Consider the following 57,671-nt stretch of genomic DNA (forward strand, 5'->3'; position numbering starts at 1 on the left):
TAGGCGGTGCAGAAATCGCTCGTAGCGAATGGTATCGTGAAGGTCGTGTGCCATTACATACACTTCGTGCTGACATTGACTATGGACTTTCAGAAGCACTAACTACCTATGGTATTATTGGTGTTAAAGTGTGGATCTTCAAAGGTGAGATCCTTGGTGGTATGGCTGCCGTTGAACAAGTAGAAAAACCTGCTGCTCAACCGAAAAAGCAGCGTAAAGGCCGAAAACAATAAGGAGCGTCGCTGATGTTACAACCAAAGCGTACAAAATTCCGTAAAATGCATAAGGGTCGCAATCGCGGTCTAGCTGCAGGTGCCGATATTAGTTTCGGTACTTTCGGTCTTAAGGCTGTTGGTCGTGGTCGTTTGACTGCGCGCCAGATCGAAGCAGCACGTCGTGCTATGACTCGTGCAGTTAAACGTCAAGGTAAAATCTGGATTCGAGTTTTCCCTGATAAACCAATTACTGAAAAACCACTTGAAGTGCGTATGGGTAAAGGTAAGGGTAACGTTGAGTACTGGGTTGCACTAATTCAACCAGGTAAAGTCCTTTATGAAATGGATGGTGTACCGGAAGAAGTTGCTCGTGAAGCATTTGCGTTGGCAGCAGCAAAACTGCCGATTAAAACCACCTTTGTAATTAAGACGGTGATGTAAATGAAAGCAAAAGAGCTACGTGAAAAAAGCGTTGAAGAGTTAAATACTGAACTTCTAAATTTATTACGTGAACAATTTAATTTACGTATGCAATTAGCAAGCGGTCAGTTACAACAAACTCATTTAGTTAAACAAGTGCGTCGTAATATCGCATTAGTTAAAACACTAATAACTGAAAAGGCGGGTGCGTAATGACTACTAATGTTCGTACTCAGCAAGGTCGTGTTATTAGCGACAAAATGGATAAATCTATTGTTGTTGCTATTGAACGTAAAGTGAAACATCCATTATATGGTAAGTTCATTAAACGTACGACTAAATTGCATGTACATGATGAGAATAATGAGTGTGGTATCGGTGATACTGTAGAAATCAAGGAATGCCGTCCACTTTCTAAGACTAAGTCTTGGACTCTAGTTCGAGTTGTAGAGAAGGCAGTTATTTAATCTAATTGATTAAAAATTGTACATAATTTAATAGACGGCTAGCATTAGCCGTCTATTTTATACTACCCATTTTATTTGAGTGGTGTTATACTAAGCGCCCTCACATAGGTGGGATTTCTTGGTTGTCTATTCTTATCCATGGTAGTTGAGGTGGATGAAGGTAGATTAGACAATAATTTATTATACGGAGCATTAAAATGATCCAAGAACAGACTAGGCTCGATGTTGCTGATAACTCTGGCGCACGTAGCGTAATGTGTATCAAGGTTCTCGGTGGATCACACCGTCGTTATGCTGCAGTGGGTGATATCATCAAAGTTACTATTAAAGAAGCAATTCCACGTGGTAAAGTAAAAAAAGGTGATGTCCTTAAAGCTGTAGTAGTACGTACTAAGAAAGGTGTTCGTCGTCCTGATGGATCTGTCATTCGTTTCGATCGCAACGCTTGCGTTATTTTAAATAATAACAGTGAGCAACCGATTGGTACGCGTATTTTTGGACCGGTCACTCGTGAACTTCGTTCTGAGAAGTTTATGAAGATCATTTCATTAGCACCAGAAGTACTGTAAGGAGCGGGTAATGGCAGCGAAAATCCGTCGAGAAGATGAAGTTATCGTGTTAACCGGTAAAGATAAAGGTAAGCGCGGTAAAGTTAAAAGTGTTTTGTCTACAGGCAAAGTGATTGTTGAAGGTATTAACTTGGTAAAAAAACACCAAAAACCAGTACCTGCATTAAATCAAGATGGTGGAATTGTTGAGAAAGAAGCAGCTATTAATGTTTCTAACGTAGCAATTTACAATAGCGCTACAGGCAAAGCAGATCGCGTAGGCTTTCGTTTTGAAAACGGTAAAAAAGTCCGTTTTTATAAGTCTACTAATGAAATAATTAAGTAATTTGGAGTGTACGATGGCGAAACTGCATGATTACTACAATGCACAGGTAGTAAATAAACTGCAAGAACAGTTTGGCTACAAATCTGTCATGCAAGTCCCTCGGATCGAAAAGATCACCTTGAATATGGGTGTGGGTGAAGCAATTACTGATAAGAAATTATTAGATAATGCGGTTGCAGATTTAGCTGCAATCAGTGGTCAAAAACCACTAGTCACAAAAGCACGCAAATCAGTTGCTGGTTTTAAAATCCGTCAAGGGTATCCTATTGGCTGTAAAGTCACACTACGTGGTGAACGTATGTGGGAATTTTTCGAACGTTTAGTTTATATTGCTTTACCGCGTACTCGCGATTTTCGTGGCTTAAGCGCAAAATCTTTTGATGGTCGTGGTAATTACAGTATGGGTATACGTGAGCAAATCGTTTTCCCTGAAATCGATTACGATAAAGTTGATCGTGTTCGTGGTTTAGATATTACTATTACTACTACCGCACAATCAGATGAAGAAGGCCGTGCATTATTGTCAGCCTTTAACTTTCCATTTCGTAAGTAAAGGTAGGGTAAACTAATGGCTAAACAATCAATGATTGAACGCGATAAAAAACGCGTAAAGCTAGCAAATAGATACTTTGCAAAGCGTCAAGAATTAAAAGCGATCATCTCTGATGTTAATGCAACAGATGAAGATCGTTGGAATGCGGTGCTTAAATTGCAAACGCTTCCTCGAGATTCAAGTCCATCACGTCAACGAAATCGTTGTCGTCAAACTGGTCGTCCTCATGGCGTCCTTCGTAAGTTTGGTTTAAGCCGAATTAAGGTTCGTGAAGCCGCTATGCGTGGCGAAATCCCGGGTCTTAAAAAGGCAAGTTGGTAATCAGAGGAGTGTTATAGATGAGCATGCAAGATCCTATCGCAGATATGTTGACCCGAATTCGTAATGGTCAAGCTGCGAACAAAGTTGCGGTCACCATGCCTTCCTCTAAGTTAAAAGTGGCAATTGCCAACGTGCTAAAAGAAGAAGGTTATGTAGAAGGCTACAAAATTATAGGTGACACTAAACCTGAATTGGAAATTACTTTAAAATATTTCCAAGGTAAGGCGGTTGTAGAAAATATTCAACGTGTTAGTCGTCCTGGCTTACGTATTTATAAACGTAAGGATGAACTGCCAAAAGTAATGGCAGGATTAGGAATCGCAGTTGTTTCTACATCTAAAGGTGTTATGACTGATCGAGCAGCACGCCAAGCAGGTCTTGGTGGTGAAATTATCTGCTACGTAGCGTAAGGGAGAAAAGAATGTCTCGTGTTGCAAAAGCACCTGTCGTTGTTCCTGCTGGCGTAGAGGTAAAACTCAATGGTCAGGAAATTACGATCAAAGGTAAAAATGGCGAGTTAACTCGTTCTATTAATAATGCTGTTGTTATCAATCAAGAAGAAGGTCAAATTAAATTTGCACCTCGTGATGGTTTTGCTAATGCTTGGGCGCAAGCTGGAACAGCAAGAGCGTTGATTAATGCAATGGTAATTGGTGTTACTGAAGGTTTTACCAAAAAACTTCAGCTAGTTGGTGTTGGTTATCGTGCTCAACTAAAAGGTAATGTAATCGGTTTATCACTTGGATATTCACATCCAATTGAACATGCATTACCTGCAGGTGTAACCGCTGAATGTCCATCTCAAACTGAAATCATCCTAAAAAGTGCTGATAAACAGTTAATTGGTCAAGTAGCAGCAGATATCCGTGCTTATCGTCGTCCTGAACCTTATAAAGGTAAAGGTGTTCGTTACGCAGACGAAGTCGTGCGTACTAAAGAAGCTAAGAAGAAGTAAGGTAACACTATGGATAAGAAATCATCTCGTATCCGTCGTGCGACAAAAGCTCGTAGTAAGATGCGTGAGTTATTGGCAACACGTCTTGTTGTTCACCGTACTCCGCGTCATATTTATGCGCAAATCATTGCACCAAACGGTTCAGAAGTACTGGCAGCAGCTTCTACTCTAGAAAAAGCTATCAGTGAAAATTTAAAATATACCGGAAACAAAGAAGCTGCAGCAGCTGTAGGTAAAGCTATTGCTGAGCGTGCGTTGGCAAAAGACATTAAAGATGTTGCTTTTGACCGTTCTGGTTTCCAATATCATGGTCGAGTTCAGGCGCTAGCAGAAGCTGCTCGCGAAGCTGGCCTACAGTTCTAAGGTAGGAGTTAAAGATGTCAAACATCGAAAAACAAGCTGGTGAACTGCAGGAAAAACTAATCGCAGTTAACCGCGTGTCAAAAACCGTAAAAGGTGGCCGTATTTTTAGTTTTTCTGCACTAACAGTGGTTGGTGACGGTAATGGTCGTGTCGGTTTTGGATATGGTAAAGCGCGTGAAGTTCCAGCGGCTATTCAAAAAGCGATGGAAAAAGCACGACGTAATATGATTAATGTAGCATTAAATAATGAAACCCTACAGCATCCAGTTAAAGGTGCTCACACAGGTTCTCGTGTTTATATGCAACCTGCATCTGAAGGTACAGGTATTATCGCTGGCGGTGCAATGCGTGCCGTTCTGGAAGTTGCCGGAGTTCGTAACGTTTTAGCTAAAGCATATGGTTCAACTAACCCTATTAATGTGGTTCGTGCAACAATTGATGGTTTAGCAAATATGAAATCACCAGAAATGGTGGCAGCGAAACGTGGTAAAACCGTCGAAGAAATTTTGGGGTAATTAACCATGGCAAAAACGATTAAAATCACACAAACTCGTAGTTCTATTGGACGTTTACCGAAGCATAAAGCTACGTTACGCGGACTTGGATTGCGTGGTATCGGTCATACTGTAGAGCGAGAGGATACTCCAGCTATGCGCGGTATGGTTAACCAAGTTTATTACATGGTTAAAGTAGAGGAGTAATAAGTAATGCGTTTAAATACTTTATCTCCTGCTGAAGGTTCAAAGCACACATCTAAACGTTTGGGGCGAGGAATCGGTTCAGGTTTAGGTAAAACAGGTGGTCGTGGTATTAAAGGACAAAACTCTCGTTCTGGTGGTGGTGTTCGCCGTGGATTTGAGGGTGGTCAAATGCCATTATATCGTCGTTTACCAAAATTTGGCTTTACTTCTCGTAAGTCTTTAGTAACAACTGAAGTTCGTCTTTCTGATCTAATGAAAGTAGAAGGTGATGTTGTTGATCTAAATTCTCTTAAAGCCGCAAATGTTATTGGTAGCCAAATTGAATTTGCGAAAATTATGTTATCAGGTGAAATTAGCAAACCTGTTACAGTTCGTGGAATTAATGTTACTAAAGGTGCAAAAGCTGCAATTGAAGCTGCTGGCGGAAAAATCGAGGAATAATTAGAAAGATGGCAAAGCAACCAGGATTAGATTTTCAAAGCACAAGAGGCGGTAGTGGTGAGCTTAGAAGGCGATTAATATTTGTCCTTTTAGCGCTTATTGTTTTTCGTATCGGTTCTTATATTCCCATTCCTGGTATTAATACTGAGGTATTAGCAAAATCACTTTCGAAACTTGTAGGTGAAAATGGCCTCGTTGGAATGTTTAATATGTTCTCGGGGGGAGCCTTAAGCCGAGCTTCAATTTTTACTTTAGGTATTATGCCGTATATTTCTGCATCAATTATAGTGCAGTTATTAACGGCAATTAGCCCAAAGCTCGCTGAGTTAAAGAAAGAAGGTGAATCTGGTCGTAAGAAGATTAGTCAGTATACGCGTTATGGTACGTTAGTACTTGCAATTATTCAGGCTATCGGTGTTGCTACAGCTTTACCAAGAATGTCAGAATTTCAAGGTGCTGTAATTAATCCTGGTTTTTCCTTCTATTTTATAGCCTCAGTGGGTTTAGTAACAGGTACTATGTTTCTTATGTGGTTAGGGGAGCAGATCACAGAACGCGGAGTTGGTAATGGTATTTCTATTATTATCTTTGCTGGTATTGTGGCAGCTCTTCCGCCTGCAATAAGTGAGGTAGTTGAGCAAGCTCGTTCTGGTGAATTACTACACCCGTTAGTATTATTGATTGTTGCTGCGCTAGTGATAGGTATAACTTATTTTGTTGTGTTTGTAGAGCGTGGTCAACGACGAATTGTTGTTAACTATGCACAACGTCAACAAGGGCGTCGAGTTTATGCCGCACAAAGTACTCATTTACCATTAAAAATTAACATGTCAGGTGTAATACCGGCTATATTTGCTTCAACAATAATCATGTTACCTGCTATGGGAGCTTCATGGTTACAAGGTGATGGGCAAGGTTGGCGTTATATTTTTATGTTAATGGGGCAGTATCTATCTCATGGTCAGCCACTTTATATGATTTTATATGCAGTAGCGATCATATTCTTTTGTTTCTTTTATACGGCCTTGGTATTTAATCCACGAGAGACGGCAGATCAACTAAAGAAATCGGGTGCTTTTATTCCGGGGGTTCGTCCTGGCGAACAAACATCAAAATATATTGATAAAATCATGACTCGTTTAACACTTGTCGGATCTCTATATATTACTTTAGTTTGTTTAGTTCCAATGTTTATTACTTCATCATTAAAAGTTCCAGTTCAATTTGGTGGAACATCTCTTTTAATTGTTGTAGTTGTAATCATGGATTTTATGGCACAAGTACAGACTTTAATGATGCCAAATCGTTATGAGTCAGTTTTAAAGAAAGCTAATCTTAAAGGCTATGGTCGATAAGTTAGCTAGAAGTTACGGAGAAGAAAATGAAAGTTCGTGCTTCAGTCAAGAAATTATGCAGAAATTGTAAAATCATTAAACGTAATGGCATTGTTCGTGTTATTTGCGTTGAAGGTAAACATAAACAACGTCAAGGTTAATTATTTTCCTTTAAGTTGTATATCTTTTGCATATTTTGCTTGCCAAAGTATAGTAAAGCTGGCTAGAATAGCCAGCCTATAATTTATTTGAGTTTCCTTTATTTGAGTATCCTGAAAACGGGCTTTTCAGCATAAAGGAAATCAGTTATTTTTTATTAACAAATAGGAGTGCATAGTGGCCCGTATCGCAGGCATTAACATTCCTGATCAACAACATGCTGTAATTGCTTTACAAGCAATTTATGGTATTGGTAATACTCGTGCGAAGACAATTTGTGCTGAAGCGGGTATTCCTGAAAGTGTTAAGATCAGAGAACTATCTGAAGATCAGATCGAAAAGTTACGTGAACAAGTTGCAAAATTCACTGTTGAAGGTGATTTGCGTCGTGAAGTGACTATGAGTATCAAGCGTTTATTAGACCTTGGTTGTTATCGTGGAATACGTCATCGCCGTGGACTTCCAGTTCGTGGTCAACGTACTAAGACTAACGCTCGTACCCGTAAAGGGCCGCGTAAGCCTATCAAGAAATAATCGGGGTAATTAAGAATGGCAAAGACACCTGTGCGCGCTCGTAAGCGTGTAAAAAAACAAGTTTCTGATGGTATAGCTCATATTCATGCATCTTTTAACAATACAATCGTTACAATTACCGATCGTCAAGGTAATGCATTAGGTTGGGCGACTGCTGGTGGTTCTGGATTCCGTGGATCTCGTAAATCAACTCCGTTTGCAGCTCAGGTAGCAGCAGAACGTTGTGCTGAAGCCGTTAAAGAATACGGAATTAAGAATCTGGAAGTTATGGTTAAGGGACCTGGTCCTGGTCGTGAGTCTACAATTCGTGCATTAAATGCCGCGGGTTATCGCATCACTAATATTACTGATGTTACTCCGATTCCTCATAACGGTTGTCGTCCACCAAAGAAACGTCGTGTTTAATATTTGAATTAAACCGTTAGACGTTTTAGGTTTATTGGAGAAAGAAAATGGCAAGATATTTGGGACCAAAGCTCAAATTAAGTCGTCGTGAAGGTACTGATTTATTCCTAAAATCAGGCGTTCGCGCAATTGATAGTAAATGTAAATTAGAACAAGCTCCTGGTCAGCATGGTGCGCGTAAGCCACGTTTATCTGATTATGGCGTTCAGTTACGTGAAAAACAAAAAGTTCGTCGTATTTATGGAATCTTAGAAAGACAATTCCGTAATTATTATAAAGAAGCTGCTAGAATTAAAGGCAATACTGGTGAAAACCTATTAAACCTTTTAGAACGTCGTTTAGATAACGTCGTTTATCGTATGGGATTTGGTGCGACTCGCGCTGAAGCTCGTCAGTTAGTTAGCCATAAAGCAGTATTAGTTAATGGTCGTGTTGTGAACATTGCTTCTTATCAGGTTTCACCTGAAGATGTAATCAGTGTTCGTGAAAAGGCAAAGAAACAAGCACGTGTTAAAGCAGCTTTAGAGCTTGCGGAACAACGTGAAAAACCAACTTGGTTAGAAGTTGATGCCGGCAAAATGGAAGGTGTGTTTAAACGCATTCCTGAACGTTCTGATTTATCAGCTGACATCAATGAACATTTGATCGTCGAACTTTATTCTAAGTAAAGTTTAGTACTTAAGAGAGGACACAATGCAGGGTTCTGTAACAGAGTTTTTAAAACCTCACCTAGTTGAAGTTGTTCAATACAATCAAACGCATGCTAAAGTGATTTTAGAACCACTTGAGCGTGGATTTGGTCATACACTAGGTAATGCACTGCGCCGTATTTTATTATCATCAATGCCGGGATGTGCTGTAACGGAAGTTGAGATCGATGGTGTATTGCATGAATACAGTACTAAAGAAGGCGTCCAGGAAGATGTGCTTGATATTCTGCTTAATTTGAAAAAATTAGCAGTTAAAGTTCACAGCAAAGATGATGTAATGCTTACATTAAACAAATCTGGAGCTGGTGTTGTTACAGCTAACGACATTATTCATGATGGTGATGTTGAAATTGTTAATCCAGATCTTGTGATTTGTCATCTTACAGACGCAAATGCTTCAATTAGTATGCGTATTCGTGTTCAAAGAGGACGCGGATACGTTCCTGCTTCTGCTCGTGTTCGATCAGAAGATGAAGAACGTCCAATTGGACATTTATTAGTTGATGCATGCTTCAGTCCAATTGATAGAATTGCGTATTCAGTAGAAGCAGCTCGAGTTGAACAACGTACGGATTTAGATAAATTAGTTATCGATATGGAAACTAATGGAACTATTGATCCAGAAGAATCAATTAGACGAGCATCTACAATTTTGGCTGAGCAACTTGAAGCTTTTGTTGATTTACGTGATGTACGTCAACCAGAAGTGAAAGAAGACAAACCTGAATTTGATCCAATTCTTCTACGTCCAGTAGATGATTTGGAATTAACTGTTCGATCTGCTAACTGTCTAAAAGCAGAAGCAGTTCATTACATTGGTGATTTAGTCCAACGTACTGAAGTTGAGTTATTGAAAACACCTAATTTAGGTAAGAAATCTCTTACTGAAATTAAGGATGTACTCGCTTCACGTGGTTTATCTCTTGGTATGCGCTTAGAGAACTGGCCACCAGCAAGTATTGTTGAAGACTAATTTAAAGTTTACATAAGAAGGATAAAGTTATGCGCCATCGTAAAAGTGGTCGTCAGCTTAATCGTAATAGCAGCCATCGTCAAGCGATGTTTCGTAATATGACAAGTTCACTTGTTGAACACGAAATTATCAAGACAACTTTACCTAAGGCTAAAGAGCTGCGTCGTGTAGTTGAACCTTTAATTACATTAGCTAAGACTGATAGTGTAGCTAATCGTCGTTTGGCTTTTGCTCGTATCCGTAATGCGGATGCAGTGAAAAAATTATTCTCAGATCTTGGTCCACGTTTTGCAAATCGCCCTGGTGGTTATATTCGCATTATGAAATGTGGTTTCCGTGCTGGTGATAATGCGCCTATGGCCTATATTGAATTAGTAGATCGCCCAGCTACAAGCGAAGTTGTTGCAACTGCCGCTGAGTAATTGATAGATTCGAAAAGAAAAGCCGATAAGTTTTTTATCGGCTTTTTTTATTACAGTTTATAAAATAATATTCTAAATACCACTTTATAGCTATACAGTTTAATTCATAGTAAAATTGGACTCGTTAAGATCAATAGCTATATTCTTAGGTCATATTTTATTTATTATTACTCAATAATCAGTCCATCATTGAATTAATAATGTGGTGGTGGAGTTTCTTCTGACATCGTTGCAATATTAGATGTTTGAACAGATTGTAACTTTTTAGATAATAATATTAACTGTTCTTTCAACTTAGTTATTTCATTTTGAAGTATGATAACTGTTTGGTTCAATTCTTCGATTGTTATATCTTGAAAGCAAATCTTTGTTTCTAACTGTTCTATTCGCTTATTCATAATCTATTAAACTAAATAAAATGATTTAAGCATTATAAAGAATATTAAGATACCTTTCTATTGATTTTCCGAAAAGATATCATTAACTTAATTAATATCTTTTTAATTTAAATTTAATAACTTCATTACTTATTTAAATTAAATATCCATTTTAGAAATCCTGAATTTCATAATTTATCAAATTAATATATGGTTAGTGTAAAATTTATTAACTATCAAATATTGAATTATAACCACCCTCTCTCAGCAAAAGATACATATTCACCTTTACCTATTACAAAATGATCAAGAATTCTAATATCAACCAGATTGCAGGCTGCTTCAATTTGTTCAGTTACGTCACGATCTGCCTGACTAGGTTCTGAGAATCCCGATGGGTGGTTATGGGCAAGAATTATAGCAGATGCATTACAACTTAATGCTTTGCGTACAATTTCACGAGGGTGAACTTCAACACAATTATAAGTTCCTAAGAACATTTCTTCATTGCATATCACTTGGTTTTGATTATTAAGAAAGATAACTAAAAAGACTTCTCGATCTTTATTAACAAATTGACTAGCAAGATAATGGTGGGTGAGATTAGGCGATGTTAATATACTACTTTCGGTCATTTTAAATTTTAAATAGCGTTTTGATAGTTCTAATACGGCTTGTAGTTGAGTGTATTTGGTAGTGCCTAACCCTTTTTTCTTACAGAATGTCATATGTGAAGCATTCATCATTTGATAAAGGGAGCCAAATTCACACAATAGCTCTTGTGATAAATTTAATACAGGTGTTCCCTTAATTCCTGTGCGTAAAAAGATGGCTAGTAACTCATAATCTGATAAGGATTGTGCTCCAAATTTCAATAACTTTTCTCTTGGCATCATTATCATATTCCCATAAAAATTTATATTGACTTAAAGTAAACTATAAATGAAAAATGGGTTAATAATTGTAATCTAATAAGTTATTTCTAGTTAGGTCACAGTTTTTGAATTGTATTTTCAGATAATTAAAAGCAATTCAATTTAATAAAAAGTGCCAAGGAGGCACTTTCAATTAATGAATTAATTATAGTGTTAATGGCTACAGCCACAACCACCATGTCCACCACAACAACCATCGTCTTCATCTTCATGACTATGGCCACCACAGCCACATCCACCATGTTCATGATGATGTCCATGTGCTCCATGTACATGCCCATGAGAAAGCTCTTCTTGAGTAGCTTCTCTCACATCAACAACTTCTACATTAAATTTTAAATCCTGACCTGCTAACATATGGTTACCATCAATGGTTACATTATCTCCATCAATAGCAGTAATTTCTACGGGTACTGGTCCATGATCAGTATCTGCTAGAAAACGCATACCTACTTCAAGTTCATCAACACCGACAAAAACATCACGGGGTACAGTTTGGACAAGATTATCATTATAGTCACCGTAGGCATTTTCTGAGTTTATTTCAACATCAAATTTATCACCTTTTTCACGACCTTCTAAAGCATCCTCTAATCCTTTAATTAAATTGCCCGCGCCATGTAAATACTCTAACGGAGCAACAACTGTTGTCTCATCAACTAATACACCATCTTTGGTTCGAACTTGGTACGCTAAACTTACCACTGTATCTTTTGCTATTTTCATTTGATCTCCAATTCTTAGCGAGAAAAGATGCCAAGATTTTATATGAAAAACTTATTAATGTATCCTTTTTTGTTTAATAAAAAAGTTAATAGAATTAACCTTTTTTAATATTTATGCAATCCTTGATTATCCCAACTTAATATGACTCATTTAACAATACTATTTTATTCATTTATAATCGTATTAATTTAATAATAATGTGATTTGAATTTATGTTTTCAAAATTTCAATCTTATTGCCATTTAATACGATTAGATAAACCTATTGGCTCAATGTTATTATTATGGCCAACACTATGGGCTTTATATTTGACCGCTATTCCGACATTTCATCTTGTCATTGTTTTTGCTTTAGGTGTTTTTGTAATGCGCTCTGCTGGATGTGTAATTAATGATATTGCGGATCGAAATTTTGATGGACATGTTGAACGAACTAAAAATAGACCTCTAGCTAATGGAAAGTTAAACGTCAAAGAAGCAATTGTCATTTTTATTGTTTTGATCGTAATATCACTATGTTTATTATTGACCTTACCACCTTTGACTTGGTTAATTGCTGTAATGGCATTTTTAACAACCTTAATCTACCCTTTTATGAAGCGATTTACACATCTTCCGCAAGTGATATTAGGTATTGCTTTTAGTTGGTCTATTCCCATGGTTTATGCTGCGACTATTGGTTCTTTCCCATTAAGTTGTTGGTTGTTAAGTTTAACAAATATTTGTTGGACAATTGCTTATGATACTGAATATGCAATGGTTGATCGTGATGATGATCTAAAAATTGGTATTAAATCTACCGCTGTTTTATTTGGACGATACGACAGACTGATTATAGCTTTTTTACAATTAATTACCACATTGCTCTTAATTATAATTGGTCTATTAAATCATTTAACAATCGTTTATTTTCTAAGTGTAGCTATTGTCTTATTATTATTTATTTATCAACAAAAAATCATCGTAGAAAGAAAAAAAGAATGCTGTTTTAAAGCATTCTTAAATAATCAATATGTTGGTGTAATTATATTTATAGGAATTTTATTTCGTTTTGTTTAATGGAACTCTTCAATTGTTTGCATTATTCTATTTGTGATTAATGGCTTAAGGGTATTACTCATTTGTGTAATTTTTTCTGAATTACCCGTTTCTTGAGCATCAAGATAACCTAAATCTTTTAATGTGGATACTAATGTTGAAAAAACACCTTTATCGAAAAATTCCGGAGCATTAATTCCATGTAAAACTGACAATCTTTCAGCTATCAGTCGACTCTCTTTTTCTAGGTTCGCACGGCTAATTGTTGGATCTTTTTGTAATAAAGAAAATGTGATCACATAACGTTGTAAGGTATCTTTTGATATAGATGCTAATAGTTGTAAAGATGTTAATTTTAAGTAATTTACCGTTATCCGTTCAGGCGTGAAGTTAATAAGATTAATATCATCCAAGCATTGTAATAATTTTGAGATATAATCTAATAGTTGTTCTTCTTCATAATAGATAAAAAGTTCTGCTTTTATAAGAGGGAATATAAGTTTAACTTGTTCTATTAACTCATCTTTTGAAATACGATTTTGTTTAAGAATAATCCGTGCAATGATTGCAGGTATTATTAAAAGATGCTGAATATTATTTCGGTAATAGGTCATTAAAATGGCTTGTTCTTGCGTTAAACTTACAATCTCACCGGCTTGATCAGTTGTAATAACAAATTTACCCATTTGTTTAGCATGTTCAAATAATTGTTCCGCACTCTGTTCCGGAACAGTTACTAAATTTGAGTAAGGAACACTTTTTAATAGAATAAGAGCATAATTAATATGTTCAATTAATTGTTGTTTTGTGAGTGCATTTTGTTGAGAAGCGAGTAAAAATGTACTACATAAATTCATGGCATTGACAGCTGCCGACGAATTGATACTTTCCATAATACCCTTAGCTAGTAAATTAGTGGTTGGAGTTAACCAATTCGGTCTTAATGTACCAGACGGTTCAATAGCTTCCCGCCAATTCGGTACATTTTGAGTAAGAAATTGATTTAAAGGGATAGGATCGCCAAAATTGACATAACCTAACCCTAATTTCTTTAATTTAAAAAATGCTTTTAATGTTTGCCATAAATTTTCTTTTTGTTTCGCGGCACCTCTTAATTCCTTAGCATAGGTTGCAACTTCTAAAACATGTTCGTATCCAATGTATACTGGAACAATGGATATTGGTCTTGGGTCACCACGTAATAATGTCTGAATGGTCATCATTAACATTCCTGTTTTGGGATCCAGTAAACGACCTGTACGCGATCTTCCTCCTTCAATAAAATATTCAACAGAGTATCCACGGATAAATAATTCAGCTAGATATTTCCGGAAAACGGAAGTATAAAGTTTGTTACCTCTGAATGAACGACGAATAAAGAAAGCGCCTAAACGACGGAAAATAGGACCGGCGGGCCAAAAGTTTAGATTAATTCCTGCAGCAATATGTGGTGGTACTAAGCCTTGTCGATAAAGTACATATGATAAAAGTAAATAATCCATGTGACTACGATGACAAGGCGCATAAACGATTTCATGACCATTTTGTGCTAACTCTCTTATTGGATCTGCATGAGTGACTTTTAACCCTTGGTATAAACGGTTCCATGCCCAAGTTAGTATATAATCAGTTATTTTTAATGCACGATAAGTAAAATTTGCTGCAATTTCATTCAACATCGATAATGCATTTTTTCTAGCTTTTTCAATTGAGATATTTTTACTTTTAGCCTCTTCTTGAATTGCATCACTTATTTCTTGGCTATTTAATAGCATTTTTAACATCTGTTGCCTGATAGGTAAAGTTGGACCGACAGATGCCATTCTTTGTTTAGAAAAATGAATACGTGCAACTCTAGACAATTTATGAGCTAACTCAGGTATTTTCTCGTTTTCAATCGATAAAGCGAAATTTTTCAATGAAACAGTATGAGAAAAGCGAGTATAGCAGTCACGTCCAGAGAAACACATTTTCAAAAATTTACGTGTTCCACCTAAGACTTGTAAAGAGAGTTTCTTTCGTCCTTCTTTATCTGGTGCGCGACTAAACATAACCGAAACAGGCAACATTTGGACGTCAAGTTGTGGGTTTTGTTGATGAGCCATTATATATTGACGTAAGATCTCAATGGACTTTTTCTTTTGCTGTTTGGAAGCAAAGATTCCAGGTCCTTTATCAATATAGATGTAAGCAGGTAATATACCATTATTTGTTTTAATACCATCCAAGGGATCGGGAAGTTGGTATTTCCGGCTTAAAGATTGAACAACCATTAAGTCAATTTTTGAGTTATAAGGTAATACATATAAAACAGGTGCTAATCTGTTAATGTTTAAATCCTTTATAGGATCAGTTGGTATTGACTGACTTTTCACAAAAAATTTAACAGGAAGGCGAATAAATGCAAAAGACAGCTTATTCCACCAAGTTGTTATCCACTGTAACATGATTTATTTTACTCAAAAAAATAACAATAATAATATGTTATATGATAACAAAAAACAGTATAAAAAGCATCTAATCATCTTCCAAATCCTCTTAGAGGACAGTTACTTTAATGAGGTAAGAGAAGATGTAAAATATCATCATTTAAGTACATATTAAGATATAATTTATTACTTTATTTTTTGTAAGCAACGAATTAATTTAATAATTAATTCGGTAATTATTAAATTAATTTGTTGTTTTTATTATTATTTTATTTATAGTTATTTTAACTTTGTTTTGTAGAAGAGTGTTAATTTTTTACTATTAACAATATAATAACACTTGAGAATCTTTGCATAACAGCGTATACTTCGCTACCTTGATTATTGTAGGTGTAATGTGAGAAGTTAGTCTATTTGGTAACGAGACTCATCTCAATCGCCTAATAGAGTAGCTAAAGCCTGACGAGGTAAATGTTCCATTAAACACATTATATCTAAGGCCTAGTATACTAAATAGTATAGAAATTTCGGAGAATTATTGACATGTCACGAGTATGCCAAGTTACAGGCAAAAAACCATTAGTAGGGAACAATCGTTCACATGCGATGAATGCTACTAAGCGTCGTTTTCTGCCAAACCTTCAAACTCATCGTTTTTGGGTTGAGAGTGAAAAACGTTTTGTAAAGTTACGCGTATCAGCTAAAGGTATGCGCACTATCGATAAGAAGGGTATTGAAGCAGTATTAGCTGAAATTCGTGCCCGTGGTGAATCATACTAAGAAACTATATAAAGGAAAATTATCATGGCTAAAGGTGTACGTGAAAAAATCAGATTAGTTTCTTCAGCTGGTACAGGTCATTTTTATACTACTAGCAAAAATAAAAGAACTATGCCTGAAAAAATGGAGATCAAAAAATATGATCCCGTTGTTCGTCAGCATGTTGTTTATAAAGAAGCTAAAATTAAATAATTTGCATTAAATTCTAAAAACCTAGCTTGTGCTAGGTTTTTTATTACTTGAAAATTGACACTTTAAAAAGTAACGCATACTTGAATGAAGTTGTATCCCTTTCCGTATTTATTATAATAATTCTATTAAAAATACTTTTAATTATCTTTATTTATTCCTCAACTATCATAATTAGTTAACCAAATTTTTGTGGCTATATAGTAAAATAGCTCATATGTAAAAAGAATTAATAATGATAATTTAGGAGTATATGTGAGTAATACAATAAAAAAACCAATCGTTCTTGTTATTCTTGATGGATACGGTTATCGCGAAGATCAACAAGATAATGCTATTGCATTAGCAAATAAACCCAATATGGATAACTTAATAAAAACATGTCCTAATACTTTAATCGATGCCTCTAGTATGGAAGTTGGGTTACCTTTTGGTCAGATGGGTAATTCTGAAGTAGGACATACTAATATTGGTGCAGGTCGTATTGTCTATCAAGACTTAACAAGAGTCTCAAAAGATATCATGGAGGGTGAGTTTGCCAAAAATTTGGTGCTTACTCAAGCTATTGATGACACGATAGCTCAAGGGAAAGCGGTACATATTATGGGTTTACTTTCCGAGGGCGGTGTACATAGCCATGAAGAACATATCATGGCTATGGTAGAGCTGGCAGCAACACGAGGAGCTGAAAAGATCTATTTACATGCCTTTTTAGATGGACGAGATACTCCACCAAGAAGTGCAGAACGTAGCCTTCAAGTGTTTGAAGATAAATTCAAAGCACTTGGAAAAGGTCGTATTGCATCTTTAATAGGGCGTTATTATGCGATGGATAGAGATAATCGTTGGGATCGAGTTGAGCAAGCTTATAATTTATTAACTGAGGCGGATGGCGCTTTCACATATGCAACGGCAGTAGAAGGGTTACAAGCAGCATATGCACGAGATGAGAATGATGAGTTTGTTAAACCAACAGTCATTTGCGAACAGGGCGAAGCTCCAGCTAAAATGGAAGATGGTGATAGTTTAATCTTTATGAATTTCCGTGCTGATCGTGCCCGTGAAATCTCTCGTGCTTTTATCAATAAAGATTTTGATGGTTTCCAACGCCATCGAGTTATTAATTTTTCCCATTTTGTTTCTTTAACAGAATATGCAACCGATATTAAATCTGAGGTAGCTTATGCTCCTGAAGAACTAACAAATACTTTAGGGGAATGGTTAGCTAAAAACAACAAAACACAATTACGTATTTCTGAAACTGAAAAATATGCCCATGTCACATTCTTTTTTAACGGTGGTGTAGAGCAACCTTTTGAAAATGAAGACCGTATATTGATCAATTCACCACAAGTTGCAACTTATGACCTTCAACCTGAAATGAGTTCGGCTGAATTAACAGATAAATTAACCGCGGCAATTGAAAGTCAAAAATATGATGTAATTATTTGTAATTATCCAAATGGAGATATGGTAGGACATACTGGCATATTTGAAGCGGCAGTGAAAGCTGTTGAAGCGTTAGATGAGTGTATTGGTCGAGTAGTTGAATCTGTTAATAAGGTGTCCGGTCAATTACTTATTACAGCAGATCATGGAAATGCTGAGAAAATGCGTGATGAAGAGACTGGACAGGCGCATACTGCACATACTAATTTACCTGTACCATTGATTTACGTTGGTTCGAAAAAAGTTAAAGCTATTTCTGGTGGTAAATTATCAGATTTAGCACCTTCAATATTAACGTTAATTGATATGCCAATTCCAGATGAAATGACTGGTAAACCGCTTTTTATCGACCAATAATTGAAATGACATATTTCATGTAATCATGTTATGATATTAATGTTTTTAAAATGGAAATGGGTCTGCTTGACCCATTTTATATTTTATAATAAAGAAATAATGTCATTTTATTATTCAACCTTAAATTGAAAATGTCTATGAGTTGTCAAGTATAGAATATAGACTTTCAATTAGATATATATAATGTATTATGGTGAGTATTTTTACGTTGAATTACAGTGATATTATTTGTTTTTAATTAGCAGATATTCGAAATGGTTCATGATGCAATATAATGTTTTATGCTTGTTAGTCATTATGTTTGGAAGCTTTTTTACTTCTAATATAAGCTATGCCGATAATAAACAGGATTTACAAAACATTCGCCAATCGATACAAGAACAAGAAAAAAAACTCGCACAACAAAGTAAACAACGAATTAAGCTAATATCCATCCTTGAAAAACAAGAAACTTCAATTGCTAATTTATTGGATTCATTAGAAAAAAGTGAAAAAGTTTTAGGGGCATTGGCTGATGAAATCACCAAACTTAATCTAGATATTGATAAATTAAAGCAAAAACAAGCTGAACAACAAGAAATATTAGCGAAACAGCTTGAGAATGCTTTTAAATTGGGAAAAACGAGCAATATGGAGCTAATTTTTTCGGCTAATGAAAGCCAGCGTAATGAACGAATTATTACCTATTATCGTTATATCAATCAAGAACGACAAGATCGGATAAATGAGCTTAAACAGATCCATGCTGAAATGGATCAGAAGAAAGCTTCATTGGAAGAAAAGCGCAAGCAACAAAAAAGCTTACAAGATAAACAGAAAGTTAAGCGTGATAATCTAATAGTTAATCAAAAAGAAAGACAAGAGACAATTGTTGAATTAGATAAGTCTATGCAACTAAATCAACAAAAATTAGATGTGCTTAAGGAAAATGAAATTAAACTACAAGCACAAATAGAAGAAGCCGAAGCTAATAATAAAAGAATAGCAGAAGCTGAAGCAAAACAAGCAGAGCAAATTCGAGCTAGACAACAAAATTATAATTATAATCCAACAAAAGATGAAAAATCCTTAATGGCACGTGTTAGTGGTATTGGCAAACCGACTAATACCTTTAGTTGGCCGGTGTCGGGAACTGTATTACATCGTTTTGGTGAACCTCTTCAAGGTGAACTTAAATGGAAAGGATTAGTGATCAAGGCTAAGGAAGGTAGTAAAGTTAGAGCAATAGCAGGTGGACGAGTAATTTTAGCAAGTTGGTTGCAAGGTTATGGTTTTATAGTTGCTTTAGAGCATGGTAAAGGCGATATGACTTTATATGGATATAATCAAAGAGTATTAGTTAATGTTGGCGATAAGATTGAAGCCGGACAACAAATTGCGCTGGTTGGTACAAGCGGTGGGCAAGGAGTCGCAGCATTATATTTTGAAATTCGTCGAGATGGTAGGGCACTTGATCCCAGTGTATGGCTAAAGAAATAAAATGATTAAAATACCTTTCTTAATTTCCTATTTTTTTACAATTTGCTGCTTTTTATTGCAATTTTTTCCAAACACTGTACAAGCTGGAAAATTAGCAATTGTTATTGATGACTTTGGCTATCGAAAAAATATTGAAGAACAATTCATTTTGTTATCAACCAATATTACAGTTTCTATTCTTCCCAATTCACCTCATGCTGAAAAAATGGCGTTATATGCTCACCAGCATGGCAACGATATTATGATACATTTGCCTATGGCGCCAATAAGTAAACAATATCTTGAAAAAGATACTTTAACGCCAGATATGAGTTTACAAGAAATACAACGTATTATTTCTGAAGCTGTTTTAAAGGTTCCTTATGCAATTGGTCTTAATAATCATATGGGTAGTAAGATGACAGCAAATGCTGAAGGTATGCGGAAAGTAATGGAGAGTTTAATAAATTACCCATTATTTTTTTTAGATAGTCGAACAATTGCGAAAAGCAAAGCTATGGCAATAGCTCAAGAATATAATATTCCAGCTGTTAAACGCGATATTTTTCTAGATGATTTACAAGATGAAAAATCCATTGCTATTCAGTTTAATCTAGCCATTGAATTAGCAAGAAAGCACGACCAAGCAATCGTAATTGGTCATCCCTATCATTCAACTTATAATGTCCTTAAACGTAAGTTATCACAACTACCAGATGATATTGAAGTCGTTAAACTAAGTTCATTATTAAAGAACTCCACAGATTGAATTTATATTAAAAATTGCCTTTTATTATAAGAAAGAATGTTAAATTTATTTTATATATTTAACATTCTTTTTTAACAGAGTATAATGTCTGCCACGATAACGTTCAGAAGTTATAAAATTACAGGATTAAAGGTAATAAGTATGATTTATTGTTCGGGATGTGGTAATGAAATGCACGAAACAGCTGTAGCTTGTCCTTCTTGTGGTGCTGTAAATAAAAGTAATGTAGTAAAAGGAAACAAAAGCAAAATTGTTGCGGGTGTTTTAGCTCTTTTCTTTGGCGGATTGGGGGTGCATAAGTTTTATTTAGGTCAAACAGGATTAGGCATTTTATATCTTTGTCTTTATTTTTTTGGTATATTCTTCCTCTTTATACCAACATTGATAATCGGTGTAATTGCCTTTGTTGAAGCAATTGTATATTTCTGTAGCTCAGATGAAAACTTCGATAATAAATATAATAGAATCAGATAGTTGATTTATAGGAAGTTGGGTGGATCTTATTAATATTGATCCACTAAATCATCTAAAAGCTCTTCAAATATTCCATTGTTAAACTATTCTCCAATTTATTTTTTTATATTTTTGTTATTATCAAACATTTCTAAAAAAGAATCCAGTTAAACTATAATCAATAAAAGTACTTATAAATTAATTTTTATGCAGTTTTTTTTCCAAACTTCTATGGCGGGTTTGTACTTGCTCTCCCTGTAGAATGAATAGTTCTGCTAGTTTCTCAGCAATAAAAACCGAACGATGTTGTCCTCCAGTACAACCAATAGAAATAGTAAGATAGCTTCGGTTATTCTTTTTTATATGTGGTAACCATTGTTGTAAATAAGTAGCTGTTTGTTGAATGAAATCGTTTACTTGTGTGTGCTTCGTTAAGTAATTTTGCACAGGTTGGTCAAGCCCAGTTAACTGACGTAAATTAAGCTCCCAATGTGGATTAGGTAAAAAACGAACATCAAAGACAAAATCTGATTCAATGGGTAGACCATATTTAAATCCGAATGATTCAAATATAATGGTAAGTTCCCGTTCTTTCTTTCCTAGTATTCTCTGACGTAATATGTCAGATAATTCATGGACAGATAAATTATCAGTATTAATAATTAAGTCAGCATTATCTTTTAGTGGCTCCAAATAGCTATCTTCTAATTCAATAGCTTGCTCAAGGGAACGACTAGGCAAAGATAATGGATGAGTTCTCCGCGTTTCACTGTAGCGTCGAATTAATGTGTTACGGCTACTTTCTAAAAATATAAAATGTGCAGTAATTGATGGTGGTAGTTGTTGCAATATTTCATCTAGTTGGTTAAAACTAGCTGGTATATTACGAATATCAATACTAACAGCAACAGGTGTATTGCTATTTTCGAGTGTTTTAGCGAGTTCGGGGAATAGGGTTATAGGAATATTATCAACACAATAAAATCCCATGTCTTCAAGTGCTCTTAATGCGATTGATTTGCCTGAACCTGAACGACCACTGACTATCATTAAAAGCATATTATAAAATCCTATATCAAGGTTAAGTTGTATTAAAGTGTAAGCATTTTAACCAACGAGTTAAGATTATAATAGTGAAACAACTTTATTCATTATCTATTATTGGCAAACAATAATTTTATGTAATTGAAGTACTTTTTTATAATCAGTTATTTAAGCTCTTTGCGTTGGTTTGATGGTGGAATCAATAATGATTCCCGATATTTTGCAACAGTACGTCTTGCTACTAACATCCCTTTTTCCTCAAGTAATGAAGCTATTTTACTATCGCTAAGGGGTTTTTTACTATCTTCGTTAATGATAAGTTTCTTAATTAATGCTTTAATTGCTATTGCTGAAGTTTCTTCACCGGATTCAGCATTCATCTTATTTGAAAAGAAATATTTCAATTCAAAAACACCACGAGGGCATTGGAGATATTTCTGAGTAGTAACACGAGAAATAGTTGATTCATGCATATTAATTGCTTGAGCAATATCAGCTAAAATCATCGGTTTCATATATTCTTCGCCTAATTCAAAGAAATTTTGCTGATGTTCAACGATGAACTGACTCACTTTCGTTAACGTATCATTACGATTTTCAATACTTCTTATCAGCCAATTAGCCTCTTGCAATGCTTGACGAATATATTGGCTATCACTCTCACTTGCTTTTTTCTCCATTGCTGCATAAGATTGATTAATTCTTAGGTTAGGAAGCGCATCATTATTAATGATAATTTGCCACTTTTTACCAACTTTTTTTACTAAAATATCCGGAATGACATAATCTGGCGGTTCAGTATTAATAGACTGACCAGGATAAGGCTGTAACTCTTGGATTAGTAAAATGGCATTTTTTAATTGTTCTTGCGTGATGTTTAGTTTTTTTATCAATGATTTATAGTCTTTTTGACCTAATAAATCAAGATGATGTGTAATAAGTGTTTTACATATTTGTAGATCATCATTGATAGGCATGAGTTGGTTAATTTGTAACAACATACACTCTTGTAAATTTCGCGCACCAACACCAACTGGATCAAAATGTTGTATTCGTTTAAGTACTGCTTCAACTTCGGCTAGTTCAATATCTGGATTATTCTGATCTTCGAGAATATCTTCTATTGTAGTAGTTAAATAACCACTTTCATCAATAGATTGAATAATGGAAATTGCAATAGCTCTATCTTGTTCGGTAAAAGGCGTTAAATTTAGCTGCCACATAAGATATTCATACAGAGTTTGATGAGTTTCACCTTGATATACTGGCAGTTCTTCGTTGTAGTAATCTGAATGTGTACCTGACGGGGTGCCAGCGGTATATATATCATCTAAAGAAGCATCTAGAGGGATGTCATCAGGAATATTTTTATTTTCCATCATTATGCTTGTATCAATTTGTTCTGATTCCGGTGATTGAACTACTGAAATCTCAGCATAATGATCGTCAACTTCAAGAAGAGGGTTATTTTCAAGTGCATTTTGTATTTCTTGGCAAAGTTCAACAGTCGATAATTGAAGAAGTCGAATTGCCTGCTGCAATTGTGGTGTCATAGTCAGCTGTTGTGATAATTTTAATTGCAGACTGTTTTTTATCATAATCTAAATTCTTCGCCCAGATAAACCCGCTTAACATGCTCATCATTTAAAATAGTATTTGGACTGCCTTCAGCAATTAGATGTCCTTTACTTACAATGTATGCGCGTTCACACACATCTAACGTTTCACGGACATTATGATCCGTAATTAATACACCTAAGCCCCGATTACGTAAATCACGGATGATATTTTTTATGTCAATAACTGATATTGGATCAACGCCAGCAAAAGGTTCATCTAATAAAATGAACTTAGGATCTGCAGCTAAAGCTCTTGCAATTTCAACACGGCGTCTTTCTCCGCCGGATAAAGATTGACCCATACTATCTTTTATGTGAGTAATATGAAACTCTTCAAGCAGTTGTTCAGCTTTTTCAATTCGTTCTTGTTTACTCAACGATTTACGTGTTTCAAGAATTGCCATAATGTTATCAAAAACTGATAAACGGAGAAAAATAGAGGCCTCTTGTGGCAGATAACCGATGCCGATTTGAGAACGTTCGTGTAATGGTAACAAACTTATATCTTTATCATCTAGATAAATGCTTCCTGAGTTTAGAGGAACAATTCCAACAACCATATAAAAGGTGGTTGTTTTCCCTGCCCCATTAGGTCCAAGAAGACCAACTATTTCGCCAGTATGAACGGTTAAACTGACATCTTCAACAACGCGACGTTGTTTATATACTTTAGCTAAATTTATTGCTCTCAAAACTGTCATTTATCGCTCAATCTCCCTTATTTGATTTGGGTGAATGGTTGTTTTAACACGATGACCTTCATTTGACTGAGCTTGAATTTTACGCTGCTCAACATTATAAGTTATTAAGTCACTGGTGATTCGATTATCTCTTTGTATTATTTCGGCGTTACCGTTCATTACGACATTATTATTTTTCACTTCATAAACCAATCTATCTGCTCGACCAGTGATAGTATAGTGTGTTCCATCTTTTTCAATGGTTTGTTCAAAAAAAACAGGTTTACCGTAAGCTGTGATGACTTGATTATTTTTGGATTGAATTTCTGTTATCACAACTTTATTGGCTTTAATTGATATTTTATCTTGAATAATGACAACATTTCCAGAAAAGGTCATGGTATTTTTTTGTATGTCAATTTGCTGATTATCTGCATCAATAGAAATTGGCATATTATTGAGGTTAGGTTCTGATAACGTTTGTGCAATAGATATACTTGGTAACATAACTATAATACAACTAACCACAATAGCTTTTAAATAGTTAAAATGTAATGGATTAAGTAGTTTCATCTCTAAAATACCTTAATTTGTTGTATTATTGTGAAGATTATTGGTCGCATTATAATAGGTTTTAACATTTTCTAATATATCTGCAGTTTTATTTCGTAAGTTACCCAGCAATTTATTACCTTTTGAAGTAAAGGTAGGACCTTCAATGGTTACAGGATCTTCGGAAGTAACAATTTGAGTTTTCAAATCAATTTTGACATTATCGGTAAAGATCTTTCTTAGTTGTGAATTTGGAAGTTGATTAACTAAAAGAACATTATCACTTAAATACAATATCTTATTACCAACTAATGTTGCATGATTAGCTTTTATATGCCAAGTGGCACTACTTTCACGATTATAGGAAATGATATCAGGAGCTTCAAATAAGGTATGTTCAGATTGCTCAAAATATTTTACTTTAGCTGCACTCATTTTATAATTTAGATTGCCAAGAGGATCATATATCATCGTGACCATTTTATCACTTTGATACAACGGTTGATTTGTCAAATCAATCGTAGGAATTAGAGTGTTTGTAGACTTATCATTTTGGTAAAAATACACACTAATAACCAAAGTTATTAGTAAAATATAGATTAAATTTTTTTTAGTCATCATGAACGTATTATTTACCTTTTTTAATTTTACCAATTAAGAGACAATTCATTTATCCATAATTAAAGTAAAAACATAATTTTAAATTAATTAGTTTATATAGATTTTATATTATCTATTTTACGTTACTTTTGATTAAATTAATACTTAACATTGAAAGAAGTATAATGCTCATGAAGCTGAATCTGTTTAACACTATAGTGTGTTATATTAGCTGAGGCTGGACCACCTTGTTTAATCCATTCAATTAACGCTTCAACTTGATTAATTTTGCCACAAGCTACAATTTCGACATCACCATTATCCAAATTTTTAACATAGCCAGATAAATTAAGACTTTTTGCCTTTTGGTAAGTAAAAAAGCGAAACCCTACGCCTTGAACTCTACCGACGATATGCATAACAATACAGCTATGTGTATTTGAATGTTGAATAGTTGGCATAATATTCCCTTTATAAATAAAAACAATTAATTATATGGCTGATGTAGTATCAGATACTGTTATTAATATGAATCGTCATATATACGCTTTTAGCGTTTTTAATTTAGATAATATTTTACTATATTGGCGTTAATTTAGTAATAAATGCAAATGAGAAATAGTACTGTACTCATTCTCATTCAGACTGTAAAATTGTGGGTTTTATGATATATATTTAACAATACTATTTTTTTACAAAATGCAAATTAACGACTAGTATTACTTATAGTTATAATTTAGTAAACAAAAGTAAAATAACTATTATGTCCGATCGTTTATTTGGAGTGGATATTTTTATGACGTTTCCAAAGAAAATAACAATAAAGTTTTTAGCCTTAATTGCTATTATACTTTTAGTTCTTTTTATTTTTGTTTCGGTTTTTTTTCCTTCGACACCAACGACCAGATATATTACAACTCAGGTGGCACGAGGTAATCTAGAAAAAACAGTGCTTGCCGATGGTAAAATCAGTGCATTCAAGTTAGTTAATGTAGGTGCTCAGGTTTCGGGACAAATAAAAAAATTGTATGTTAAGCTCGGTGATGAAGTTAAAGTCGGTCAAATGATTGCCGAAATTGACGATTTAAAACAAAAAAATGATTTGAAACAATCTGAAGCATCATTAACTAGTTTAGAAGCACAACGAAAGGCCAAGGAAGCTAATTTAAAAAATTATCAATTAACATATGATCGTCAATTAAAACTTGTAAAAAAAGGAGTTGGTGTTCAATCCGATTTGGATGCTGCCGAAGCCCAATTAGATGCAATTAAAGCGGATATTGCTTCTCTTGATGCTGATATTATTCGAGCTAGAATAGCTGTTGATACCGCACAAGTGAACTTAGGTTATACTAAAATTACTTCACCAATTGATGGCGTAGTCGTTGCCACACCAGTTGAAGAAGGACAAACTGTTAATTCAGTACAAAGTGCTCCTACAATCGTAAAAGTTGCACAGTTAGATAAAATGACTGTTGAAGCACAAATATCAGAGGCTGATGTTATTAATGTTACTACTGGAATGCCGATTTATTTTACTATCTTAGGTCTTCCTGAACAACGATTTGAAGGTTTAACATTAAGAGCTATTGAGCCAGCACCTACTTCTATTAATAATGAGACTACGAGCTCATCAAGTTCAACCAATTCAGCCATTTATTATAATGGTCTATTTGATGTTGATAATCCTAAACACATATTACGTATTTCAATGAGTGCTCAAGTTTATATCATCTTAGATCAAGCTAAAGATGTTTTATATATTCCGTCGAATGCTATTCAACGAAAGCTAAATAATAACTTAGCAATTGTTTTTGTATTAGATGATAATCAGAAACTTATTGAAAAAGAAATTCAGTATGGTTTAGATAACCATGTTAATGTTGAAGTGAAAGGCGGATTAAAAGAAAATGATACAATTGTCGTAAGCACTTTTGATGGTTCGACTATTAGTAATCAAAGAATGCCACGAGGCAAATTTTAATTTATGGAAAGTTTAGCATTGATTCAATTAGAGAATATTGTTAGAGAATTTCCAGCTGGCGATTCAACTATTCAAGTCTTAAAAGGAATAAATTTAAAAATTTCAGCCGGTGAAATGGTTGCTATTGTCGGTGCATCTGGTTCAGGGAAATCAACTTTGATGAATATTCTGGGGTGTCTGGATAAACCCACAAGTGGTATCTATAAAGTTGGCGATCGAATAACAGGCCAATTGTCAACGGATGAATTAGCTGAATTAAGACGTGAACATTTTGGCTTTATTTTTCAACGCTATCATTTACTCAATGCTTTAACTGCTCAAGGTAATGTTGAAGTACCAGCAATCTATGCAGGTGTAAATAAAGAAAAACGTCAGCAACGATCATTTGAAATCCTATCTCGTTTAGGTTTAGCAGACAAAATTAACAATAAGCCTAATCAATTATCTGGTGGACAACAACAACGTGTAAGCATTGGTCGAGCTCTGATTAATGGTGGCAATATTATACTAGCTGATGAGCCTACAGGTGCGCTTGATCAGAAAAGTGGTCATGAAGTAATGAGCATTCTACGGGAACTGCATCAGCAAGGTCATACAATTATAATTGTGACTCATGATGCGAAAATTGCGCAAAGTGCTCAAAGGATTATTGAAATTAGTGATGGTAGTATTATCTCAGATACTCAAAACCTCAACTTTCCTGATAATGAATTAAATAAACATCAAGTCAAACTAATAGAAACTGTTAACGTTTCTGATAATTTCGCTGCGAAATACGCTCGTTTTAAAGATGCCTTTAAAATGGCAATCTTATCAATGCTATCCCATCGATTGAGAACTTTTCTAACAATGTTAGGTATCATCTTTGGTATTGCTGCGGTGGTATGCGCCGTCGCTTTAGGTGAAGGTTCAAAACAGCAACTCTTATCCGATCTTAGTTCAATGGGAACGAGCACTTTAGAAATTATACCCGGATCAGGTTTTGGTGATCGTAATGCAAGCAAAATTAATACATTACGATCTTCAGATGCTGATGTTTTAGCACAGCAAAGTTATATTCATAGTGCAACACCTAATGTTTCAACAAGTGTTTATTTCCGAAAAGCAAATCAAGCGCTTTCAGGCGTTGTTAATGGGGTGGGAGAACAATTCTTTGCAGTGCGAGGCTATGTCATCACTAGAGGCAAGGCTTTTGATAATAATCAGGTTAATCAATCATCACAAAGTGTGGTAATTGATGAAAATACGGTTAAACGCCTATTCCCAAATCAAAACCCGATTGGACAAGTATTCTACGTTGGGCAATTGCCTGTTACGGTTATTGGTGTAGCTGTTAGAAATAACCAGGGATTCGGTAGCAATGAAAATCTAAATGTATGGTTACCTTACACTACAGTCATTAATCGAATGATTGGGCAAACATCTTTAAAGAGTATTACAGTGCGTATTAAGGATGATGTTGATTTGTCTGTCGCTGAGCATGCTATTGAAAAAATTATGGTACAACGGCATGGTTCAAAGGATTTCTTTATCTTTAATTCTGATAGTGTACGTCAAATGATGGAATCTACTAAGGCCACAACATCCGCATTAATAGCAGCTATTGCCTTTATCTCATTAGTTGTTGGCGGAATTGGTGTAATGAATATTATGTTAGTTTCAGTGACAGAACGAACACGCGAAATAGGTGTTCGAATGGCTGTTGGGGCAAGGTCTAATGACATACTGCAGCAATTTTTAATTGAAGCTATTCTAGTTTGCTTAATTGGTGGATTATTGGGCATTACGTTATCTTTATTTATTGGTGTAATCTTCTCTTATTTTGTTAGTATATTCCCTATGGTATTTTCTTTAACTGCAATTATTGCTGCATTTTTATGTTCAAGTTTTGTTGGGATTGTTTTTGGTTATTTTCCGGCAAGAAGGGCGGCTAGACTTGATCCTATATATGCATTAGAAAGAGAGTAAAACGTGTATTAATTGATCGCGTTCAGGTTACGAAATTTCTACATGTTATGTTAATAAGCTTCATTAGTTAATGAATATATTAAACTAAAATTAACTATAGATATGATTAAAAAAACTAAATTTTTTAATCATAACAGTTTTTATTTCTGCACGTATAAATTCATTTTTGCAACCAAATCAATAGGTTGCTTTCTCCAAAAAAGTAAATCAATCTCCTGCTTGATTGATTAGCATTATTTCACTGTTGACTTTATTGAACTCTTAAAGAATAGGTTTAGAATGAAAAGTGTACAAAATGATGAGGAGATAGTAATGACTAGAAAGTTGATTTCCAGAAGAAAATTTAATTGTATGGAACAATTATCTAATAGTGATGGTGTTATTGCCGCATTAGCCATTGATCAACGCGGTTCTATGGTAAAAATGATGGAGACGGCAGTGGGTAAGGAACGCTATCACATTGATATGGTTTATGAGTTCAAAGAACTCGTTTCCGAAGAACTCACTAAATATGTTAGTGCGATTTTACTGGATGAAGAATATGGTTTCAAAGGTATCAAAGCCAAGAATTCTAATTCTGGTTTAATTCTATCTTATGAAAAAACAGGTTATGATGTTAACACACCCGGTCGCCTACCGGAATTATTACCGGAAGAATCCATTCAACGATTGATAAAAAAAGGTGCTGATGCTGCTAAGGTATTAGTCTATTATAATCCCGATGATCCTCAAGAAATTCTTGATAAAAAACATGCTTTTTTAGAACGTTTGGGTGATGAGGCTCGAGCAGCGGATTTACCAGTTTTGGTTGAACCTATTGTATATGATAATGATATTCTAGATGATAAAAGTCCAGAGTTTGCTAAGATAAAACCTAAAAAAGTTATTGATACTATTCGAGAATTCACTAAAGATTGTTATCACATTGATGTATTGAAAGTTGAAGTACCTGTATTATTCAAATATGTTGAAGGTTTTAATAACACAAATCCTGTAGTATATAAGCAAAAAGATGCCGCTAATTACTTTAAAATTGCCAGTGAGGCAGCAACTCGACCATTCATTTACTTAAGCGCAGGTGTGCCTACAGACGTATTTCATCAAGAATTAATTTTTGCCGGTGAATCAGGAGCTAAATATTCCGGTATTTTAGGTGGAAGAGCAACTTGGTTTGAAGGAATTGCAGCTTATGCGAAAGGTGGAAAAGACGGTTTAAGAAAATGGTTAGATACTATTGGCAGGGATAACGTTGAACACCTTAATAACATATTGAAAAAATATGCAAGACCTTGGTATGACATTTATGGTGGTAAAAGTAATATTGAAGTATTTGATATTAATTTGAAAGACTGACAATATAAATAAGTCTGGATTATTCATCATCCAGACTTATTGAACCGGTTAACACTAATTATTTCTTACCGCTAACCATTCCGAAACGTTGTTTGAATTTATCAACACGTCCACCAGTAGCTACGTCGCGTTGTTTACCAGTATAAAATGGATGGCATTCACCACAAACATCTAAGTGGATATCATGACCTATAGTAGAACGAGTTTTGATAGTATTGCCACAAGAACAAGTTGCAACGATTTCTTTATATTCTGGATGGATATCTTTTTTCATTTTTTGCCTCTTTTATGTTTGTATCGCTATATAAATGGTTGTTATACAACGGAATTTATACACCATACAAATGTTAAATAACATGAATAAGGGCACGGATTATACAGCTATTTTTTTTTCTGGTCAATAGCAGCTCCCCTAGGCTAGATTTACTATATTTGTAAAAAAACAAGCGATCCTAAGAAGAAGTTATAGAGTATTTACAATATGCTATTTCATCAAAAATTAAATTATTATCTTATATCTAAGTTATATTGGCAGTTGTTCAATTTGAACATTTAGCGTTATTTTTTCACCTTCACGTAACACAATAACCGGAATCGTAGTTCCAGGTTTTAGTTCCGCAATTTGATCCATCGTGTTAATAATAGATTTAACTGGTTTATTATTTACAGAAATTAAAATATCATTACGTTTGATACCTGCTTTTTCAGCAGGGCCATCAATATTCGTGACAAGAATACCTAAAACTATTGGATGATCGCTAGGATTTTGAGTTGGTGCAAATTCTAAACCGTCCACACCAATATAACCACGAATAATCTTGCCATCCTTTATTAACTTTTCCATGATTTTGGTTACTAAAGTTGTTGGGATCGCGAAACCTATCCCTTCGGGAACATCATTACCAAAATTTTTAGTAAATGATAAAGTATTTATTCCAACCAGTTCGCCATTGGTATTGACTAAAGCGCCCCCTGAATTACCATGATTAATTGATGCATCTGTTTGAATAAAGTTCTGCCGACGAAAAGGACTCAGTCCGTCGCGTCCAGTAGCACTTATGATGCCTTGCGTTATTGTTTGACCTATATTGTAAGGATTTCCTATAGCTAAGACTACATCACCTATTTTGGGAGTATGCTTAGGGTTAATTGGAATGACGGGAATATTGCTCGCTTGGATTTTTAAAACGGCGATATCGACTAATTTATCTGATCCAATTGATGATGCTTCGAATATTCGTCCATCTTGAAGGGCAACAATGATTTGTTCTGCATTTTCTATCACATGATAATTAGTAATGATATAGCCATCTTTACGGATAATTACACCAGAACCTAACGGTGTAATAACACTACTACTTTTTTTGGGAAGTGTTGCGAGAGAACGACTATATATATTCACAACGGCTGGGGCAGCTGATTTTACAGCATAATTATAACTTAATGGTTCATTGTTAAAGATTGCACGAGGTAAAAATGTTTGGCTTTTATCTCGTAAAGAAGGGAAAATGATTAAAAGTACCGCTGCTAAAACAGCACCAATTAGAATAGGCCATAGTATTTTTTTTAGCATGCGTCATTAATACCTTAGATTTCAACTATAATTAAATAATAACACATAAACCCAAAAATCTAATAAATCTTATGTAAGGATAGTTTAATTAGATTAATAAATACTGAATAAAATCATAAATACTAAGGTCATAAATTATAAAGGTTATTTGAAACGTTATACTATCTACTATGATTGGTAATTAAGGATGATGAAACAATTATCATCATCCTTATATCAATGATGAGTAGTCAATTAATTATCTTATAATAAGATAAACACGACTCTTTCCTCGGATAATCTGTAATGCAATAACAGAAGGTTTGTCATCTATCGCTTTACGGAGATCGGCAATATTTGAAACGTGCATTTTGTTTACACCAATAATTAAGTCACCTTCTTGTAAACCTAATAATGAGGCTGGTGAACGTTTTGCAATGTTATCAATTAAAACGCCTTCTTGACCATTAATTTCACCATTTATGAGATTAGCACCTTCGAAGCTTGGATGTATATTTTTTGCTTCCGTAATTAACTCATCACTATTTTTTAATTTAACTTTAAATTTTATTTCTTTATTGTCTCTGATGATACCCAATTTAACTTCATGTCCAGCGCCTTCAGTCGCAATTTTCGCACGTAACTCTGCGAAACTTTCAATAGGTTTATTATTCATTGAAATAATGACATCTCCCGCTTTAATTCCTGCTTCAGCAGCAGCAGAATCAGCTAATACCTCACTTACAAATGCACCTTTTTGAATATTAAGATCAAAGGCTTTGGCAATATCCGAGGTTAATTCATTGCCCTTAATACCCAAAACACCTCTTTTTACTTGACCATATTCCGTTAATTGATCGGTAAGACTTTTTACCATATTACTAGGGATCGCAAAACCTATTCCAACATTGCCTCCCCCTGGTGCAATAATTGCGGTATTAATACCAATCAGTTCACCATTGAGATTTATTAAAGCTCCTCCAGAATTCCCTCTGTTAATAGATGCGTCTGTTTGTATGAAGTTTTCAAAACCATTCATATTTAAACCACTTCGTCCAAGTGCAGAAACAATACCAGAAGTAACGGTTTGACCAATACCAAAAGGATTACCGATAGCTACAGCAAAATCACCAACGCGTAATTTGTCTGAATCGGCTAATTTAATTGCAGTAAGACCGCTCGCTTGTTCGATTTTGAGTAATGCAATATCACTTTGTGGGTCTCGACCAATTAATTTTGCAGAAAACTCACGACCATCTTTTACTAAAATAGTAATTTTATCAGCATTATCAATTACATGATTATTAGTAACAACATACCCTTTTTCGGCATTGATAATCACGCCGGAACCTTGTCCAGTAAATGTACGGGATTTATTCTCAGGGTAACCGAAAAAAAATCTAAACTCTTCAGGTATATTATCTTGGACTTGTGCGATACCTTCAATTTTAATACTGACAACAGAAGGTAAAACATTTTCTAACATTGGTGCTAAGCTAGGTAATTCTTGTTTATTACCATTAGGAGAAGTAACAAAAGATGGTAATGGAATATTTGCCTGAGCAAATGAACCAAAAGTTAAGCTCAAACTTAGAGCCAATAGAGAAAGATATTTTTTATGATTATTAGCTTTATGTTTCATGATGATAGTCACTCTCATTTCTTATGATATTAATGATAATATATTATGCTTAAAATAGATTATTCTTGGTTTATTTCGTCATCACCTAGTAAGTTTTGCTCAATATGCATAAGTTATATGATAATAAATTCCATTAACCAATTAGACTTTAAAAACTAATGGTAAGAATAGGGTCTTAGATCAGGATCATATTAGCATTATCACAATCGTAATAATGCTAATATCAATATCAAACCATTTGTTTCTTAGTGAGATTCATAGTATGGAATAAACAATCATTATTTTTGTTCTGAATTATTCATTAAACCAGAGTGGCTACTCGCATAATCTTTTGGTTGTGAGTTCATAAAGCTCTTCGTAGGTTGAATCTTTTCATCAATAGGTTTAATTGGAGCCATATTTAATGCGTTGATATCAGCTTGAGAAATTAAGTTGCTTGAATTTTCCGCCATATGCTGATAGAGGCGTCGGAAATCATTAGCCATATTATCTAATATTTCAGCGCTGTGAGCAAAATGTTTAACGATGATCTGTTTTTGTGCGATTAATTGTTGTTTTGATTCATCACACTCGACCTGTAATTTGTTGAATTTTCGTGCTTTTGGACTGAAAACATTCGTTAATATAATACCTATTATAATACCCAGAATTAAGCCAATAATAAGATAAATCATTATTTCAGAATTCATTTTTTATCTCCTTGATAAAAATTGCAATTAATTAATTTATGAACATTGCTAGATGTTTAGATTCTTTTCTCTTTATTTTAATACATGATTGGCTAGTTTAATCAAGTTTGTTTTTAGTTTTGGAGTTGCATCTTGCGCTAGCGCTAATAAAAGTGAGGCACTTTGAGGTGTGATTTTTCTTTTGCCTACTATTGTCACTTTATCGTTTATAAAAGATTGTGATTGGTTCAATATAGGATTAATTTTGTATTGTATTGATGCTAGACCACTAAGACCATTTTGGCGTAATGCTAAAAGTAACTTTTCTTGTTCATAACGTAATCGTGTTAACCAACCTGCTGAACAGACCTCTATAATTAAAATACTTTGACGATAATTTGCTACACGACAACAATGGTGTAAATGGCTAGGTAAATAACAATAAATCATTTTATTTAAACGAGATAATTCAATACTTCGCGTTTGAATATTGGCTAACGTAAAACCATTAAATAAATTATTTAATGATTGAGGTTCACTGTTTCGCATTTATTTATCTCACTTAAAATGACTTTTAGTTTTAATTTACTATATTTATAACGGTTCGTCTTGATATCAATTATTAATTTACAATTAATTAGTTATTATTTTACGGTTATAGTTTATGAAAAAGAAAGCATGTCAAAAAGTAAAAAATAGGCTAATATGATACACTATCGTATTTATAGGCTAGTCATGATTAGTCTAAATTTAACACTATAACTAAAAATTCAGTATATCTTGTAATCTTATTATATGATCAGTATCTGCTATTGGCAAAATATGACTAAACGTTTCGCTATTAAGGTAGCGTTGCCACATTTATTATTAGGGTTATTGGCAACCACGTTTAGCCTATTTGATCAAACGACTTATATTGGAAGTGTTCCAGAAACAAATATAAGTACAATTGCTGCTGTCATAGTGAATTTCCAACAGTATCGTTCAGCCAACCAAGTTGATACTGCTTTTCCAATAAGTATTAAATATTATTTAAATAGACTCAACTTTAAACTCCCTTCTTTTACGCAAGATAAACATACAGTTAAAGTGATTCGTTTAACACCAAGTAATGGTATTCGAGCCGGACCCGGTTTATTTTGACTTGATAGAATAAAATATATTCTATTACGGAGTTAAATGAAAATTTGAAATCTTGCAATAACAATACGTTGGTTATTGGTCTTGTAGTTCTAATCAGTTTATAAAAAAGAGAATTTATATGTTATTAAATTTATTAACGAAAATATTTGGTAGTCGTAATGAACGTATTCTAAAAATGATGCGTAAACGTGTAGATAAGATTAATTCATTAGAATCAGCAATGGAAAAATTATCTGATAATGAATTAAAAGCAAAAACTACCGAATTTAAACAACGCATTGCTAATGGTGAAAGTTTAGATTCTATTTTAGAAGAGGCATTTGCTGTTGTTCGAGAAGCGAGTAAACGTGTTTTTGGTATGCGTCATTTTGATGTGCAATTAATTGGTGGTATGGTTTTAAATGAAAGATGCATTGCAGAAATGCGAACAGGTGAAGGTAAAACATTAACAGCAACTTTACCTGCTTATCTTAATGCATTAACAGGTAAAGGTGTACATGTTGTTACCGTCAATGATTACCTAGCCCAACGAGATGCAGAAAATAATCGTCCACTCTTTGAATTTCTTGGCTTAACTATTGGTATTAATTTACCAAATATGCCAACAGCAGCAAAACGAGAAGCATACAATGCAGATATTACTTATGGTACTAATAATGAGTACGGATTTGATTATTTGCGCGATAATATGGTTTTTAGTAAAGATGCACGTGTTCAACGTCCATTGAATTACGCTTTAGTGGATGAAGTTGATTCAATTTTAATTGATGAAGCAAGAACACCATTAATCATTTCAGGTCCTGCGGAAGATAGTTCAGAGCGTTATGTAAAAGTTAATAAGATTATTCCTTATCTAACGCGTCAAGAAAAAGAAGACAGCGAAGAATATCAAGGCGATGGTGATTTTTCAATTGATGAAAAATCTCGCCAAGTGAATTTAACTGAACGAGGATTATTAAAAGTTGAAGAATTATTAGTTCGTGAAGGGATGATTAAAGGTGATGAATCATTATATGCACCAAATAATATTGTATTAATGCACCATGTTAATGCGGCCCTTCGAGCTCATCATTTATTCCATCGAGATGTTGACTATATTGTCAAAAACGGTGAAGTTATCATTGTTGATGAACATACCGGTAGAACGATGGAAGGGCGCCGTTGGTCAGATGGTTTACATCAGGCTGTAGAAGCGAAAGAGGGTGCAAAAATACAAAATGAAAATCAGACCCTAGCTTCAATTACATTCCAAAATTATTTCCGATTATATGCTAAATTAGCAGGAATGACCGGTACCGCGGATACAGAAGCATTCGAATTTAATCAGATTTATGGTCTTGACACGATTGTTATTCCAACTAATAAACCGATGCAGCGAAAAGATTTTCCAGATTTGGTTTATATGACGGAAAAAGAAAAAATAGAAGCTATTGTTGCTGATGTTAAAGAATGTGTTACTAAAGGGCAACCCGTATTGGTTGGTACAGCATCAATTGAAAAATCCGAACTAGTATCGCATTACTTAAATAAAGCCAAAATTAAGCATAATGTACTTAATGCAAAATTTCATGCTCAAGAAGCAGAAATTATTGCTGATGCTGGTCGTAAAGGTGCTGTAACTATTGCAACTAATATGGCGGGTCGTGGTACGGATATTATGCTAGGTGGTAACTGGCAAATGGAAGTTGCTAAATTAGAATCACCAACACCAGAACAAATTGATACAATTAAACAAGAATGGCAAATTAGACACGAAGAGATTATTCAGTTAGGTGGGTTATACATTTTGGGTACAGAACGGCATGAATCACGTCGAATTGATAATCAGTTACGTGGTCGTTCTGGTCGTCAAGGTGATCCCGGTATGTCCCGCTTTTATCTTTCCTTAGAAGATCCACTTATGCGTATTTTTGCTTCAGATCGTGTAAGTGGCATGATGCGTAAATTAGGAATGAAAAATGGTGAAGCGATTGAACACCCTTGGGTAACGAAAGCGATCGCTAATGCGCAAAAGAAAGTCGAAAATCGTAACTTTGATATCCGTAAGCAATTGCTTGAATATGATGATGTTGCCAATGATCAACGTCGAGTTATTTATGACCAACGTAATAATTTATTAGACAATAATGACATCAAAGATGTAATTGATTCAATCAGAGTAGATGTATTTAATAATCTGATTGATCAATATATCCCACCACAATCAATTGAAGAAATGTGGGATGTATCTGGACTTGAAGCTGCTTTAAAAAAGGACTTTGATCTTGATCTACCTATTTCTAAATGGCTTGATGAAGAGATGAATCTGCATGAGGAAACTTTGCGTGAGCGCATCTTACAAAAAGCACAACAAATTTATCAGGACAAAGAGGCTACTGTTGGCAGTGAGGCATTCCGCAATTTTGAAAAAAATGTCATGCTACAGACATTGGATACATTATGGAAAGAACATTTAGCTGCAATGGATTATTTACGTCAAGGAATACACTTACGCGGTTATGCGCAAAAGGATCCTAAGCAAGAATATAAGCGTGAATCTTTTAACATGTTTGCTGCTATGCTTGATGAGCTTAAATATGATGTGATTGGTATTTTAAGCCGTGTACGTATCCAGTCCCAAGAAGAGATTGAAGAAGCTGAACGACGTAGATTAGAAGAGCTTAATAAACTAGCCGAAAAACAGCGTCTTAGCCATGAAGAAATTGATGAATTGCACCAAGATAAACCTCAATCTTCTCAACCTCTTGTTCGTGCACAGGCAAAAGTTGGTCGTAATGATCCTTGTCCGTGTGGTTCTGGCAAAAAATATAAACACTGCCATGGGGCTGTTCAATAGCAACAAAGTCTAGTATTATTTTATATAGGTGATTTTTTGCACTTGAATGATGTTGTAGTATTGATTACTACAACATCTTATTTAATATAGGATAAATCAACAACACTATGAAAAATGTTGAAATTGCAGTTGGAATTATTCGTTCGCATGATGGAAAAATATTCATAACTCAACGTGGTGAAAGTTCACATTTAGCTGGCTTCTGGGAGTTTCCAGGCGGTAAAGTTGAACAAAATGAAACTCCTTTTCAAACATTACAACGTGAAATCGCTGAAGAAGTTGATATTCGTATTCATAACGCTCATTTTTTAAAAACAATAGAATATCAATATAGTGATTGTTTTATTACTATTCATACTTATTTAATTGAAGAGTGGGATGGTGAACCATTTGCAGCAGAAGGTCAGCCAAGTCGGTGGGTTGATGAGGAAGATCTGAACGCTGACGATTTCCCAGATGCTAATCGTTCTATCATTGAAATGCTCAAAAATTTAGACAATAAAATCTAGTTATTCATTTACTTAGCCTATTAATTCGAACAGTTATCGATGTTCGCTATTTTATGGCTATTTTAGTATAATATCTCCAATTTTCTCATCAAATAAAGAGCTATGGCACAATCAAGTTATAATGCAGTTGATATTGAAATCTTAAAAGGATTAGATCCGGTTAGACATCGCCCAGGTATGTATACTGATACCACACGACCAAATCATCTTGGTCAAGAAGTTATCGATAATAGTGTCGATGAAGCTATAGCGGGTCATGCCAAACATATACAAGTTATTTTACATGAAGATCAATCACTTGAAGTTATTGATGATGGGCGAGGTATGCCGGTGGATATTCATCCCGAAGAAGGGGTGCCGGCAATTGAATTGCTCCTTTGTCGTCTTCATGCAGGTGGTAAATTTTCAAATAAAAATTATCAATTTTCAGGTGGGCTGCATGGTGTAGGCATTTCGGTTGTTAATGCATTATCTAAACGAGTTAATGTAACGGTTAATCGTGATGGACAAATTTATGAAATTGCTTTCGAACAAGGTATAAAGGTTGAAGATCTTCATGTAGTTGGAACCTGTGCGCGCCGTAATACAGGAACAAAAGTACATTTCTGGCCAGAAGAAAAATATTTTGATTCAGCCAAATTCTCTGTTTCCAAACTTGAGCATCTTCTAAAAGCTAAAGCAGTGCTCTGTCCAGGTTTGGAAATAATATTTAAAGATAAAGTCAATAATAAAGAACAACGTTGGTATTATCAGGCTGGGCTTACGGATTATTTAATGGAATCTGTAAGTGATTATGTACTTTTACCAGAATCTCCTTTTATTGGTGAACATACAGGTTCCACGGAAGCTGTGGAATGGGCACTCCTTTGGTTACCTGAAGGTGGCGAGTTATTAACTGAAAGTTACGTTAATTTAATTCCAACCATACAAGGTGGTACTCATGTAAATGGTCTTAGACAAGGGCTTCTAGAGGCTATGCGTGAGTTTTGTGAGTTTCGCAATTTATTACCGAGAGGTTTAAAATTAACCGCTGATGATATTTGGGAACGCTGTGCTTATGTCTTATCGGTTAAGATGCAAGAACCACAATTTGCAGGGCAGACTAAAGAACGTTTGTCTTCAAGACAATGCGCTGCTTTTGTATCGGCCATCGTTAAAGATGCCTTTAGTTTATGGTTAAATCAACATGTTCAGCAAGCTGAATTGTTGGCTGAAATGGTCATATCTAGCGCACAAAAACGACTACGTGCATCTAAAAAAGTTATTCGTAAAAAACTCACCAGTGGACCTGCGTTGCCTGGTAAATTAGCTGACTGCTCATCACAAGATCTTTCGCGAACTGAATTATTCCTAGTCGAAGGTGATTCTGCTGGTGGTTCAGCAAAACAGGCCAGAGATCGCGAAACACAAGCAATTATGCCTTTAAAAGGTAAGATTCTTAATACTTGGGAGGTGTCATCGGATGAAGTATTAGGATCTCAAGAAATCCATGATATTTCAGTTGCTATTGGTATGGATCCTGATAGTGATGACCTAAGTCAATTACGTTATGGCAAAATCTGTATTTTGGCTGATGCAGATTCAGATGGGTTACATATAGCAACGTTACTTTGCGCTCTCTTTTTGCGACATTTTAAATCATTAGTTGAAAATGGGCATATCTATGTTGCGATGCCTCCACTTTATCGTATTGATTTAGGTAAAGATGTTTACTATGCCCTAGATGAAGAAGAAAAAGAGGGTATTTTAGAACACTTACAACGTAAAAAAGGAAAACCTAATGTACAGCGATTTAAAGGATTAGGTGAGATGAATCCTTTACAATTACGAGAAACTACAATGGATCCCAATACCCGTCGATTAGTCAAACTAACGCTTGATGATACAGAACAAACAATAGCCTTACTTGATATGTTATTGGCAAAAAAACGAGCAGATGATCGACGAGACTGGTTGCAAGAAAAAGGTGATCAGGTCGAGTTAGAGGTGTAATTTAACCATGATGTTACACGATATCATATAAGTTTATTAGATTTAGTTTCTTTATATTATATATTTGCTAGTTATTTAAAATCGAAGGAATTCTGATGAGTGAAATTACTCATGATGGTGTAGAAGTACAATCTCTACAAAAATTTACTGAAAATGCATATTTAAACTACTCTATGTACGTCATTATGGATCGGGCATTACCATTTATTGGTGATGGTTTAAAACCTGTTCAAAGGCGGATTGTTTATGCGATGTCAGAACTTGGACTTAATGCACAAGCTAAATATAAAAAGTCAGCAAGAACGGTCGGTGATGTATTGGGTAAGTATCATCCTCATGGTGACAGTGCATGTTATGAAGCGATGGTATTAATGGCTCAGCCTTTTTCATATCGTTATCCATTGGTGGATGGGCAAGGCAACTGGGGTGCGCCAGATGATCCTAAGTCTTTTGCCGCAATGCGATATACAGAATCAAGATTATCAAAATATGCAGAGCTACTATTATCTGAATTAGGTCAAGGCACGGTCGATTATGTTCCTAATTTTGATGGAACAATACAAGAGCCTAAAATGTTACCTGCACGTTTACCTAATATATTATTAAATGGTACGACCGGTATCGCTGTTGGTATGGCGACTGATATTCCTCCGCATAATATACGGGAAGTTGCAAATGCCGCTATTATGTTACTAGATAATCCGAATGCTACACTTGCTGATGTTATGACCCATATTCAAGGACCTGATTATCCCACTTCAGCAGAAATTATCACATCTCCTACTGATATAGCCAAAATTTATGAGACAGGGCGTGGTTCAATTAGAATGCGCGCAGTATGGAACAAAGAAGATGGCGATATTGTGATAACCGATTTACCTCATCAAGTTTCGGGAGCAAAAGTTCTGGAACAAATAGCCACACAAATGCGTAATAAAAAATTACCATTAATTGAGGATCTACGTGATGAATCGGATCATGAAAATTTGACACGTTTAGTCTTAGTACCTCGTTCTAATCGTGTCGATCTTGAGCAGGTCATGAATCATTTGTTCGCTACGACAGATTTAGAAAAAAGTTATCGTGTTAATCTAAATATGATTGGATTAGACCAAAAACCATCTGTTAAGAGTTTATTAACAATTTTAACTGAATGGCTTGAGTATCGTAGATCTACAATTATAAGACGGCTAAATTATCGTTTAGATAAAGTACTTAAACGATTACATATTTTAGATGGATTACTGGTTGCATTTTTAAATATAGATGAAGTAATTGATATTATTCGTCATCATGATGAACCTAAACTTGAACTAATTCAACGTTTTTCAATTAGCGAAACACAAGCTGAAGCGATTTTAGAATTAAAATTACGTCAATTAGCAAAATTAGAAGAAATAAAGATTAAAGCCGAACAAGATGAGTTGGCTAAAGAACGCGATCAGTTACAAACATTGTTATCTTCAAATCGTAGATTAAATACCTTAATTAGGAAAGAAATAATTACTGATGCTGAAAAATATGGCGATAAACGACGTTCACCACTTGTCGAACGCGCTGAAGCAAAAGCAATAACAGAGCAAGAGTTGATTCCGTCAGAACCCGTAACTATTATTCTTTCTGAAATGGGATGGGTACGTAGTGCAAAGGGTCATGATATTGATCCTATTTCATTAAACTATAAAGCTGGTGACGGTTATAAAACAAGTGTAAAAGGTAAGAGCAATCAACCTGTTATTTTTATTGACTCAACCGGTAGAAGTTATGCGATTGAACCTAATACTTTACCATCAGCTAGAGGACAAGGCGAACCTTTAAGTGGTAAATTATCATTGCCTATTGGGGCGCAAGTTGAACAAATGGTGATGAGTTCGCAAGAAGATAAAAGAATCCTTATGGCTTCCGATGCGGGTTATGGTTTCATTTGTACATATTCAGATTTAATTGCTCGTAATCGTAATGGTAAGGCGGTCATTAATTTACCTGAAAATGCTAAGGTCATGCCAATAATTGAACTTAATGATAGTACACCGTTATTGTTAGCACTTACTAACTTGGGGCGAATGTTAGTTTTTCCAGTTGAAACTTTACCATCATTGTCAAAAGGAAAAGGCAATAAGATTATAGCCATTTCCAGTGCTCAAGCGCAGAAAAGAGAAGATTATCTCATAAATTTAGCACTAATTTCTGATAAATCCTCCATTACATTATATGCCGGAAAACGTAAATTAACTTTAAAAGCAGCTGATTTACAGAAGTTTATGGCTGAACGAGGTAAAAAAGGTACACTATTGCCTAGAGGATTACAACGGGTAGATAGAATTGAAATTGATGAGTAAATTATTTTAATCAATATGATTAATCGTTTTAGGAGTTATATGTATGTCCTTTATTTGGGCAATTGTCACAGGTATTATTTTATCTAAGATTTTTAAGAGTAGTATTATGTTCTTTATCGGTCTTTTTTTAGGACCGATGTTGTATCGTGCGTTTAATAATATTGCTCCGATAAGGCATAGCTCACCAAGTCCAACGTTATTTTTAACTGTTGCTTTTGAGGTACTTGGTCACCTTAGTAAAGCGAAAGGTCAAGTAACTCAAAGTGATATCAATCTAGCTAGTCATTATATGGATCAACTTCAATTAGATAATGAGAAACGTAAATTAGCGCAAGACTCTTTTAATCGAGGTAAATCCCATGGATATCCTTTACGCGAAAGATTGAGAGAACTTTATATTCAATATCGATATCGAAAAAAAGTATTAATGGTTTTTTGTGAGCAATTGATCCAAGCTGCACTAAATGATGGTTATTTAGATGATAAAGAGAAAATAATTTTAGATATAGTCGCAGAAGAGTTCCATATTTCTAAAACACAAATGGCGTTGTATATTCAAATGATTATGGCAAGTTATCAATTCCAGCGCCAACAATATTCATATAGAAATCAACAATCACAACAGAATCATTATCATCAAAGATATTATCAACATACAGAATCAATTAATGAGCTAAACAATGCATATAAAATACTTGGAGTTAATGCTTCTGATGATATTGCGACAATTAAACGTGCTTATCGAAAATTAATGAATGAGCATCATCCAGATAAATTAGTCTCTAAAGGATTACCTAAAGAGATGTTAGAAGCGGCAAAAAAACGAGCCCAAGAGATTCAACTAGCATATGATTTAATTAAAGCCAAACGAGGCTTTAAATAGACAGTTAATTTAAGAGAAAGCGTTTATGATGCATTGGCGTTCAATCATTCGCATCGTGGGATTACTAATCTCACTTTTGTCGGTATTTATGTTAATCCCAGCATTAATTGCGGTAATTTATCGAGATGGTGGTGGAACCATTTTTGTGCAATCTTTTTTGGTTGCCTTTACACTGGGAATTATTTTATGGATGCCTAATCGTAAGAATAAGCAAGAATTGAATATTCGAGAAGGTTTTATTATTGTTGTTTTATTCTGGGTTGTTTTAGGAACTATCGGTGCATTCCCTTTTATTTTTGATAAACACTTAAATTTAAATTTAACATCTGCATTTTTTGAATCCTTTTCTGGATTAACAACAACGGGTGCAACCAGTATTATTCATCTTGATACTTTACCCAAAGCACTTCTATTTTATCGTCAATTGTTACAATGGTTAGGTGGAATGGGGATTATTGTTTTAGCCGTGGCGATTCTTCCTTTACTCGGTGTAGGTGGTATGCAGCTATATCGTGCAGAAATTCCAGGTCCACAAAAAGATAGTAAAGTTCAACCACGTATTGCGCAGACAGCTAAAACCTTATGGTCTATTTATATATTTCTGACAGTAATTTGTGCTGTTTGTCTATGGTTAGCTGGGATGAATGGCTTTGATGCTATAACCCATAGTTTTTCGACCATTTCAATGGGAGGATTTTCGACTCATGATGCGAGTCTAGCCTACTTTAACAATCCAATTATTAATTATACGATTTCATTTTTTATCATATTATCCGGATGTAATTTTGCTTTACATTTTAATGCTTTTAATCAATTTTCAATAAAGACTTATTTCAAGGATCAAGAATTCAGAACTTTTATCTTTATTTTAGTTACTTTAGTTATCATAAGCGTCATAACAATTTATATTAAAGAAAAAGTCAATTTCCCAATCACACTTGATAAAATTATTCTTCAAGTTGTTTCTACTGCAACAACAACAGGATTCTCAGTTGATAGTGCTTACCAATGGCCGGCTTTATTATCTATCTTATTATTGTGTGCATCCTTTATTGGAGGATGTGCTGGTTCAATTGGAGGAGGAATGAAAGTTGTAAGAGTATTGCTTTTATTCATGCAAGGATCCCGTGAATTGAAACGATTAATACATCCAAATGCAATCTATACATTAAAATTAAATCGCCGAGTTTTGCCAGAGAGAATTATCGAATCTGTGTGGGGATTTTTTTCTGCTTATGCGTTAGTATTTCTTGTTAGTTTCTTTCTTGTTATGGCTAATGGTTTAACAGCCATGGATGCTTTTTATATCGTTGCTTCTTCTTTAAATAATTTAGGTATTGGTATTGATGCTGCAAGTGATACTTTTAACCATGTTGGTGAGATAGTGCAATGGATAATGATTATTGATATGTTATTTGGGCGATTAGAAATTTTCACTTTACTTATTATTTTCACGCCGGCATTTTGGAAATCTTAGTCATAAATCTCAAAAATAAATATTATTTTAGTATTTATTCGGGGTTTCAAATAATTATATTTATAGTTATATGTAACTGGTTATAAAAACTATTTTCTAAGAGCAAAGATGAAAACACTATTATTATATACTACTAATGAACATCAAACTGAAAAAATCATGCAAAGAATTCATGAGCAATTAAGTTCTCCATTTGAATGTGATTTGGTGGAATTGAAAGACTTAAACCAAATAGAACTATCAAGATACAAGGCTATTATCATTGGAACTTCGATTCGTTATGGATTTTATAGTAAGTTAATCAAACAATTTATTAACAATAATTATCAACAATTAAATCAAATGCCAAGTGCATTTTTTGGTGTTAATCTTATAGCTAGAAAGGCAAATAAAAATACGCCTGAAACCAATTTATATACTCGTAAGTTTCTATCCAAGATAAAATGGATTCCGAAATTAAAAGCGGTATTTGCTGGTGCGCTTTATTATCCACGGTACAATTGGTTTGATCGCAATATGATTCGCTTTATTATGTGGTTAGGCAAAGGTGATACTGATGTCAGTAAACCAATGATCGAATATACGAATTGGAATAATGTTGATCTATTTGCCCAACAATTTAAGGATATGTTTAATAAGTTTGAATGATCATTTATAAATAATTAAAATATGTGAATTGAAAAAATTATTCGATAAATTAAGATTAATTATTAGCAATTTTATTATTCTAATTTCGTAAAAAGCAGATATTTTAAACATAATTAACCAATATCGCGCAAACAATAACCAAACGAAAGAAAAAGCTCAAAATAGAGTTGATCTAAAAAATAAGATGTCTATAATGCGCAACCACTGAGTGATTGAGACGAACGAAAAGAAAGTCTAGGTTGCAAAGTGAAGTGAAGAAAGTTTTTAAAAAAAAGTTAAAAAACTTCTTGACAGGAAATAAGAGGTAGCGTAGTATACGCAACCCTTGAGACAGTAAGCCGAAACGGAAAAAACTGTCAGCTCTTTAAAAAGTAAATAACAGACAATCTGTGTGGGCACTGTTAGGACAAAGAATTAAAGTCTACGGACTTAAAAGAAATCAAGTCTTAATAAGTGACACTGAAGATTCATTTGAATATGTCAGAGACAGTTATTGAGCATCAAACTTTAAATTGAAGAGTTTGATCATGGCTCAGATTGAACGCTGGCGGCAGGCTTAACACATGCAAGTCGAACGGTAACATGAGTGCTTGCACTTGATGACGAGTGGCGGACGGGTGAGTAATGTATGGGGATCTGCCGAATGGATTGGGACAACAGTTGGAAACGACTGCTAATACCGAATAATGTCGCGAGACCAAAGGGTGCTTCCGGGCACTTGCCATTTGATGAACCCATATGAGATTAGCTAGTTGGTGGGGTAAAGGCTCACCAAGGCGACGATCTCTAGCTGGTCTGAGAGGATGACCAGCCACACTGGAACTGAGACACGGTCCAGACTCCTACGGGAGGCAGCAGTGGGGAATATTGCACAATGGGGGAAACCCTGATGCAGCCATGCCGCGTGTATGAAGAAGGCCTTAGGGTTGTAAAGTACTTTCGGTGATGAGGAAGTTATGTGTGGGATAAGCACATATAATTGACGTTAGTTACAGAAGAAGCACCGGCTAACTCCGTGCCAGCAGCCGCGGTAATACGGAGGGTGCGAGCGTTAATCGGAATGACTGGGCGTAAAGGGCATGTAGGCGGATGATTAAGTTAGGTGTGAAAGCCTCGGGCTCAACCTGAGAATAGCATTTAAAACTGGTGATCTGGAGTACTGTAGAGGGAGGTAGAATTCCACGTGTAGCGGTGAAATGCGTAGAGATGTGGAGGAATACCGGTGGCGAAGGCGGCCTTCTGGACAGATACTGACGCTGAGATGCGAAAGCGTGGGGAGCAAACAGGATTAGATACCCTGGTAGTCCACGCTGTAAACGATGTCGATTTGGAGTTTGTTGCCTAGAGTGATGGGCTCCGAAGCTAACGCGATAAATCGACCGCCTGGGGAGTACGGCCGCAAGGTTAAAACTCAAATGAATTGACGGGGGCCCGCACAAGCGGTGGAGCATGTGGTTTAATTCGATGCAACGCGAAGAACCTTACCTGGTCTTGACATCCACAGAATCTTTCAGAGATGAGGGAGTGCCTTCGGGAACTGTGAGACAGGTGCTGCATGGCTGTCGTCAGCTCGTGTTGTGAAATGTTGGGTTAAGTCCCGCAACGAGCGCAACCCTTATCCTTTGTTGCCAGCGATTAGGTCGGGAACTCAAAGGAGACTGCCGTTGATAAAACGGAGGAAGGTGGGGACGACGTCAAGTCATCATGGCCCTTACGACCAGGGCTACACACGTGCTACAATGGCGTATACAAAGGGAAGCGAAGGTGCGAGCTGGAGCGGACCTCCTAAAGTACGTCTAAGTCCGGATTGGAGTCTGCAACTCGACTCCATGAAGTCGGAATCGCTAGTAATCGTGAATCAGAATGTCACGGTGAATACGTTCCCGGGCCTTGTACACACCGCCCGTCACACCATGGGAGTGGGTTGCACCAGAAGTAGATAGCTTAACCGCAAGGGGGGCGTTTACCACGGTGTGATTCATGACTGGGGTGAAGTCGTAACAAGGTAACCGTAGGGGAACCTGCGGTTGGATCACCTCCTTACGAAGCGCCTGGCAGTGTTCACACAGATTGTTTGTTATGAAGTATAAAGTTGTTATACGTCCCCTTCGTCTAGAGGCCTAGGACATCGCCCTTTCACGGCGGTAACAGGGGTTCGAATCCCCTAGGGGACGCCATTAAAGACGGTCAACTTTATACGATAAATTATCTTTGTATTTACTGATAAGTGAATAGAGAGATAAAGCTCTTTAACAAGTAGGAACAAGCTGAAAGAAACGAGTTCTCGAATGATGTTGGAATTGCATGAATGAATTTATGTGGTGAAGATATGATAAGAGAAGAAAGCGTAAAAGAAAACCAGAGACAACTGTGAGTTGTAAGGTTAAGAAATTAAGCGTACACGGTGGATGCCTAGGCAATCAGAGGCGATGAAGGACGTGTTAATCTGCGAAAAGCGACGGTAAGCTGATAAAGAGCGTAATAGCCGTCGATGTCCGAATGGGGAAACCCAATGCAGGTAACTGCATTATCATATGATGAATACATAGTCATATGAGGCGAACCGGGAGAACTGAAACATCTAAGTACCCCGAGGAAAAGAAATCAACCGAGATTCCCGAAGTAGCGGCGAGCGAACCGGGAGGAGCCCAAAGTGGGAAGCATATAGAGTTAGTGGAATTATCTGGAAAGTTAGACGATAGAGGGTGATAGTCCCGTACACGAAGACTAGATATGTGAAAGCTTGAAGAGTAGGGCGGGACACGTGATATCCTGTCTGAAGATGGGGGGACCATCCTCCAAGGCTAAATACTCCTGATTGACCGATAGTGAACCAGTACCGTGAGGGAAAGGCGAAAAGAACCCCGGCGAGGGGAGTGAAATAGAACCTGAAACCGTGTACGTACAATCAGTGGGAGCTGTTACCATTGGGTAATAGTGACTGCGTACCTTTTGTATAATGGGTCAGCGACTTATATTCTGTAGCGAGGTTAACCGAATAGGGGAGCCGAAGGGAAACCGAGTATTAACTGTGCGTTAAGTTGCAGGGTATAGACCCGAAACCCGGTGATCTAGCCATGGGCAGGTTGAAGGTTGGTTAACACTAACTGGAGGACCGAACCGACTAATGTTGAAAAATTAGCGGATGACCTGTGGCTGGGGGTGAAAGGCCAATCAAACCGGGAGATAGCTGGTTCTCCCCGAAAGCTATTTAGGTAGCGCCTCATGTATAACTGTTGGGGGTAGAGCACTGTTTCGGCTAGGGGGCCATCCCGGCTTACCAACCCGATGCAAACTCCGAATACTGACAAGTTTGAGCATGGGAGACACACGGCGGGTGCTAACGTTCGTCGTGAAGAGGGAAACAACCCAGACCGCCAGCTAAGGTCCCCAAGTCATAGTTAAGTGGGAAACGAAGTGGGAAGGCTTAGACAGCTAGGATGTTGGCTTAGAAGCAGCCACCATTTAAAGAAAGCGTAATAGCTCACTAGTCGAGTCGGCCTGCGCGGAAGATGTAACGGGGCTAAAACTATGCACCGAAGCTGCGGCAGTATGCGAAAGCATATTGGGTAGGGGAGCGTTCTGTAAGCCTGTGAAGGTATCCTGAGAGGGGTGCTGGAGGTATCAGAAGTGCGAATGCTGACATAAGTAACGATAAAGCGGGTGAAAAGCCCGCTCGCCGGAAGACCAAGGGTTCCTGTCCAACGTTAATCGGGGCAGGGTGAGTCGACCCCTAAGGCGAGGCAGAGATGCGTAGCTGATGGGAAACGGGTTAATATTCCCGTACTAGATATAACTGCGATGGGGTGACGGAGAAGGCTAGGTTTACCATATATTGGATAATGGGTTAAGCGTGTAGGGGTGTGATTAGGCAAATCCGGTCACTGAAACCCTGAGGCGTGATGACGAGTCACTAAGGTGGCGGAGTAATTGATGCCATGCTTCCAGGAAAAACCTCTAAGCATCAGGTTATATGTAATCGTACCCGAAACCGACACAGGTGGTCAGGTAGAGAATACTAAGGCGCTTGAGAGAACTCGGGTGAAGGAACTAGGCAAAATGGTGCCGTAACTTCGGGAGAAGGCACGCTGATGGTAATTGAAATCCCATGCGGATGTAGGTGAAATCAGTCGAAGATACCAGCTGGCTGCAACTGTTTAATAAAAACACAGCACTGTGCAAACACGAAAGTGGACGTATACGGTGTGACGCCTGCCCGGTGCTGGAAGGTTAATTGATGGGGTTATGCGCAAGCAGAAGCTCTTGATCGAAGCCCCAGTAAACGGCGGCCGTAACTATAACGGTCCTAAGGTAGCGAAATTCCTTGTCGGGTAAGTTCCGACCTGCACGAATGGCGTAATGATGGCCAGGCTGTCTCCACCCGAGACTCAGTGAAATTGAAATTGCCGTGAAGATGCGGTGTACCCGTGGCAAGACGGAAAGACCCCGTGAACCTTTACTATAGCTTGACAGTGAACATTGAGCCTTAATGTGTAGGATAGGTGGGAGACTGAGAAATGTGTACGCCAGTATGCATGGAGTCGACCTTGAAATACCACCCTTTAATGTTTGATGTTCTAACCTATGCTTCTGAATCGAGGCAAGGGACACTGTCTGGTGGGTAGTTTGACTGGGGCGGTCTCCTCCCAAAGAGTAACGGAGGAGCACGAAGGTTAGCTAATCCTGGTCGGACATCAGGAGGTTAGTGCAATGGCAAAAGCTAGCTTGACTGCGAGAGTGACGGCTCGAGCAGGTACGAAAGTAGGTCATAGTGATCCGGTGGTTCTGAATGGAAGGGCCATCGCTCAACGGATAAAAGGTACTCCGGGGATAACAGGCTGATACCGCCCAAGAGTTCATATCGACGGCGGTGTTTGGCACCTCGATGTCGGCTCATCACATCCTGGGGCTGAAGTAGGTCCCAAGGGTACGGCTGTTCGCCGTTTAAAGTGGTACGCGAGCTGGGTTTAGAACGTCGTGAGACAGTTCGGTCCCTATCTGCCATGGGCGTAGGAAAATTGAGAGGGTTTGCTTCTAGTACGAGAGGACCGAAGTGAACGCACCGCTGGTGTTCGGGTTGTGATGCCGATTGCATTGCCCGGTAGCTACGTGCGGAATAGATAAGTGCTGAAAGCATCTAAGCACGAAACTAGCCTTGAGATGAGTTTTCCCTGAAGAGATTCAGTAAGGTCCGTTCGAGACTAGGACGATGATAGGTCAGGTGTGTAAGTGTAGTGATACATTGAGCTAACTGATACTAATGAGCCGAGAGTCTTAACCTTACAACTCGGAGTTGTTTTTGGAAAGAAGAGCTTGTTCTGAAGAGTTAGAGAAGTTAGACAGGATATGTCTGGCGGCGATGTTGCGGTGGTCCCACCTGACCCATGCCGAACTCAGAAGTGAAACGCCGTGGAGCCGATGGTAGTGTGGGGGTTACCCCATGTGAGAGTAGGTCACCGCCAGACTATAAAATTTTAAGTTCTATAATATATGTTTAGATATTATAGACAGCACTAGAAGTGTCATATCTTATTCGGTGGAGCGGTAGTTCAGTTGGTTAGAATACCTGCCTGTCACGCAGGGGGTCGCGGGTTCGAGCCCCGTCCGTTCCGCCAATTCCTATTTTAGGGGCGTAGTTCAATTGGTAGAGCACCGGTCTCCAAAACCGGGTGTTGGGAGTTCGAGCCTCTCCGCCCCTGCCAAATAAAGAAACATCGCCTAATAATTAATCGGTTAAATCGTTGATTTATAATTAATTGAAAATTTTTATTTACAGATATTTGTTCTCAATTATAATCCGCAAAACAATATTATTGAATCTAAATTATTAAGGGTTGAAAATGGCAGAGAGTTTTCTTTCACAGCAACGTTTTTTTGATAATAAAAATTATCCTAGGGGATTTTCACGTCACGGCGATTTTACTATTAAAGAATCACAGCTTTTAGAAAAATATGGCTGTGCCTTTAAAGATTTAAATAGCGAATTGCGTAAGCCTATTACTGCGGAAGAAAAATCTTTTGTTTTAGCTTGTAAAGGTGAAAAAGAACCCTCCAACGATTTTGAAAAAGTCTGGTTAAAATATTTACATTGTATTAATAAAGCAAAAAAATTCCATACTTTATCAGGCGGAAAACCTCAAGTTGATATTACTGACGACTTTATTGACAATGATGATTAATTTAGCCTATATTTTTATGTAACTGTATTAGTAATTTGTCCATAGAACGATAACAAAGCGCTTCAGCTAAATGTTTTCGTTCTATATTTATATTTCCTTCTAGATCTGCTATAGTCCTTGATACTTTTAATATTCTATGCCATGCTCTGGCAGAGAGACCTAGTTTTGTTAAAGCTTGTTCTAAAAATTCACTATCATCTTTTGATAAATTGCAATAAAGAGCGATTTCTTGATTATTTAATTTACTATTTATTTTATTACTTCTTTTAATTTGCCTTTCTCTTGCTAGCTCGACACGTTTTTTTACTTCTGCTGTAGATTCTCCTTGTTTATGATTTCTACTCAAAGAACCTTTAGGCAATAGTGGTACTTCAATTGATAAATCAAAGCGATCTAAAAATGGACCTGATAATCGATTTAAATAACGTATGATTTGTTGAGGGGTGGTACGATTATGAGTACCTTGATAATGTCCTGTAGGACTAGGATTCATTGCTGCAATAAGTTGTACACAGGCAGGAAAAGTAATTTTAGCATTGGCTCTAGATATAACAATCTCTCCAGATTCAAGAGGTTCTCTTAAAGCATCCAAGACTTTTCGGCTAAATTCAGGTAACTCATCTAAGAATAGAATACCGTTATGGGCAAGCGATATTTCTCCAGGTTTTGGAATAGAACCACCACCAACGAGTGCAGCTATAGAGGTACTATGATGAGGGGCTCGGAAGGGTCTGATGCGCCAATTATGTTTCGAATCTACTTGATTAACTAAGCTGTTTATTGTTGCTGTTTGTAATGATTCAAGATCATTGAGTGGTGGAAGCAAATCATTTAATCTTGTTGCTAGCATAGTTTTGCCAGTACCTGGAGGACCAATTAGTAATAGATTGTGTCCACCTGCGGCAGCAATTTCTAGTACACGTTTAGCATGTTCTTGGCCGATAATATCCTGTAAATCATTTTGATAGTCATCTGAATTTAATGGAATATTGTATCTGACTTTAGTCAGTTCTATCTCGCCTGAAAAGTGCTGACATAATTTAGTTAAATTTTCACATACAAAGGCATTATTATTATTTATTAGTGCTATTTCTGCTGAATTTTCTGCTGATAGAATTAGCATTTTTCCTTGCTCCTGTACTGCAATTGCTGCAGGAATGGCGCCTTTTATTGCCCTTATTTCACCTGATAAGGCTAATTCACCTAAAAATTCATATTTATGTAAATTTTCTGTTTTTATCTGTAGAGTAGCGGCTAAAATTGCAATTGCTATTGGTAAATCAAAACGACTTCCTTCTTTTGGTAAATCAGCAGGTGATAAATTTATAGTTATTTTTTTACTTGGGAATGTAAAACCACTATTGATTATAGCACTTCTAACACGGTCTTTAGATTCTTTTACGGTAGCTTCTGGAAGTCCAACTAAAGTGAAACTTGGCATACCATTACTAATATGAACTTCAACGTCAATTTTGGGTGCTTGTATGCCAATACATGCTCGGGTAGATATTGTGAAAAGTGACATAATTAATCCTAATTTATATTAAAGAACAAATTTATCACTATATAATTTTGTAATTTTATTATGTTTGAAGATTTGTGATTGATTACGAAAATACGCAACAATCATTCCAATGGTAAATACTAATTTTCAAATCAATCTAATAAATAGTTAATATTTTGATTTTTAATATGATGTATTATGCACTTCTGACTCTAAAAACTGATGAAACCACTAAAGATAAACTAAATAACATTGCGTTTGTAATTACAATAGATGGACCAGTTGGTGTATCATAGAACGCAGATATCATTAATCCACCACTAATTGATAATACTCCTACAATAATGGCAAAAATAGCCATTTTTTCGGGAGATTTAGCATAAAACCTCGCTGTAGCAGCAGGGATAATAAGTAAAGAAGTAATTATTAAGGCACCTACGAATTTCATGGCAAGTCCAATAGTTAATGCTAATACTAATGTTAATATCAATTTCGTTTTTATAATATTAATACCATTACTAAGTGCAAGCTCTTCATTAACAGTTATAAATAAAAAGTTGTTCCAGTTAAAAAATAAAATAATACCTACAATAATCGCACCGACAATAATTAAATAAATGTCATTCATTGTTATAGAAAGTAAATCGCCAAATAAATAACCCATGAGATCAACACGGATATTATGTAATAAACTAATAACAATGACTCCTAATGACAAGGAACTGTGTGCCAAAATTCCTAATAAAGTATCGATAGCAAGTTTTTGCTGTATGCTAAGAATAACAAGTCCTAATGCAAGTAAAATAGTAACGAAAATAACAGCAAAAAAAGGATTGATATTTAGTAAAAAGCCAAGTGCGATACCTAATAAAGCTGAATGAGATAGTGTATCACCAAAATAAGACATTTTTCGCCAAACAACAAACGTACCTAAAGGACCAGTTATAAAAGATAAAATAATTCCTGCAATTAGAGGAGGAAATATTAATTCAAACATTCTTATTTAGCTCCGAAATTTGGTAAGTGAATCCTTCCTTGAAAACGCTTCTGATGAAAATGGTGATGTTTATAGATCGCTAGTTGATTAGCAGCATTACGTCCAAATAAGGCAATGAATTCTGGATCATTTGATACTAATGCGGGTGTTCCAGAACAACATATATGTTTATTTAAGCAAATAACTTCATCTGTCTTAGCCATAACTAAATGTAAATCATGTGAAATCATGACAACTGCACAATTAAATTCATTCTTTGCATTGCTAATTAAATTATATAGAGTAATTTGACCATTTACATCAACACCTTGTGTTGGTTCATCTAAAATTAGTAATTCTGGTTTTTTGATTAATGCTTGAGCTAATAAAACGCGTTGCATTTCTCCTCCAGACAATTGATGCATAGTTTTGTTCATTAAACTAATGGCATTAACTTTTTGTAGCATCTTAACAATTTCATTATCATCAAATTTTTTATTCAATTTCATAAATCGTTTTACGGTCAAAGGTAATGTTTTATCAACTTGTAAAGTTTGTGGAACATAACCAATAGAGAGATTTTTTTTACGTGATATTTTACCTGTGGTAGGTTTAAAAAAGTCTAAAATTAATTTTACTAGTGTAGATTTTCCAGCACCATTTGGGCCTAGTATTGTAATAATTTTTCCAATTTCAATATCAAAGGAAATATTGTGCAAGATATTCTGATTATTTAAATTAACAGAAACATTTTTAATAGAAACAATTGGTTTCATTTTATCTATAAATCACTTGTGAAAGATATTGTTATAATATAACATAACGTAAAAATATTATCATTACACTTTTAGATATGCTTATAAATAGATTAATAAAAATACCTCATATTTTATTACCATTTTTACTTATATTTTCACCATTGGTTGTGCAAGCCAAAATTGTAACTTCCATTAAACCAGTTGCTTTTATAACCGAAGCGATAGCTTCTGGTGTAATTGATACAGAAGTTTTATTACCTGATGGTGCTTCTCCTCATACGTATTCTTTAAAACCTTCTGACTTACTAAAACTTAGGTCAGCAGATTTATTTATATGGGTAGGAGAAGATATGGAGACTTTTATACCTAGTGTATTGCAGGGAATTGATAGTCACAAAATATTGGAGTTAACAGAAAATGATCAAATTGAAAACCTTTTATTAACTTCTCATTCACATCATGAGGAAATTTCTCATGATCATCATCATGGCGAATTTGATAATCATATATGGCTTTCTCCTCAAATTGCTGAAATTACGGCTAGACTTATTCATGATAAATTAGTTAAGATTTATCCAGATAAATCATCAATTATTGACCAAAATTTAGAAAATTTTTTACTAGAATTGAAACAAACTGAACAAGTTATTGCAAAAAAATTAAATAACGTACAAAATAAAGGCTATTTTGTTTTTCATGACTCTTATGGTTATTTTGAAACTAAATTCAATTTAAATAATTTAGGTAGTTTTACTATTAATCCCTCAATTCAACCTGGATTAAAAAAGATTTACGAAATTCAGAATGAATTAAAAAATAAAAATGCAGTTTGTATCTTTAGAGAACCTCAATTTAGTCCAGCAATTGTTAACAAATTAGTCGATGGAACCCATGTCAAAGTCGGAGAACTTGACCCTTTAGGTATAGATATTGTTATATCTAAGAATGCTTACTGTAAATTTTTATTAAAAATAACACAGCAGTTCTTAAATTGTTTAGAATGAGCTAAAATTATAATCAATTATTAAGGTTATTTGAGTGCAGCAGATTGACTCATCTGATATTGAAAAAAAAGATCTTAAATTTCCCTTTATCACAATATCAGTTGTTTTTATTATTATCATATCGTTTTACTTATTATGGCGTCCGCTTAATCCGGAACGTACGATTTACATTCCGTTAACGCCTCAAGTTCAAACTACTGTAATTGAGAATCATCAATTACCTTCAGCTGTTGGGAATGCAACTATTGTCAGATTAGATGATCGTGTATCACAAGAACAAGAACCTGAAGAATCTTTAGACCAACCTAAACCAGAGGATGATGTCATTAAAGATGAAATTGATGAGGTTATTGATCAAGATGATAATTCTGTACAATATACGGTTAATCGCGGTGATACATTATCTGGCATTTTAACGCAATATGGTGTTAATCGAAACGATGTTTATTTGCTAACTAAACAATTTAAACAGTTAACTAATCTTAGAATTGGACAGCAAATTAGCTGGACAGTGGATACTGAGCATAATTTAAAAAGTTTTAACTGGATTATTTCCAATAATAATATCCGTATCTATGAAAAAGTGAATGATAACTTCGTTGAGCGAATTGAAACTCGAGAAGGCATTTGGAAACCTTTTAATGCACAAGGCTTAATTGATTCAAATTTCGTTGTTGATGCGAAAAAACAAGGCTTAACAAGTAGTGAAATTGCCACAATTACTAAGGCTTTGCAATGGCAATTAGATTTTAGGCGCCTAAAAAAAGGTGATAAATTTTCAGTATTAATATCAAGAGAAATGTTTGGTGATAATCACGAAAATAGTCAATTATTAGCTGTTAGAATTCAAAACGGAAATAAAGATTACTATGCCATTCTAGCGGAAGATGGTCATTACTATGATAAGAATGGTGGAAGTTTATCACAAAATTTCT

At 35.5% G+C, this 57,671-nt stretch carries 60 protein-coding genes, 3 tRNA genes and 3 rRNA genes (2 of these 66 running past the window's edge); 48 read left to right on the forward strand and 18 right to left on the reverse strand.

Annotated elements, in window-relative coordinates; genetic code table 11:
• From rpsC to rplQ, 21 genes are all read left to right on the forward strand, one after another.
• Positions 1-233, forward strand: the 3' end of a protein-coding gene (rpsC, locus tag FPB0191_RS00800) for a 30S ribosomal protein S3 (RefSeq protein ID WP_039103320.1). It extends 469 nt beyond the left edge of the window; only the last 233 of its 702 coding nucleotides appear in the window; its start codon lies off the left edge, out of view; its stop codon occupies positions 231-233.
• 12 nt (positions 234-245) lie between these two features.
• A complete protein-coding gene (rplP, locus tag FPB0191_RS00805; protein ID WP_039103321.1) occupies positions 246-656 on the forward strand; it encodes a 50S ribosomal protein L16 in 411 nt (136 codons plus the stop codon).
• Positions 657-848 (forward strand): 50S ribosomal protein L29, encoded by a 192-nt coding sequence (gene rpmC / locus FPB0191_RS00810; RefSeq protein ID WP_039103322.1) that lies wholly within the window; start codon positions 657-659, stop codon positions 846-848.
• A complete protein-coding gene (gene rpsQ / locus FPB0191_RS00815) occupies positions 848-1,102 on the forward strand; it encodes a 30S ribosomal protein S17 (protein ID WP_039103324.1) in 255 nt (84 codons plus the stop codon). Before rpmC ends, rpsQ begins: the two co-directional genes overlap by 1 nt.
• Positions 1,103-1,299: 197 nt before the next feature.
• Positions 1,300-1,671: a 50S ribosomal protein L14 gene (gene rplN, locus FPB0191_RS00820; protein ID WP_039103325.1), complete on the forward strand. Its 372-nt coding sequence runs from the start codon at positions 1,300-1,302 to the stop codon at positions 1,669-1,671.
• Positions 1,672-1,681: 10 nt separating this feature from the next.
• Positions 1,682-1,996, forward strand: a complete 315-nt coding sequence (rplX, locus tag FPB0191_RS00825; protein ID WP_039103327.1) for a 50S ribosomal protein L24 — start codon at positions 1,682-1,684, stop codon at positions 1,994-1,996.
• 13 nt (positions 1,997-2,009) lie between these two features.
• The gene (rplE, locus tag FPB0191_RS00830) at positions 2,010-2,549 is read left to right on the forward strand and encodes a 50S ribosomal protein L5 (protein ID WP_039103328.1); all 540 of its coding nucleotides are present in this window, start codon (positions 2,010-2,012) and stop codon (positions 2,547-2,549) included.
• 15 nt (positions 2,550-2,564) lie between these two features.
• Positions 2,565-2,870 carry a 30S ribosomal protein S14 gene (rpsN, locus tag FPB0191_RS00835; protein ID WP_039103329.1) on the forward strand — a complete coding sequence of 102 codons (306 nt, stop codon included), beginning with the start codon at positions 2,565-2,567 and terminating at the stop codon, positions 2,868-2,870.
• Between the two features lie 17 nt (positions 2,871-2,887).
• Positions 2,888-3,280 carry a 30S ribosomal protein S8 gene (gene rpsH, locus FPB0191_RS00840; protein WP_039103331.1) on the forward strand — a complete coding sequence of 131 codons (393 nt, stop codon included), beginning with the start codon at positions 2,888-2,890 and terminating at the stop codon, positions 3,278-3,280.
• Positions 3,281-3,291: 11 nt separating this feature from the next.
• The gene (gene rplF, locus FPB0191_RS00845; RefSeq protein ID WP_039103333.1) at positions 3,292-3,825 is read left to right on the forward strand and encodes a 50S ribosomal protein L6; all 534 of its coding nucleotides are present in this window, start codon (positions 3,292-3,294) and stop codon (positions 3,823-3,825) included.
• A gap of 9 nt (positions 3,826-3,834) precedes the next feature.
• Entirely contained in the window at positions 3,835-4,188 is a 354-nt protein-coding gene (gene rplR, locus FPB0191_RS00850) for a 50S ribosomal protein L18 (RefSeq protein ID WP_039103335.1), read from the forward strand.
• 14 nt (positions 4,189-4,202) lie between these two features.
• Complete coding sequence (gene rpsE, locus FPB0191_RS00855; RefSeq protein WP_039103337.1) at positions 4,203-4,703, forward strand: 30S ribosomal protein S5; 501 nt, start codon at positions 4,203-4,205, stop codon at positions 4,701-4,703.
• 6 nt (positions 4,704-4,709) lie between these two features.
• Positions 4,710-4,889, forward strand: a complete 180-nt coding sequence (gene rpmD / locus FPB0191_RS00860; RefSeq protein ID WP_039103338.1) for a 50S ribosomal protein L30 — start codon at positions 4,710-4,712, stop codon at positions 4,887-4,889.
• Positions 4,890-4,895: 6 nt separating this feature from the next.
• Positions 4,896-5,330, forward strand: coding sequence for a 50S ribosomal protein L15 (gene rplO / locus FPB0191_RS00865; RefSeq protein WP_039103339.1), 435 nt, complete (start codon positions 4,896-4,898; stop codon positions 5,328-5,330).
• A gap of 8 nt (positions 5,331-5,338) precedes the next feature.
• Entirely contained in the window at positions 5,339-6,685 is a 1,347-nt protein-coding gene (gene secY / locus FPB0191_RS00870) for a preprotein translocase subunit SecY (protein WP_039103341.1), read from the forward strand.
• A 26-nt stretch (positions 6,686-6,711) separates the two neighbouring features.
• Positions 6,712-6,825: a 50S ribosomal protein L36 gene (gene rpmJ / locus FPB0191_RS00875; protein WP_025314403.1), complete on the forward strand. Its 114-nt coding sequence runs from the start codon at positions 6,712-6,714 to the stop codon at positions 6,823-6,825.
• A gap of 175 nt (positions 6,826-7,000) precedes the next feature.
• The gene (gene rpsM / locus FPB0191_RS00880; RefSeq protein ID WP_039103344.1) at positions 7,001-7,357 is read left to right on the forward strand and encodes a 30S ribosomal protein S13; all 357 of its coding nucleotides are present in this window, start codon (positions 7,001-7,003) and stop codon (positions 7,355-7,357) included.
• Between the two features lie 15 nt (positions 7,358-7,372).
• Complete coding sequence (gene rpsK, locus FPB0191_RS00885) at positions 7,373-7,762, forward strand: 30S ribosomal protein S11 (protein WP_039103346.1); 390 nt, start codon at positions 7,373-7,375, stop codon at positions 7,760-7,762.
• A gap of 47 nt (positions 7,763-7,809) precedes the next feature.
• Positions 7,810-8,430 carry a 30S ribosomal protein S4 gene (gene rpsD, locus FPB0191_RS00890; RefSeq protein WP_039103348.1) on the forward strand — a complete coding sequence of 207 codons (621 nt, stop codon included), beginning with the start codon at positions 7,810-7,812 and terminating at the stop codon, positions 8,428-8,430.
• Positions 8,431-8,455: 25 nt separating this feature from the next.
• The gene (locus FPB0191_RS00895; protein ID WP_039103350.1) at positions 8,456-9,445 is read left to right on the forward strand and encodes a DNA-directed RNA polymerase subunit alpha; all 990 of its coding nucleotides are present in this window, start codon (positions 8,456-8,458) and stop codon (positions 9,443-9,445) included.
• Positions 9,446-9,474: 29 nt separating this feature from the next.
• Positions 9,475-9,867: a 50S ribosomal protein L17 gene (rplQ, locus tag FPB0191_RS00900; protein WP_039103351.1), complete on the forward strand. Its 393-nt coding sequence runs from the start codon at positions 9,475-9,477 to the stop codon at positions 9,865-9,867.
• Positions 9,868-10,061: 194 nt separating this feature from the next.
• Here the strand turns inward: rplQ and FPB0191_RS00905 are convergent, their stop codons facing one another.
• The 3 genes from FPB0191_RS00905 to slyD form a co-directional block, all read right to left on the reverse strand.
• Positions 10,062-10,265 carry a SlyX family protein gene (locus tag FPB0191_RS00905; RefSeq protein WP_039103353.1) on the reverse strand — a complete coding sequence of 68 codons (204 nt, stop codon included), beginning with the start codon at positions 10,263-10,265 and terminating at the stop codon, positions 10,062-10,064.
• Between the two features lie 227 nt (positions 10,266-10,492).
• On the reverse strand, positions 10,493-11,146 hold the full coding sequence (gene radC, locus FPB0191_RS00910) for a RadC family protein (RefSeq protein WP_039103355.1): 654 nt from the start codon (positions 11,144-11,146) through the stop codon (positions 10,493-10,495).
• Between the two features lie 186 nt (positions 11,147-11,332).
• Positions 11,333-11,905, reverse strand: coding sequence for a peptidylprolyl isomerase (gene slyD / locus FPB0191_RS00915; protein ID WP_039103356.1), 573 nt, complete (start codon positions 11,903-11,905; stop codon positions 11,333-11,335).
• 212 nt (positions 11,906-12,117) lie between these two features.
• Between slyD and ubiA the strand changes: the two genes are divergently transcribed.
• Entirely contained in the window at positions 12,118-12,963 is an 846-nt protein-coding gene (gene ubiA / locus FPB0191_RS00920) for a 4-hydroxybenzoate octaprenyltransferase (protein ID WP_039103357.1), read from the forward strand.
• On the opposite strand, the gene plsB is transcribed toward ubiA, so the two are convergent.
• Entirely contained in the window at positions 12,960-15,389 is a 2,430-nt protein-coding gene (plsB, locus tag FPB0191_RS00925) for a glycerol-3-phosphate 1-O-acyltransferase PlsB (RefSeq protein ID WP_052236661.1), read from the reverse strand. The genes ubiA and plsB overlap by 4 nt on opposite strands.
• A 525-nt stretch (positions 15,390-15,914) precedes the next feature.
• Between plsB and rpmB the strand changes: the two genes are divergently transcribed.
• The 6 genes from rpmB to FPB0191_RS00955 all read left to right on the forward strand — a co-directional run bounded on the left by rpmB (position 15,915) and on the right by FPB0191_RS00955 (position 20,847).
• On the forward strand, positions 15,915-16,151 hold the full coding sequence (rpmB, locus tag FPB0191_RS00930) for a 50S ribosomal protein L28 (RefSeq protein ID WP_039103358.1): 237 nt from the start codon (positions 15,915-15,917) through the stop codon (positions 16,149-16,151).
• A gap of 24 nt (positions 16,152-16,175) precedes the next feature.
• Entirely contained in the window at positions 16,176-16,343 is a 168-nt protein-coding gene (gene rpmG, locus FPB0191_RS00935) for a 50S ribosomal protein L33 (protein WP_034884348.1), read from the forward strand.
• 264 nt (positions 16,344-16,607) lie between these two features.
• Complete coding sequence (gpmM, locus tag FPB0191_RS00940; protein ID WP_110021841.1) at positions 16,608-18,146, forward strand: 2,3-bisphosphoglycerate-independent phosphoglycerate mutase; 1,539 nt, start codon at positions 16,608-16,610, stop codon at positions 18,144-18,146.
• 261 nt (positions 18,147-18,407) lie between these two features.
• A complete protein-coding gene (gene envC, locus FPB0191_RS00945) occupies positions 18,408-19,625 on the forward strand; it encodes a murein hydrolase activator EnvC (protein ID WP_082018199.1) in 1,218 nt (405 codons plus the stop codon).
• A 1-nt stretch (position 19,626) separates the two neighbouring features.
• A complete protein-coding gene (locus FPB0191_RS00950) occupies positions 19,627-20,373 on the forward strand; it encodes a divergent polysaccharide deacetylase family protein (RefSeq protein ID WP_052236663.1) in 747 nt (248 codons plus the stop codon).
• Between the two features lie 141 nt (positions 20,374-20,514).
• Positions 20,515-20,847 (forward strand): TM2 domain-containing protein, encoded by a 333-nt coding sequence (locus tag FPB0191_RS00955; RefSeq protein ID WP_039103361.1) that lies wholly within the window; start codon positions 20,515-20,517, stop codon positions 20,845-20,847.
• A 177-nt stretch (positions 20,848-21,024) separates the two neighbouring features.
• Here FPB0191_RS00955 and rapZ read toward each other — a convergent pair whose 3' ends face one another.
• The 6 genes from rapZ to yccX all read right to left on the reverse strand — a co-directional run bounded on the left by rapZ (position 21,025) and on the right by yccX (position 25,782).
• Complete coding sequence (gene rapZ, locus FPB0191_RS00960) at positions 21,025-21,885, reverse strand: RNase adapter RapZ (RefSeq protein ID WP_039103363.1); 861 nt, start codon at positions 21,883-21,885, stop codon at positions 21,025-21,027.
• Positions 21,886-22,034: 149 nt separating this feature from the next.
• Positions 22,035-23,465, reverse strand: coding sequence for an RNA polymerase factor sigma-54 (locus tag FPB0191_RS00965; RefSeq protein WP_039106394.1), 1,431 nt, complete (start codon positions 23,463-23,465; stop codon positions 22,035-22,037).
• Positions 23,465-24,190, reverse strand: coding sequence for an LPS export ABC transporter ATP-binding protein (gene lptB / locus FPB0191_RS00970; protein ID WP_039103365.1), 726 nt, complete (start codon positions 24,188-24,190; stop codon positions 23,465-23,467). The genes FPB0191_RS00965 and lptB overlap by 1 nt, the downstream gene beginning before the upstream one ends.
• The gene (lptA, locus tag FPB0191_RS00975) at positions 24,191-24,742 is read right to left on the reverse strand and encodes a lipopolysaccharide transport periplasmic protein LptA (protein WP_052236665.1); all 552 of its coding nucleotides are present in this window, start codon (positions 24,740-24,742) and stop codon (positions 24,191-24,193) included. It lies immediately after the preceding gene.
• Positions 24,743-24,754: 12 nt separating this feature from the next.
• Positions 24,755-25,342, reverse strand: a complete 588-nt coding sequence (gene lptC / locus FPB0191_RS00980; protein WP_052236666.1) for an LPS export ABC transporter periplasmic protein LptC — start codon at positions 25,340-25,342, stop codon at positions 24,755-24,757.
• A 137-nt stretch (positions 25,343-25,479) separates the two neighbouring features.
• A complete protein-coding gene (yccX, locus tag FPB0191_RS00985) occupies positions 25,480-25,782 on the reverse strand; it encodes an acylphosphatase (protein ID WP_039103367.1) in 303 nt (100 codons plus the stop codon).
• Between the two features lie 335 nt (positions 25,783-26,117).
• Between yccX and FPB0191_RS00990 the strand changes: the two genes are divergently transcribed.
• The 3 genes from FPB0191_RS00990 (at position 26,118) to FPB0191_RS01000 (ending at position 30,626) form a co-directional block, all read left to right on the forward strand.
• Positions 26,118-27,305, forward strand: a complete 1,188-nt coding sequence (locus tag FPB0191_RS00990) for an efflux RND transporter periplasmic adaptor subunit (RefSeq protein WP_052236667.1) — start codon at positions 26,118-26,120, stop codon at positions 27,303-27,305.
• A gap of 3 nt (positions 27,306-27,308) precedes the next feature.
• Positions 27,309-29,273, forward strand: a complete 1,965-nt coding sequence (locus tag FPB0191_RS00995; protein ID WP_039103369.1) for a MacB family efflux pump subunit — start codon at positions 27,309-27,311, stop codon at positions 29,271-29,273.
• Between the two features lie 312 nt (positions 29,274-29,585).
• Positions 29,586-30,626, forward strand: a complete 1,041-nt coding sequence (locus tag FPB0191_RS01000; RefSeq protein ID WP_039103370.1) for a tagatose 1,6-diphosphate aldolase — start codon at positions 29,586-29,588, stop codon at positions 30,624-30,626.
• A gap of 58 nt (positions 30,627-30,684) precedes the next feature.
• On the opposite strand, the gene rpmE is transcribed toward FPB0191_RS01000, so the two are convergent.
• The 5 genes from rpmE to FPB0191_RS01025 all read right to left on the reverse strand — a co-directional run bounded on the left by rpmE (position 30,685) and on the right by FPB0191_RS01025 (position 35,037).
• A complete protein-coding gene (gene rpmE / locus FPB0191_RS01005; RefSeq protein ID WP_039103371.1) occupies positions 30,685-30,900 on the reverse strand; it encodes a 50S ribosomal protein L31 in 216 nt (71 codons plus the stop codon).
• A 249-nt stretch (positions 30,901-31,149) separates the two neighbouring features.
• The gene (gene degS / locus FPB0191_RS01010) at positions 31,150-32,199 is read right to left on the reverse strand and encodes an outer membrane-stress sensor serine endopeptidase DegS (protein WP_039103373.1); all 1,050 of its coding nucleotides are present in this window, start codon (positions 32,197-32,199) and stop codon (positions 31,150-31,152) included.
• 238 nt (positions 32,200-32,437) lie between these two features.
• Positions 32,438-33,820, reverse strand: coding sequence for a Do family serine endopeptidase (locus FPB0191_RS01015; protein WP_039103374.1), 1,383 nt, complete (start codon positions 33,818-33,820; stop codon positions 32,438-32,440).
• 278 nt (positions 33,821-34,098) lie between these two features.
• Positions 34,099-34,509 carry a Z-ring associated ZapG family protein gene (locus tag FPB0191_RS01020; protein WP_039103375.1) on the reverse strand — a complete coding sequence of 137 codons (411 nt, stop codon included), beginning with the start codon at positions 34,507-34,509 and terminating at the stop codon, positions 34,099-34,101.
• Positions 34,510-34,581: 72 nt separating this feature from the next.
• A complete protein-coding gene (locus FPB0191_RS01025) occupies positions 34,582-35,037 on the reverse strand; it encodes a DUF721 domain-containing protein (RefSeq protein WP_039103376.1) in 456 nt (151 codons plus the stop codon).
• Between the two features lie 273 nt (positions 35,038-35,310).
• On the opposite strand from FPB0191_RS01025, the gene FPB0191_RS01030 reads away from it, so the two are divergent.
• The 15 genes from FPB0191_RS01030 (at position 35,311) to FPB0191_RS01100 (ending at position 52,494) form a co-directional block, all read left to right on the forward strand.
• Entirely contained in the window at positions 35,311-35,631 is a 321-nt protein-coding gene (locus FPB0191_RS01030; protein ID WP_039103377.1) for a hypothetical protein, read from the forward strand.
• A gap of 118 nt (positions 35,632-35,749) precedes the next feature.
• The gene (gene secA, locus FPB0191_RS01035; RefSeq protein WP_039103379.1) at positions 35,750-38,467 is read left to right on the forward strand and encodes a preprotein translocase subunit SecA; all 2,718 of its coding nucleotides are present in this window, start codon (positions 35,750-35,752) and stop codon (positions 38,465-38,467) included.
• Between the two features lie 107 nt (positions 38,468-38,574).
• A complete protein-coding gene (gene mutT, locus FPB0191_RS01040) occupies positions 38,575-38,976 on the forward strand; it encodes an 8-oxo-dGTP diphosphatase MutT (protein ID WP_039103381.1) in 402 nt (133 codons plus the stop codon).
• 102 nt (positions 38,977-39,078) lie between these two features.
• Entirely contained in the window at positions 39,079-40,968 is a 1,890-nt protein-coding gene (parE, locus tag FPB0191_RS01045) for a DNA topoisomerase IV subunit B (RefSeq protein WP_039103382.1), read from the forward strand.
• Positions 40,969-41,063: 95 nt separating this feature from the next.
• A complete protein-coding gene (gene parC / locus FPB0191_RS01050) occupies positions 41,064-43,307 on the forward strand; it encodes a DNA topoisomerase IV subunit A (protein ID WP_039103384.1) in 2,244 nt (747 codons plus the stop codon).
• Positions 43,308-43,350: 43 nt separating this feature from the next.
• The gene (gene djlA, locus FPB0191_RS01055) at positions 43,351-44,190 is read left to right on the forward strand and encodes a co-chaperone DjlA (RefSeq protein WP_039103385.1); all 840 of its coding nucleotides are present in this window, start codon (positions 43,351-43,353) and stop codon (positions 44,188-44,190) included.
• 28 nt (positions 44,191-44,218) lie between these two features.
• Entirely contained in the window at positions 44,219-45,667 is a 1,449-nt protein-coding gene (locus tag FPB0191_RS01060; RefSeq protein WP_039106403.1) for a TrkH family potassium uptake protein, read from the forward strand.
• 108 nt (positions 45,668-45,775) lie between these two features.
• Positions 45,776-46,315 (forward strand): menaquinone-dependent protoporphyrinogen IX dehydrogenase, encoded by a 540-nt coding sequence (gene hemG / locus FPB0191_RS01065; protein ID WP_039103386.1) that lies wholly within the window; start codon positions 45,776-45,778, stop codon positions 46,313-46,315.
• A gap of 509 nt (positions 46,316-46,824) precedes the next feature.
• Positions 46,825-48,358: ribosomal RNA gene (locus FPB0191_RS01070) — 16S ribosomal RNA — on the forward strand.
• 58 nt (positions 48,359-48,416) lie between these two features.
• Positions 48,417-48,492: transfer RNA gene (locus FPB0191_RS01075), tRNA-Glu, on the forward strand.
• A 204-nt stretch (positions 48,493-48,696) separates the two neighbouring features.
• Positions 48,697-51,597, forward strand: a 23S ribosomal RNA gene (locus FPB0191_RS01080).
• Positions 51,598-51,664: 67 nt separating this feature from the next.
• A 5S ribosomal RNA gene (rrf, locus tag FPB0191_RS01085) occupies positions 51,665-51,780 on the forward strand.
• Together the 16S, 23S and 5S rRNA genes with 3 tRNA genes alongside form the textbook arrangement of a ribosomal RNA operon.
• A 73-nt stretch (positions 51,781-51,853) precedes the next feature.
• Positions 51,854-51,930, forward strand: a tRNA-Asp gene (locus FPB0191_RS01090).
• Between the two features lie 11 nt (positions 51,931-51,941).
• Positions 51,942-52,017: transfer RNA gene (locus FPB0191_RS01095), tRNA-Trp, on the forward strand.
• A 138-nt stretch (positions 52,018-52,155) separates the two neighbouring features.
• Entirely contained in the window at positions 52,156-52,494 is a 339-nt protein-coding gene (locus tag FPB0191_RS01100) for a MaoP family protein (protein ID WP_039103387.1), read from the forward strand.
• A gap of 1 nt (position 52,495) precedes the next feature.
• On the opposite strand, the gene FPB0191_RS01105 is transcribed toward FPB0191_RS01100, so the two are convergent.
• The 3 genes from FPB0191_RS01105 to znuC all read right to left on the reverse strand — a co-directional run bounded on the left by FPB0191_RS01105 (position 52,496) and on the right by znuC (position 55,750).
• Entirely contained in the window at positions 52,496-54,019 is a 1,524-nt protein-coding gene (locus FPB0191_RS01105) for a YifB family Mg chelatase-like AAA ATPase (RefSeq protein WP_039103389.1), read from the reverse strand.
• Between the two features lie 175 nt (positions 54,020-54,194).
• The gene (gene znuB / locus FPB0191_RS01110) at positions 54,195-54,995 is read right to left on the reverse strand and encodes a zinc ABC transporter permease subunit ZnuB (RefSeq protein WP_039103391.1); all 801 of its coding nucleotides are present in this window, start codon (positions 54,993-54,995) and stop codon (positions 54,195-54,197) included.
• Positions 54,996-54,997: 2 nt separating this feature from the next.
• Positions 54,998-55,750 (reverse strand): zinc ABC transporter ATP-binding protein ZnuC, encoded by a 753-nt coding sequence (znuC, locus tag FPB0191_RS01115; RefSeq protein ID WP_039103393.1) that lies wholly within the window; start codon positions 55,748-55,750, stop codon positions 54,998-55,000.
• A gap of 77 nt (positions 55,751-55,827) precedes the next feature.
• Here znuC and znuA point away from each other — a divergent pair, with 77 nt between their 5' ends.
• On the forward strand, positions 55,828-56,736 hold the full coding sequence (gene znuA, locus FPB0191_RS01120; RefSeq protein WP_039103395.1) for a zinc ABC transporter substrate-binding protein ZnuA: 909 nt from the start codon (positions 55,828-55,830) through the stop codon (positions 56,734-56,736).
• A 34-nt stretch (positions 56,737-56,770) separates the two neighbouring features.
• Positions 56,771-57,671: the 5' portion of a murein DD-endopeptidase MepM gene (gene mepM / locus FPB0191_RS01125; RefSeq protein WP_110021849.1), read on the forward strand. It continues 488 nt past the right edge of the window; only the first 901 of its 1,389 coding nucleotides appear in the window; the start codon lies at positions 56,771-56,773; its stop codon lies off the right edge, out of view.

It is taken from the genome of Frischella perrara (genome assembly GCF_000807275.1).
Taxonomy (GTDB): Bacteria; Pseudomonadota; Gammaproteobacteria; order Enterobacterales; family Orbaceae; genus Frischella; species Frischella perrara.

Bases quoted from the DNA above. Each gene is read 5' to 3' on its own strand.
- rplP (WP_039103321.1), top strand. From the start codon at position 246: ATGTTACAACCAAAGCGTACAAAATTCCGTAAAATGCATAAGGGTCGC.
- rpmC (WP_039103322.1), top strand. From the start codon at position 657: ATGAAAGCAAAAGAGCTACGTGAAAAAAGCGTTGAAGAGTTAAATACT.
- rpsQ (WP_039103324.1), top strand. From the start codon at position 848: ATGACTACTAATGTTCGTACTCAGCAAGGTCGTGTTATTAGCGACAAA.
- rplN (WP_039103325.1), top strand. From the start codon at position 1,300: ATGATCCAAGAACAGACTAGGCTCGATGTTGCTGATAACTCTGGCGCA.
- rplX (WP_039103327.1), top strand. From the start codon at position 1,682: ATGGCAGCGAAAATCCGTCGAGAAGATGAAGTTATCGTGTTAACCGGT.
- rplE (WP_039103328.1), top strand. From the start codon at position 2,010: ATGGCGAAACTGCATGATTACTACAATGCACAGGTAGTAAATAAACTG.
- rpsN (WP_039103329.1), top strand. From the start codon at position 2,565: ATGGCTAAACAATCAATGATTGAACGCGATAAAAAACGCGTAAAGCTA.
- rpsH (WP_039103331.1), top strand. From the start codon at position 2,888: ATGAGCATGCAAGATCCTATCGCAGATATGTTGACCCGAATTCGTAAT.
- rplF (WP_039103333.1), top strand. From the start codon at position 3,292: ATGTCTCGTGTTGCAAAAGCACCTGTCGTTGTTCCTGCTGGCGTAGAG.
- rplR (WP_039103335.1), top strand. From the start codon at position 3,835: ATGGATAAGAAATCATCTCGTATCCGTCGTGCGACAAAAGCTCGTAGT.
- rpsE (WP_039103337.1), top strand. From the start codon at position 4,203: ATGTCAAACATCGAAAAACAAGCTGGTGAACTGCAGGAAAAACTAATC.
- rpmD (WP_039103338.1), top strand. From the start codon at position 4,710: ATGGCAAAAACGATTAAAATCACACAAACTCGTAGTTCTATTGGACGT.
- rplO (WP_039103339.1), top strand. From the start codon at position 4,896: ATGCGTTTAAATACTTTATCTCCTGCTGAAGGTTCAAAGCACACATCT.
- secY (WP_039103341.1), top strand. From the start codon at position 5,339: ATGGCAAAGCAACCAGGATTAGATTTTCAAAGCACAAGAGGCGGTAGT.
- rpmJ (WP_025314403.1), top strand. From the start codon at position 6,712: ATGAAAGTTCGTGCTTCAGTCAAGAAATTATGCAGAAATTGTAAAATC.
- rpsK (WP_039103346.1), top strand. From the start codon at position 7,373: ATGGCAAAGACACCTGTGCGCGCTCGTAAGCGTGTAAAAAAACAAGTT.
- rpsD (WP_039103348.1), top strand. From the start codon at position 7,810: ATGGCAAGATATTTGGGACCAAAGCTCAAATTAAGTCGTCGTGAAGGT.
- FPB0191_RS00895 (WP_039103350.1), top strand. From the start codon at position 8,456: ATGCAGGGTTCTGTAACAGAGTTTTTAAAACCTCACCTAGTTGAAGTT.
- rplQ (WP_039103351.1), top strand. From the start codon at position 9,475: ATGCGCCATCGTAAAAGTGGTCGTCAGCTTAATCGTAATAGCAGCCAT.
- FPB0191_RS00905 (WP_039103353.1), bottom strand. From the start codon at position 10,265: ATGAATAAGCGAATAGAACAGTTAGAAACAAAGATTTGCTTTCAAGAT.
- radC (WP_039103355.1), bottom strand. From the start codon at position 11,146: ATGATAATGATGCCAAGAGAAAAGTTATTGAAATTTGGAGCACAATCC.
- slyD (WP_039103356.1), bottom strand. From the start codon at position 11,905: ATGAAAATAGCAAAAGATACAGTGGTAAGTTTAGCGTACCAAGTTCGA.
- ubiA (WP_039103357.1), top strand. From the start codon at position 12,118: ATGTTTTCAAAATTTCAATCTTATTGCCATTTAATACGATTAGATAAA.
- plsB (WP_052236661.1), bottom strand. From the start codon at position 15,389: ATGTTACAGTGGATAACAACTTGGTGGAATAAGCTGTCTTTTGCATTT.
- rpmB (WP_039103358.1), top strand. From the start codon at position 15,915: ATGTCACGAGTATGCCAAGTTACAGGCAAAAAACCATTAGTAGGGAAC.
- rpmG (WP_034884348.1), top strand. From the start codon at position 16,176: ATGGCTAAAGGTGTACGTGAAAAAATCAGATTAGTTTCTTCAGCTGGT.
- envC (WP_082018199.1), top strand. From the start codon at position 18,408: ATGATGCAATATAATGTTTTATGCTTGTTAGTCATTATGTTTGGAAGC.
- FPB0191_RS00950 (WP_052236663.1), top strand. From the start codon at position 19,627: ATGATTAAAATACCTTTCTTAATTTCCTATTTTTTTACAATTTGCTGC.
- FPB0191_RS00955 (WP_039103361.1), top strand. From the start codon at position 20,515: ATGATTTATTGTTCGGGATGTGGTAATGAAATGCACGAAACAGCTGTA.
- rapZ (WP_039103363.1), bottom strand. From the start codon at position 21,885: ATGCTTTTAATGATAGTCAGTGGTCGTTCAGGTTCAGGCAAATCAATC.
- lptB (WP_039103365.1), bottom strand. From the start codon at position 24,190: ATGACAGTTTTGAGAGCAATAAATTTAGCTAAAGTATATAAACAACGT.
- lptA (WP_052236665.1), bottom strand. From the start codon at position 24,742: ATGAAACTACTTAATCCATTACATTTTAACTATTTAAAAGCTATTGTG.
- lptC (WP_052236666.1), bottom strand. From the start codon at position 25,342: ATGATGACTAAAAAAAATTTAATCTATATTTTACTAATAACTTTGGTT.
- yccX (WP_039103367.1), bottom strand. From the start codon at position 25,782: ATGCCAACTATTCAACATTCAAATACACATAGCTGTATTGTTATGCAT.
- FPB0191_RS00990 (WP_052236667.1), top strand. From the start codon at position 26,118: ATGACGTTTCCAAAGAAAATAACAATAAAGTTTTTAGCCTTAATTGCT.
- FPB0191_RS00995 (WP_039103369.1), top strand. From the start codon at position 27,309: ATGGAAAGTTTAGCATTGATTCAATTAGAGAATATTGTTAGAGAATTT.
- FPB0191_RS01000 (WP_039103370.1), top strand. From the start codon at position 29,586: ATGACTAGAAAGTTGATTTCCAGAAGAAAATTTAATTGTATGGAACAA.
- rpmE (WP_039103371.1), bottom strand. From the start codon at position 30,900: ATGAAAAAAGATATCCATCCAGAATATAAAGAAATCGTTGCAACTTGT.
- degS (WP_039103373.1), bottom strand. From the start codon at position 32,199: ATGCTAAAAAAAATACTATGGCCTATTCTAATTGGTGCTGTTTTAGCA.
- FPB0191_RS01015 (WP_039103374.1), bottom strand. From the start codon at position 33,820: ATGAAACATAAAGCTAATAATCATAAAAAATATCTTTCTCTATTGGCT.
- FPB0191_RS01020 (WP_039103375.1), bottom strand. From the start codon at position 34,509: ATGAATTCTGAAATAATGATTTATCTTATTATTGGCTTAATTCTGGGT.
- FPB0191_RS01025 (WP_039103376.1), bottom strand. From the start codon at position 35,037: ATGCGAAACAGTGAACCTCAATCATTAAATAATTTATTTAATGGTTTT.
- FPB0191_RS01030 (WP_039103377.1), top strand. From the start codon at position 35,311: ATGACTAAACGTTTCGCTATTAAGGTAGCGTTGCCACATTTATTATTA.
- secA (WP_039103379.1), top strand. From the start codon at position 35,750: ATGTTATTAAATTTATTAACGAAAATATTTGGTAGTCGTAATGAACGT.
- mutT (WP_039103381.1), top strand. From the start codon at position 38,575: ATGAAAAATGTTGAAATTGCAGTTGGAATTATTCGTTCGCATGATGGA.
- parE (WP_039103382.1), top strand. From the start codon at position 39,079: ATGGCACAATCAAGTTATAATGCAGTTGATATTGAAATCTTAAAAGGA.
- parC (WP_039103384.1), top strand. From the start codon at position 41,064: ATGAGTGAAATTACTCATGATGGTGTAGAAGTACAATCTCTACAAAAA.
- djlA (WP_039103385.1), top strand. From the start codon at position 43,351: ATGTCCTTTATTTGGGCAATTGTCACAGGTATTATTTTATCTAAGATT.
- FPB0191_RS01060 (WP_039106403.1), top strand. From the start codon at position 44,219: ATGCATTGGCGTTCAATCATTCGCATCGTGGGATTACTAATCTCACTT.
- hemG (WP_039103386.1), top strand. From the start codon at position 45,776: ATGAAAACACTATTATTATATACTACTAATGAACATCAAACTGAAAAA.
- FPB0191_RS01100 (WP_039103387.1), top strand. From the start codon at position 52,156: ATGGCAGAGAGTTTTCTTTCACAGCAACGTTTTTTTGATAATAAAAAT.
- FPB0191_RS01105 (WP_039103389.1), bottom strand. From the start codon at position 54,019: ATGTCACTTTTCACAATATCTACCCGAGCATGTATTGGCATACAAGCA.
- znuB (WP_039103391.1), bottom strand. From the start codon at position 54,995: ATGTTTGAATTAATATTTCCTCCTCTAATTGCAGGAATTATTTTATCT.
- znuC (WP_039103393.1), bottom strand. From the start codon at position 55,750: ATGAAACCAATTGTTTCTATTAAAAATGTTTCTGTTAATTTAAATAAT.
- znuA (WP_039103395.1), top strand. From the start codon at position 55,828: ATGCTTATAAATAGATTAATAAAAATACCTCATATTTTATTACCATTT.